At 26.6% G+C, this 57,153-nt stretch carries 55 protein-coding genes and 7 tRNA genes (1 of these 62 only partly in view); 34 read left to right on the top strand and 28 right to left on the bottom strand.

The window, feature by feature from the left end; all coding sequences use genetic code 11:
- Positions 1-207: 207 nt before the first annotated feature.
- Positions 208-801 carry a YfgM family protein gene (locus D9V69_RS03040; protein WP_158356838.1) on the top strand — a complete coding sequence of 198 codons (594 nt, stop codon included), beginning with the start codon at positions 208-210 and terminating at the stop codon, positions 799-801.
- Between the two features lie 73 nt (positions 802-874).
- Entirely contained in the window at positions 875-2,254 is a 1,380-nt protein-coding gene (der, locus tag D9V69_RS03035) for a ribosome biogenesis GTPase Der (RefSeq protein ID WP_158356837.1), read from the top strand.
- Here der and fdx read toward each other — a convergent pair.
- The 5 genes from fdx to D9V69_RS03010 form a co-directional block, all read right to left on the bottom strand.
- Positions 2,251-2,586: an ISC system 2Fe-2S type ferredoxin gene (gene fdx, locus D9V69_RS03030; protein WP_158356836.1), complete on the bottom strand. Its 336-nt coding sequence runs from the start codon at positions 2,584-2,586 to the stop codon at positions 2,251-2,253. The genes der and fdx overlap by 4 nt on opposite strands.
- Positions 2,587-2,612: 26 nt before the next feature.
- Complete coding sequence (hscA, locus tag D9V69_RS03025) at positions 2,613-4,418, bottom strand: Fe-S protein assembly chaperone HscA (RefSeq protein WP_158356835.1); 1,806 nt, start codon at positions 4,416-4,418, stop codon at positions 2,613-2,615.
- On the bottom strand, positions 4,418-4,951 hold the full coding sequence (gene hscB, locus D9V69_RS03020) for a Fe-S protein assembly co-chaperone HscB (protein ID WP_158356834.1): 534 nt from the start codon (positions 4,949-4,951) through the stop codon (positions 4,418-4,420). Before hscB ends, hscA begins: the two co-directional genes overlap by 1 nt.
- A 122-nt stretch (positions 4,952-5,073) precedes the next feature.
- Entirely contained in the window at positions 5,074-5,457 is a 384-nt protein-coding gene (gene iscU, locus D9V69_RS03015; protein ID WP_158356833.1) for a Fe-S cluster assembly scaffold IscU, read from the bottom strand.
- 30 nt (positions 5,458-5,487) lie between these two features.
- Positions 5,488-6,702 carry an IscS subfamily cysteine desulfurase gene (locus D9V69_RS03010; RefSeq protein ID WP_158356832.1) on the bottom strand — a complete coding sequence of 405 codons (1,215 nt, stop codon included), beginning with the start codon at positions 6,700-6,702 and terminating at the stop codon, positions 5,488-5,490.
- A gap of 172 nt (positions 6,703-6,874) precedes the next feature.
- Between D9V69_RS03010 and D9V69_RS03005 the strand changes: the two genes are divergently transcribed.
- The 9 genes from D9V69_RS03005 (at position 6,875) to D9V69_RS02965 (ending at position 14,698) form a co-directional block, all read left to right on the top strand.
- A tRNA-Trp gene (locus D9V69_RS03005) sits at positions 6,875-6,951 on the top strand.
- Positions 6,952-7,151: 200 nt separating this feature from the next.
- The gene (ilvD, locus tag D9V69_RS03000) at positions 7,152-9,005 is read left to right on the top strand and encodes a dihydroxy-acid dehydratase (RefSeq protein ID WP_158356831.1); all 1,854 of its coding nucleotides are present in this window, start codon (positions 7,152-7,154) and stop codon (positions 9,003-9,005) included.
- A 35-nt stretch (positions 9,006-9,040) separates the two neighbouring features.
- Positions 9,041-10,513, top strand: a complete 1,473-nt coding sequence (gene ilvC / locus D9V69_RS02995) for a ketol-acid reductoisomerase (protein ID WP_158356830.1) — start codon at positions 9,041-9,043, stop codon at positions 10,511-10,513.
- A 59-nt stretch (positions 10,514-10,572) separates the two neighbouring features.
- Entirely contained in the window at positions 10,573-12,516 is a 1,944-nt protein-coding gene (locus D9V69_RS02990) for a UvrD-helicase domain-containing protein (protein ID WP_158356829.1), read from the top strand.
- 142 nt (positions 12,517-12,658) lie between these two features.
- Positions 12,659-12,994 (top strand): thioredoxin TrxA, encoded by a 336-nt coding sequence (gene trxA / locus D9V69_RS02985; RefSeq protein ID WP_158356828.1) that lies wholly within the window; start codon positions 12,659-12,661, stop codon positions 12,992-12,994.
- Positions 12,995-13,062: 68 nt separating this feature from the next.
- Positions 13,063-14,322 (top strand): transcription termination factor Rho, encoded by a 1,260-nt coding sequence (rho, locus tag D9V69_RS02980; protein ID WP_158356827.1) that lies wholly within the window; start codon positions 13,063-13,065, stop codon positions 14,320-14,322.
- Positions 14,323-14,407: 85 nt separating this feature from the next.
- Positions 14,408-14,481: transfer RNA gene (locus D9V69_RS02975), tRNA-Arg, on the top strand.
- Between the two features lie 43 nt (positions 14,482-14,524).
- A tRNA-His gene (locus D9V69_RS02970) sits at positions 14,525-14,597 on the top strand.
- 24 nt (positions 14,598-14,621) lie between these two features.
- Positions 14,622-14,698: transfer RNA gene (locus D9V69_RS02965), tRNA-Pro, on the top strand.
- Positions 14,699-14,715: 17 nt separating this feature from the next.
- On the opposite strand, the gene D9V69_RS02960 is transcribed toward D9V69_RS02965, so the two are convergent.
- The 3 genes from D9V69_RS02960 to cyaY all read right to left on the bottom strand — a co-directional run bounded on the left by D9V69_RS02960 (position 14,716) and on the right by cyaY (position 16,861).
- Positions 14,716-15,459 (bottom strand): uroporphyrinogen-III synthase, encoded by a 744-nt coding sequence (locus tag D9V69_RS02960; RefSeq protein WP_158356826.1) that lies wholly within the window; start codon positions 15,457-15,459, stop codon positions 14,716-14,718.
- A complete protein-coding gene (gene hemC, locus D9V69_RS02955; RefSeq protein WP_158356825.1) occupies positions 15,456-16,400 on the bottom strand; it encodes a hydroxymethylbilane synthase in 945 nt (314 codons plus the stop codon). The genes D9V69_RS02960 and hemC overlap by 4 nt, the downstream gene beginning before the upstream one ends.
- A gap of 116 nt (positions 16,401-16,516) precedes the next feature.
- Positions 16,517-16,861 carry an iron donor protein CyaY gene (gene cyaY / locus D9V69_RS02950; RefSeq protein WP_158356824.1) on the bottom strand — a complete coding sequence of 115 codons (345 nt, stop codon included), beginning with the start codon at positions 16,859-16,861 and terminating at the stop codon, positions 16,517-16,519.
- A 176-nt stretch (positions 16,862-17,037) separates the two neighbouring features.
- Here cyaY and dapF point away from each other — a divergent pair, with 176 nt between their 5' ends.
- The 3 genes from dapF to D9V69_RS02935 all read left to right on the top strand — a co-directional run bounded on the left by dapF (position 17,038) and on the right by D9V69_RS02935 (position 20,762).
- The gene (dapF, locus tag D9V69_RS02945; protein WP_158356823.1) at positions 17,038-17,892 is read left to right on the top strand and encodes a diaminopimelate epimerase; all 855 of its coding nucleotides are present in this window, start codon (positions 17,038-17,040) and stop codon (positions 17,890-17,892) included.
- A 44-nt stretch (positions 17,893-17,936) separates the two neighbouring features.
- Positions 17,937-19,157, top strand: a complete 1,221-nt coding sequence (locus D9V69_RS02940; protein ID WP_158356822.1) for an MFS transporter — start codon at positions 17,937-17,939, stop codon at positions 19,155-19,157.
- A 129-nt stretch (positions 19,158-19,286) separates the two neighbouring features.
- Positions 19,287-20,762, top strand: a complete 1,476-nt coding sequence (locus D9V69_RS02935) for an inorganic phosphate transporter (RefSeq protein WP_158356821.1) — start codon at positions 19,287-19,289, stop codon at positions 20,760-20,762.
- A gap of 63 nt (positions 20,763-20,825) precedes the next feature.
- Here D9V69_RS02935 and D9V69_RS02930 read toward each other — a convergent pair whose 3' ends face one another.
- Positions 20,826-21,560, bottom strand: a complete 735-nt coding sequence (locus D9V69_RS02930; RefSeq protein WP_158356820.1) for a class I SAM-dependent methyltransferase — start codon at positions 21,558-21,560, stop codon at positions 20,826-20,828.
- Positions 21,561-21,726: 166 nt separating this feature from the next.
- On the opposite strand from D9V69_RS02930, the gene D9V69_RS02925 reads away from it, so the two are divergent.
- On the top strand, positions 21,727-22,062 hold the full coding sequence (locus tag D9V69_RS02925; protein WP_158356819.1) for a hypothetical protein: 336 nt from the start codon (positions 21,727-21,729) through the stop codon (positions 22,060-22,062).
- A 230-nt stretch (positions 22,063-22,292) separates the two neighbouring features.
- The gene (locus D9V69_RS02920) at positions 22,293-23,162 is read left to right on the top strand and encodes a hypothetical protein (protein WP_261979625.1); all 870 of its coding nucleotides are present in this window, start codon (positions 22,293-22,295) and stop codon (positions 23,160-23,162) included.
- Positions 23,163-23,270: 108 nt separating this feature from the next.
- Here D9V69_RS02920 and coaD read toward each other — a convergent pair whose 3' ends face one another.
- A complete protein-coding gene (coaD, locus tag D9V69_RS02915) occupies positions 23,271-23,762 on the bottom strand; it encodes a pantetheine-phosphate adenylyltransferase (RefSeq protein WP_158356818.1) in 492 nt (163 codons plus the stop codon).
- A 122-nt stretch (positions 23,763-23,884) separates the two neighbouring features.
- On the opposite strand from coaD, the gene epmA reads away from it, so the two are divergent.
- Positions 23,885-24,862 carry an elongation factor P--(R)-beta-lysine ligase gene (epmA, locus tag D9V69_RS02910; RefSeq protein ID WP_158356817.1) on the top strand — a complete coding sequence of 326 codons (978 nt, stop codon included), beginning with the start codon at positions 23,885-23,887 and terminating at the stop codon, positions 24,860-24,862.
- A gap of 12 nt (positions 24,863-24,874) precedes the next feature.
- On the opposite strand, the gene D9V69_RS02905 is transcribed toward epmA, so the two are convergent.
- The 4 genes from D9V69_RS02905 to hslV form a co-directional block, all read right to left on the bottom strand.
- The gene (locus tag D9V69_RS02905) at positions 24,875-25,627 is read right to left on the bottom strand and encodes an FAD-binding oxidoreductase (RefSeq protein ID WP_158356816.1); all 753 of its coding nucleotides are present in this window, start codon (positions 25,625-25,627) and stop codon (positions 24,875-24,877) included.
- Between the two features lie 108 nt (positions 25,628-25,735).
- The gene (locus D9V69_RS02900; protein WP_158356815.1) at positions 25,736-26,212 is read right to left on the bottom strand and encodes an Hsp20 family protein; all 477 of its coding nucleotides are present in this window, start codon (positions 26,210-26,212) and stop codon (positions 25,736-25,738) included.
- A gap of 203 nt (positions 26,213-26,415) precedes the next feature.
- Entirely contained in the window at positions 26,416-27,747 is a 1,332-nt protein-coding gene (hslU, locus tag D9V69_RS02895; protein WP_158356814.1) for an HslU--HslV peptidase ATPase subunit, read from the bottom strand.
- Between the two features lie 11 nt (positions 27,748-27,758).
- Complete coding sequence (gene hslV / locus D9V69_RS02890) at positions 27,759-28,289, bottom strand: ATP-dependent protease subunit HslV (RefSeq protein WP_158356813.1); 531 nt, start codon at positions 28,287-28,289, stop codon at positions 27,759-27,761.
- A gap of 463 nt (positions 28,290-28,752) precedes the next feature.
- Here hslV and rpmE point away from each other — a divergent pair, with 463 nt between their 5' ends.
- Entirely contained in the window at positions 28,753-28,953 is a 201-nt protein-coding gene (rpmE, locus tag D9V69_RS02885) for a 50S ribosomal protein L31 (RefSeq protein ID WP_158356812.1), read from the top strand.
- Positions 28,954-29,046: 93 nt separating this feature from the next.
- Here rpmE and D9V69_RS02880 read toward each other — a convergent pair whose 3' ends face one another.
- The 3 genes from D9V69_RS02880 to orn all read right to left on the bottom strand — a co-directional run bounded on the left by D9V69_RS02880 (position 29,047) and on the right by orn (position 30,815).
- Entirely contained in the window at positions 29,047-29,772 is a 726-nt protein-coding gene (locus D9V69_RS02880) for an N-acetylmuramoyl-L-alanine amidase (protein ID WP_158356863.1), read from the bottom strand.
- Positions 29,773-30,105: 333 nt separating this feature from the next.
- Positions 30,106-30,181, bottom strand: a tRNA-Gly gene (locus tag D9V69_RS02875).
- An 88-nt stretch (positions 30,182-30,269) separates the two neighbouring features.
- On the bottom strand, positions 30,270-30,815 hold the full coding sequence (gene orn / locus D9V69_RS02870) for an oligoribonuclease (RefSeq protein ID WP_158356811.1): 546 nt from the start codon (positions 30,813-30,815) through the stop codon (positions 30,270-30,272).
- Between the two features lie 205 nt (positions 30,816-31,020).
- On the opposite strand from orn, the gene pgi reads away from it, so the two are divergent.
- The 13 genes from pgi to dut all read left to right on the top strand — a co-directional run bounded on the left by pgi (position 31,021) and on the right by dut (position 47,131).
- Positions 31,021-32,682, top strand: a complete 1,662-nt coding sequence (gene pgi / locus D9V69_RS02865) for a glucose-6-phosphate isomerase (RefSeq protein ID WP_158356810.1) — start codon at positions 31,021-31,023, stop codon at positions 32,680-32,682.
- A 135-nt stretch (positions 32,683-32,817) separates the two neighbouring features.
- Positions 32,818-34,740, top strand: a complete 1,923-nt coding sequence (locus D9V69_RS02860; protein ID WP_158356809.1) for a PTS mannitol transporter subunit IICBA — start codon at positions 32,818-32,820, stop codon at positions 34,738-34,740.
- Positions 34,741-34,793: 53 nt separating this feature from the next.
- Positions 34,794-35,954 carry a mannitol-1-phosphate 5-dehydrogenase gene (locus D9V69_RS02855; RefSeq protein ID WP_158356808.1) on the top strand — a complete coding sequence of 387 codons (1,161 nt, stop codon included), beginning with the start codon at positions 34,794-34,796 and terminating at the stop codon, positions 35,952-35,954.
- Positions 35,955-37,663: 1,709 nt separating this feature from the next.
- Complete coding sequence (miaA, locus tag D9V69_RS02850; RefSeq protein WP_222837069.1) at positions 37,664-38,557, top strand: tRNA (adenosine(37)-N6)-dimethylallyltransferase MiaA; 894 nt, start codon at positions 37,664-37,666, stop codon at positions 38,555-38,557.
- A gap of 139 nt (positions 38,558-38,696) precedes the next feature.
- Complete coding sequence (gene hflK / locus D9V69_RS02845; RefSeq protein ID WP_158356806.1) at positions 38,697-39,914, top strand: FtsH protease activity modulator HflK; 1,218 nt, start codon at positions 38,697-38,699, stop codon at positions 39,912-39,914.
- A 2-nt stretch (positions 39,915-39,916) separates the two neighbouring features.
- Positions 39,917-40,846, top strand: a complete 930-nt coding sequence (gene hflC, locus D9V69_RS02840) for a protease modulator HflC (RefSeq protein ID WP_158356805.1) — start codon at positions 39,917-39,919, stop codon at positions 40,844-40,846.
- A 45-nt stretch (positions 40,847-40,891) separates the two neighbouring features.
- Positions 40,892-42,196 (top strand): adenylosuccinate synthase, encoded by a 1,305-nt coding sequence (locus tag D9V69_RS02835; RefSeq protein WP_158356804.1) that lies wholly within the window; start codon positions 40,892-40,894, stop codon positions 42,194-42,196.
- Between the two features lie 127 nt (positions 42,197-42,323).
- Entirely contained in the window at positions 42,324-44,513 is a 2,190-nt protein-coding gene (gene rnr / locus D9V69_RS02830) for a ribonuclease R (RefSeq protein ID WP_158356803.1), read from the top strand.
- 161 nt (positions 44,514-44,674) lie between these two features.
- Positions 44,675-45,016, top strand: coding sequence for a 30S ribosomal protein S6 (rpsF, locus tag D9V69_RS02825; protein WP_158356802.1), 342 nt, complete (start codon positions 44,675-44,677; stop codon positions 45,014-45,016).
- 99 nt (positions 45,017-45,115) lie between these two features.
- Positions 45,116-45,343, top strand: a complete 228-nt coding sequence (rpsR, locus tag D9V69_RS02820) for a 30S ribosomal protein S18 (RefSeq protein WP_158356801.1) — start codon at positions 45,116-45,118, stop codon at positions 45,341-45,343.
- A 46-nt stretch (positions 45,344-45,389) separates the two neighbouring features.
- Positions 45,390-45,842: a 50S ribosomal protein L9 gene (gene rplI, locus D9V69_RS02815; RefSeq protein ID WP_158356800.1), complete on the top strand. Its 453-nt coding sequence runs from the start codon at positions 45,390-45,392 to the stop codon at positions 45,840-45,842.
- A 46-nt stretch (positions 45,843-45,888) separates the two neighbouring features.
- Positions 45,889-46,647, top strand: a complete 759-nt coding sequence (cysQ, locus tag D9V69_RS02810) for a 3'(2'),5'-bisphosphate nucleotidase CysQ (protein WP_158356862.1) — start codon at positions 45,889-45,891, stop codon at positions 46,645-46,647.
- Between the two features lie 28 nt (positions 46,648-46,675).
- Positions 46,676-47,131, top strand: coding sequence for a dUTP diphosphatase (dut, locus tag D9V69_RS02805; protein ID WP_158356799.1), 456 nt, complete (start codon positions 46,676-46,678; stop codon positions 47,129-47,131).
- Between the two features lie 6 nt (positions 47,132-47,137).
- Here dut and pyrE read toward each other — a convergent pair whose 3' ends face one another.
- Positions 47,138-47,782 (bottom strand): orotate phosphoribosyltransferase, encoded by a 645-nt coding sequence (pyrE, locus tag D9V69_RS02800; protein ID WP_158356798.1) that lies wholly within the window; start codon positions 47,780-47,782, stop codon positions 47,138-47,140.
- A gap of 157 nt (positions 47,783-47,939) precedes the next feature.
- Positions 47,940-48,012: transfer RNA gene (locus D9V69_RS02795), tRNA-Ile, on the bottom strand.
- Positions 48,013-48,149: 137 nt separating this feature from the next.
- On the opposite strand from D9V69_RS02795, the gene D9V69_RS02790 reads away from it, so the two are divergent.
- Positions 48,150-48,222 (top strand) — tRNA-Asn (locus D9V69_RS02790).
- Between the two features lie 40 nt (positions 48,223-48,262).
- Here D9V69_RS02790 and D9V69_RS02785 read toward each other — a convergent pair.
- Entirely contained in the window at positions 48,263-48,571 is a 309-nt protein-coding gene (locus D9V69_RS02785; protein WP_158356797.1) for a DUF496 family protein, read from the bottom strand.
- A gap of 91 nt (positions 48,572-48,662) precedes the next feature.
- Here D9V69_RS02785 and sbcB point away from each other — a divergent pair, with 91 nt between their 5' ends.
- Positions 48,663-50,108: an exodeoxyribonuclease I gene (gene sbcB, locus D9V69_RS02780; RefSeq protein WP_158356796.1), complete on the top strand. Its 1,446-nt coding sequence runs from the start codon at positions 48,663-48,665 to the stop codon at positions 50,106-50,108.
- On the opposite strand, the gene murI is transcribed toward sbcB, so the two are convergent.
- The 3 genes from murI to mutY form a co-directional block, all read right to left on the bottom strand.
- Positions 50,095-50,877, bottom strand: a complete 783-nt coding sequence (murI, locus tag D9V69_RS02775; RefSeq protein WP_158356795.1) for a glutamate racemase — start codon at positions 50,875-50,877, stop codon at positions 50,095-50,097. The genes sbcB and murI overlap by 14 nt on opposite strands.
- 84 nt (positions 50,878-50,961) lie before the next feature.
- Positions 50,962-51,201 carry an oxidative damage protection protein gene (locus tag D9V69_RS02770; RefSeq protein ID WP_158356794.1) on the bottom strand — a complete coding sequence of 80 codons (240 nt, stop codon included), beginning with the start codon at positions 51,199-51,201 and terminating at the stop codon, positions 50,962-50,964.
- A 31-nt stretch (positions 51,202-51,232) separates the two neighbouring features.
- Positions 51,233-52,270 (bottom strand): A/G-specific adenine glycosylase, encoded by a 1,038-nt coding sequence (gene mutY, locus D9V69_RS02765; protein ID WP_158356793.1) that lies wholly within the window; start codon positions 52,268-52,270, stop codon positions 51,233-51,235.
- A 43-nt stretch (positions 52,271-52,313) separates the two neighbouring features.
- On the opposite strand from mutY, the gene trmB reads away from it, so the two are divergent.
- Positions 52,314-53,030 (top strand): tRNA (guanosine(46)-N7)-methyltransferase TrmB, encoded by a 717-nt coding sequence (gene trmB / locus D9V69_RS02760; RefSeq protein WP_158356792.1) that lies wholly within the window; start codon positions 52,314-52,316, stop codon positions 53,028-53,030.
- A gap of 17 nt (positions 53,031-53,047) precedes the next feature.
- Here trmB and hemW read toward each other — a convergent pair whose 3' ends face one another.
- The 5 genes from hemW to dnaB form a co-directional block, all read right to left on the bottom strand.
- Complete coding sequence (hemW, locus tag D9V69_RS02755) at positions 53,048-54,175, bottom strand: radical SAM family heme chaperone HemW (protein ID WP_158356791.1); 1,128 nt, start codon at positions 54,173-54,175, stop codon at positions 53,048-53,050.
- A gap of 24 nt (positions 54,176-54,199) precedes the next feature.
- Complete coding sequence (locus tag D9V69_RS02750) at positions 54,200-54,895, bottom strand: YggS family pyridoxal phosphate-dependent enzyme (protein ID WP_158356790.1); 696 nt, start codon at positions 54,893-54,895, stop codon at positions 54,200-54,202.
- A gap of 28 nt (positions 54,896-54,923) precedes the next feature.
- Entirely contained in the window at positions 54,924-55,334 is a 411-nt protein-coding gene (gene ruvX / locus D9V69_RS02745) for a Holliday junction resolvase RuvX (RefSeq protein WP_158356789.1), read from the bottom strand.
- Positions 55,331-56,305 carry a glutathione synthase gene (gene gshB / locus D9V69_RS02740; protein ID WP_158356788.1) on the bottom strand — a complete coding sequence of 325 codons (975 nt, stop codon included), beginning with the start codon at positions 56,303-56,305 and terminating at the stop codon, positions 55,331-55,333. The genes ruvX and gshB overlap by 4 nt, the downstream gene beginning before the upstream one ends.
- A 281-nt stretch (positions 56,306-56,586) precedes the next feature.
- Positions 56,587-57,153, bottom strand: partial view of a replicative DNA helicase gene (dnaB, locus tag D9V69_RS02735; protein WP_158356787.1) — the end only. It continues 831 nt past the right edge of the window; 567 of the gene's 1,398 nt are visible here — the last part of the coding sequence; its start codon lies off the right edge, out of view; its stop codon occupies positions 56,587-56,589.

The following is a 57,153-nucleotide window of genomic DNA, read 5'->3' as shown; positions in this document are numbered from 1 at the left end:
CAAAATCTGTGGATAAGTAGTCTGTAGTATTGATTATACAGTAACTTCTTCATTTAATTAACTGTGTATAATTAGTGATTTTCATACGAATAACTTTTTTATATGTTATAATTTTAGATCAAATTTAGCAAAATGTTATGTATTATAAAAATGGTTATTGCATTCATTAATTAAAAATATATTTTTAAAAACATTAAGAGATTAAACATGTTAAACTTTTCAGAAAAAAAAATAATATTTTTTAGCATTTTTTTTCTTGTGATTATCATTACATTAACCTTATCATTTCCTTTTTGGACATCTTCGAAATCTAATTCAGAACATAACAAAAAAAACTTAAAACCATTGAAATATGAGACAATTATTGAACAAATTAGCCTCGAAAAACCTGAAAGTTTAAAACAAGCTGAAAGTTTCATAGTCAATAATCGAAATATTTACGGTACTTTAACTTCTATGTTTTTAGCTAAAACATATATTACACATAACGATTTTAACGCTGCTTTAATACAGCTGAACAACAGTTTGAAATATACTGAAGAAGAGAATTTAAAAAATATTTTAAAAATTAAAATAGCTACAATAAATATGCAAATAAATCAATATGATACAGCTATCAAGATGATTGAAACGCTTTCAAAAAAGGGTTGGAAAAATATAATATATAATTTAAAAGGTGATCTTTTCTTTCAACAAAAAAAAATACAAGAAGCAATAAAATATTGGAAGAAAAGTTTATCAGAAGAAACGTCTAATGCATCTAAAAAACTTATTAAGATGAAAATTAATGAACTAAAATAAATAAAAAAATCAATACATGCAAAATGAAAAATACAATTATTTTTTAATTTGACTTAAAGAGAGCATATCCAAAATGATACCTATTATTGTATTAATCGGTAGAACTAATGTAGGAAAATCAAGTTTGTTTAATATACTTACCAATTCCAGGAATGCATTAGTCTCAAAATATTCTGGATTAACTAGGGATAGGCAATATGGATATTGCGAATTAAAAACATCCAAACAAAAAATACTTTTTGTTGATACAGCAGGTCTAGATGTTGTTAATTCCAATGAAATAGAAAAAAAAGCCTACCAACAGTCTTTAATAGCAATAGAAGAAGCCAATTTAATTTTATTTATAGTTAGTGCGCGTGATGGGTTAATGCCGCAAGAAACAGAAATTATAAACATAATTAGAAAATATAAAAAAGAGATTATTTTAGTAATAAATAAAATAGACGGCATGCATGAATATTCTAAAATAAATGAATTTTATTCTTTAGGATTAAAAACTATACAAAAAACCTCTGCTACTCACAATCAAGGTATCAATCTTCTATTTGCAAACCATTTAATTCCCTTCATCACATTAATATGCAAGCAAGATAATGCTAAAAAATCAGATAAACAGATCAAAAAAATTACAAAACCGACAATAAAAATAGCTCTAATTGGTCAAAAAAATGTAGGAAAATCTACTTTATTGAATTGTTTTCTAAAAGATGAAAGAATGATTACATGCAATATACCTGGAACTACATTAGATAGCATATCAACATCCATTCAATACAATAATCAAAACTATATTTTTACCGATACTGCAGGAATATCTAAAAAAAGCAAAAAAATTCATAAAATAGAAAACATTTCAATAATTAAAACATTACAAACCATCGAAAAATCACATGTAGTTTTATTCATAATAGATGCAAGTAAAAAAATCTGTCATCAAGATTTATTTTTAGCTAATTTTATTTTAAATGCAGGGAAAAGTATTGTTGTAGTTATTAATAAATGGGATTTGTTAAATAATATTTTAAAAAGAGAATTAAAACAAATGATCAAAACAAAACTAAGATTTCTTTACTTTGCAAAAATACATTTCATCTCAGCATTATATGATCCAGGAATACATAAATTATTCACATCAATTAAAGAGGCATATAACGAATCTAATAAAAAAATTAGCACATCAACATTAATGAATATTATGAAAAAAGCAATACATCAACATCAACCGCCAATCTTTAAGGGACGCAGAATAAAATTAAAATATGCACATTTAGGTAGCTCTGCACCACCTAAAATTATCATACATGGCAATCAAGTAGATTGTTTGTCCTTACCTTATAAAAGATATTTAATGAATTTTTTTCATCATAGTTTAAATATCACAGGAACTCCTATTCAAATACGTTTTAAAAATAATATCAATCCTTATCTTGAAAAAAAACAGACCAAAAATTAACTATCTCGAGCATAATTAACTGTATATAAGGGTATTTCTACTTCAATATCATCATTTCCAATAATTGCTTGGCAACTTAGACGACTTTCTGGTTCAAGACCCCAAGCTTTATCTAAAATGTCATCTTCTTTTTCAGACCATCCTGAAAGAGAAAGAAATCCTTTTCTTATAATGCAATGACATGTGCTACAAGCACATGATTGTTCGCATGCATGTTCTAATTTAATATTATTTTTTAGTGCAATTTCTAATATTGTTTCACCCTTGTTTGCATTAAATTCGCCACCTTGAGGTAATATGATCTTATGAGGTAAAAAAAGCACTTTAGGCATTGATGAACTCGCTTATAAAATAGTTGTTAATCAAAACATGAAAAATATTTTTTCATACGCAATGAAAAAAAATTTTTACTTGCATCTTCTAATTGTTTTAAATTTACTTTTATAGAAAAAAAGTCATCTTTTTGAATAGATTTCTCTAATTTTTCTTTTTGATATTCTATTTTTTTTAATTCTGTTTCGGTAATTAATTCCCCATCGCTTTTTAGTGCATCTTTTAAAATGTCTAAAATATGTTTTGCGTGCATTTTATGTTCTTCTTTTACTCTAAAACAATAATCTTCTTTAAGATGTTTCAGAGAGTTTTGTATTGTTTCAGGCATATTAACTGTTTTTAATATCATACTATTATCAATTGTAATATTTTTTTCTTTATTACTATTTTTTTCTAACACTTTCACATCAATTAAACCATCAGTGTTTACTGAAAATTTAACTGAAATACGAATTAATCCTGCCTTTTGAGGTGCAATATCTCTTAAAACAAAACGAGTTAATGAAATACAATCTTTTACACGTTCTCTTTCTCCTTGCAGTACATGAATTAAAATAGATGTTTGATTATCTTTATAGGTTGTAAACTCCTTAGTTTTAGAAATAGGAAGCGATGTATTTTTAAGAATTATTTTTTCGACAAAACCACCCATAACTTCAATACCTAAAGAAAGTGGCAAAACATCCAATAACAAAGTTTTATGTTTTGCATTATTACTATGCTGCATAAGCATATCTGCTTGCATTGCAGCGCCTATTGCTACCACTTTATCAGGATCAATAGAACTTAAAAGTTGTCGACTAAAGAATAATGAAACTTTCTCATAAACTAAAGGAACACGAGTAGAACCTCCAACCATAATCACTTCTTTAATATCTTTAATAGATAAATTAATTTCTGCAAGAAGATTAGAACAAATTATAATAGTTTTATTTATTAAATGCATAATTACTGAATTAAATTCGTCACGAGTAATAAAACCTTTCCAATCAAAAAATTGAATTAAAACTTTGTTATGTTGAGTTAATTTTAACTTCGTCTCTTTTGCTATTTTAATAAGTAAAGATTGAAATAATTCATTGCATCTATTTTTTAATTTTGATTTTTTATAAATATAATTTGCTAGAGCAAAATCAAAATCATCACCTCCTAAGCTAGAATCACCGCTAGTAGCTAATACTTCAAATATTCCTTTATTTAATTTCAATACGGATGCATCAAAAGTACCACCTCCTAAATCGTATACTAAAACAATCCCTCTTTTTTGTGTTTGTAACCCATATGCTATAGCAGCGGCTGTTGGTTCATTTAATAATCTTAACAAATTAATTTTAGCTAATGATGCTGCTGTTTTAGTCGCTTCTCTTTGAAGATTATTGAAATAAGCTGGAACTGTTATAATACTTGCATCTATTTCTTTTTTAAAAAAATCATTAGCACGTTTTTTTAAAAATGTTAATATGTCATGAGAAACATCTATAGGAGTAACTGGACCTGAACATGTGTGAAATAAAATTCCTCCAGTACTGTCTTTTTCTATAAGATATGGTAATATGGGATATTCTTTTTGAATAAATTCAATAGAACGACCTAATAAACGTTTTACAGAACAAATTGTGTTTTGTGGGTCTTTGTTTAAATACTTCAAAGCATCCCAACCTATCGATACAATATTTTTATTGTAATGTGCAACTGACGGTAACAGAACACGATTACGATCATCAGATAATAAAACAACACGTTCGTTCTGTACTGCAGCAACTAAGGAATATGTAGTACCAAGATCAATACCTAAAGATATTTTTTCATTTTTTTTTTCTAGAAAAATCATCAATAACCCTTTATTTTCATAATATCATCATATATTTTTATTTTTTTTAAACTATTTTTTAGATTTTCAAAAAATAATAACCTTTCTATAATTTGAATAATTTTATCAAAGTTTTTTTGATTAAATTCTACTTCAATACGATCTTCATATTGTTTCGCTTTTTTTTCTATTTTTTCTAAAAATTTATCCAATTTTTCTTTATTAACAGCATTTTTTTTTAAATCATCTAATTCCTCGTGTAACAAAAAATAATCCTTTAGAAAAGGGTTGTTGTTTGAAAATAACTTTTCTTTTTTTATCATTAAACCATGCAAGGAAAGTAAATAAATTGCTCTGCTTAAAAAATTTTTTAAAATTTTATAACCTTTATTAATTTCAATTGATTTTTTTAAGATGATACTTTTTTCAATTGAAGAATCATTTATGAATAAATCAGGATGAAACTGTAACTGTAATTGATAAAAATTTTTAGACAATAGCCTTTCATTGATTTTAAATGTTTTTGGCATATTAAATAATGTAAAATAATCCAATTAATCACCTAAATGTGTGTTTTTAAAAATCTAACATGATAATGTTTTATAAACAATTAATTAAATCATACAATGATAAAATGTTAGATGTTGAAAGAAAATGTTCTTTCAACATTAAAAAATTAATTATTTTTTTTGTTTTTATAGTCAGCAATAGCTGCCTTAATGGCATCTTCAGCTAAAATAGAACAATGAATTTTTACCGGAGGAAGTTCTAATTCTTCTACTATACTAGTATTTTTAATAGTAGCAGCCTCTTTTATAGATTTACCCTTCACCCACTCTGTGACTAGAGAACTAGAAGCTATAGCTGAACCACAACCATATGTTTTGAAACAAGCATCTTGAATAATACCGTTTTCATCAACTTTAATTTGTAATTTCATTACATCACCGCAAGCAGGCGCTCCTACCAAACCACTACCTACATTCATGTCAGTATTAGAAAAAGATCCAACGTTTCTTGGATTTTCATAATGATCCATTACTTTTTTACTGTAAGCCATGTTTTATTTTCCTTTATCAAGATCTTATGTTTATTTATGATCCCATTCTATGCTATTTAAATCAACTCCTGATTTAAACATTTCCCATAATGGGGATAAATTACGCAATTTAAAAATAGAATGATGCACTAATTTAATTGTATATTGAATTTCTTCTTCTGTAGTAAATCTTCCAATAGAAAAACGAATAGAACTATGCGCTAATTCATCTTTTATGCCTAATGCTTTTAAAACATAAGATGGTTCTAGACTTGCAGACGTGCAAGCGGAACCTGAAGCAATAGCTAAGTCTTTTAATGACATAATCAAAGATTCACCTTCAACGTAATTAAAACTGACATTTAAAATGTGAGGTACACCCTGTTTTAAATCGCTATTTAAATAAACTTCTTCAATATTTTTAATTCCATCCCAAAGTAAATTTCGTAATTTTGTGAACCGAACAAAATCATTGTGCATTTTTCTTTTTGCTAAAATAAATGCTTCACCCATTCCAACAATTTGATGTACCGGTAGTGTTCCAGATCTCATGCCTCGTTCATGACCTCCGCCATGTATACTAGGCAATAAACGAACACGTGGTTTGCGACGAACATATAAACCACCGATTCCTTTTGGTCCATATACCTTATGCGCAGAAAAAGACATTAAGTCTATAGATAATGTTTTTAAATTAATAGGTATTTTTCCTACACTTTGTGTTGCATCTACATGAAAAAGAATACCGTGAATTTTACAAATTTTTGATATAATCTCAATATCTTGTATAATACCAATTTCGTTATTAACATGCATTATAGAAATAAGAATGGTATCTTTTTTAATATTTTTTTTAAGATCATTAAAATCGATAACACCATTATTTTTCGGGGTTAAGTAAGTGACACTAAATCCCTGCGTTTCAAGATATCTACAAGTATCTAAAACAGATTTATGTTCTGTTTTGCTAGTAATAATATGTTTGCCTTTGTATTTATAAAAAAATGCAACACCTTTTATAGCTAAATTATTGGATTCAGTAGCACCTGAAGTAAATACAATTTCACGAGAATCAGCTCCGATTAATTCAGCAATTTGGTTTCTTGAAATATCAACGATTTCTTCTGCATTCCAACCAAATTTATGAGAACGAGACGCAGGGTTGCCAAAAATTCCATCTATTGTAAAATAATGCATCATTTTTTTTAAAACTTCTTTTTCCACTGGAGTGGTTGCTGCATAATCTAAATAAACAGGAGTTTTCATAATCAATATTTTCCTTAAAAAAATATATACAAGAAATATACATTCTATCATTTTAATAAGATTTTATATGCAAAAATCACTAAAATATAATGCATTAAAATTTCTAACAATACTTACTAGACTTTTTTAATTATTGATAATATAATTATTGAAAATCTCATATATTCAATATAGGGGTGTAGTTCAATTTGGTAGAGCATCGGTCTCCAAAACCGAAAGTTGTAGGTTCAAATCCTTCCACCCCTGCCAAGATTTCAATTGATAATTGTTATCAATTTTCTTAAAATATACATCAATATAAATCAATATCATTTAACATTTTACACAACACTAATCTATATAGTTTTAGATAACTATCTAAACAATCTATTTTTTATCTCAATGAAAAATCTGCTAAACATAAAAAAATAAATAAAAAGATACTGTTGTCCTTTTGGAGTTATTTTAAAATGCCTAAATATCGTTCTTTTACAACTACACATGGTAATAATATGTCTGGAGCAAGATCTTTGTGGCGTGCTACAGGCATGAATGATGAAGATTTTAAAAAACCTATTATCGCAATAGTAAATTCTTTTTCACAATTTGTACCGGGACATATTCACCTACAAAAGGTTGGCAAACTTATTTCTAAAGAAATTCAAGCATCAGGAGGTGTTCCAAAAGAATTTAATTCTATTGCAATCGATGATGGTATCGCGATGGGTCATTCTGGAATGTTGTACTCTTTGCCATCAAGAGAATTAATTGCAGATTCAATAGAATATGTTATTAATGCTCATTGTGCAGACGCTATGATTTGTGTGTCCAATTGTGATAAAATTACTCCAGGCATGCTGATGGCTGCATTACGACTCAATATACCATGTGTATTTGTTTCTGGTGGACCTATGGAAGCCGGTAAAATACAAAAAAACAATAAAGCAATTAAAATCGATTTAGTAGATGCTATTATGGTTGGAGGTAAACCGAATGAATCTCAAGATTTTATTAAACAAGTTGAAAATGCAGCATGTCCTACATGCGGATCCTGTTCAGGAATGTTTACTGCAAATTCGATGAACTGTTTAACAGAAGTTATGGGATTATCTTTACCAGGAAATGGTACATTGTTAGCTACTCATGTTGATCGAAAAAAGTTATTCATCAAATCGGCTAAAATTATTGTTAAAATTACACAAGAATACTATAAAAATAATAATCTAAATGTCTTACCAAGAAATATTCTCAATAAAAAATCATTTGAAAATGCGATCACACTAGATATTGCAATGGGTGGTTCAACTAATACGGTTTTACATTTATTAGCTGCAGCGCAAGAAGCAAACATTGACTTTAAAATGTCTGATATTAATTCTTTTTCTAAAAAAGTACCTCACATCTGTAAAGTTGCCCCAAGTACTTCTTTATATCATATTGAAGACGTGCATAGAGCAGGCGGTGTAATGGGCATTTTAGGAGAATTAAACCGATCTAATTTAATAAACACAACAACGAAAAATATATTACAGTTAGATTTAGAAACAATTTTAAATCAATATGACATAATGTTAACTAAAGATAACACTGTACTTCAAATGTTCAAAGCGAAACCGGGAGGAATCAAAACAACACAACCATATTCTCAAAAATCTAGATGGTTAACATTGGATAATGACCGTAAAAGTGGCTGTATTCGTTCATGTGAACATGCTTATAATCAAGATGGAGGATTGGCTGTTTTATATGGAAATTTAGCAAAAAATGGTTGTATAATAAAAACTGCTGGAATAGATAAAACAAATCATATTTTTTCCGGAATCGCTAAAGTATATGATAGTCAAGAAGATGCCATTGATGCAATATTAAATAACAAGATAACAGCAGGTCATGTTATTGTTATTCGCTATGAAGGACCGAAAGGTGGTCCAGGAATGCAAGAAATGTTATATCCTACTACATATTTAAAATCCATGAATTTAGATAAAACGTGTGCTTTAATTACTGATGGCAGATTTTCAGGAGGCACATCTGGAATATCTGTCGGACATATTTCACCGGAAGCAGCTGACAAAGGTTTGATCGCGTTAGTACAAAATGGAGATATCATTAATATCAATATTCCTGAAAGAACTATACATCTTGATATTACTGAAACAATATTACATAAACGTATTAAAAAGGAAGCATCTAAAGGGCATTTGTCTTATCATCCAGCAAATCGTCAAAGACATATTTCATTAGCATTAAAAACATATGCTTTTTTTGCAACTAGTGCTGATAAGGGCGCTGCTAGAGATCAAAAAAAAATATCTAATCTTTAAACATTTTTTTTTATATATTAAAGGAACAATTGTTAATGAATTATTTTAATACTCTCAATTTTAGAGAAAAAATTAATCAAATAAAAAAATGTCGTTTTATGAAAAGAGAAGAATTTAATAAAGAAAACGACATCTTAAAAAACAAAAATATAGTCATTGTAGGTTGTGGTTCTCAAGGTTTAAATCAAGGTTTAAATATGAGAGAATCAGGTTTAAAAATTTCTTATGCTCTAAAAAAAGATAGTATTTTAAAAAAAAACCATTCTTGGCAAAATGCAACAAATCATCATTTTCAAGTAGATGATTATGAAACATTAATACCTAATGCTGATTTAGTAATAAACCTAACTCCTGATAAACAACATGCTAATGTTGTACAAGAACTACAAAAATTAATGAAAAAAGATTCTTGTTTAGGTTATTCACATGGTTTTAATATTGTAGAAAAAGGAGAAAAAATAAGAAAAGATATTACAGTTGTAATGGTTGCACCAAAATGTCCTGGAACAGAAGTTAGAGAAGAATATAAAAGAGGTTTTGGAGTACCTACATTGATTGCAGTGCATAATGAAAATGATCCTAATAATATAGGATTAGATATTGCAAAAGCATGGGCATTTTCTACCGGAGGACATCATGCAGGTGTTCTTGAATCTTCATTTATAGCTGAAGTTAAATCAGATCTCATGGGTGAACAAACTATTTTGTGTGGCATGCTCCAAACTGCGTCCTTAATATGTTATGAAATGCTGATTGCAAATAAATACAATCCAGGTTATGCAGGAAAACTAATACAATATGGTTGGGAAACGATTACAGAATCTCTGAAACATGGTGGCATCACTTTAATGATGAATCGATTATCCAATCCATCAAAAATCAGAGCTTTTTATCTTTCTCAAACAATGAAAAGAATTTTATCAAAATTATTTCAAAAACATATGGATGATATTATTTCAGGAAAATTTTCTTTAGAAATGATGCAAGACTGGAAAAATAAAGATAAGAATTTATTAAATTGGCGTAATAAAGTTAAAAACACATCGTTTGAACAGGCTCCTTTTTATGACACAAAAATACCAGAACAAGAATATTATGATCATGGAACTCTCATGGTTGCAATATTAAAAGCCGGCATTGAATTATCATTTGAAAACATGGTAGAAGCAGGTATTATGGAAGAGTCTGCATATTATGAATCTTTACATGAATTACCCTTGATAGCTAATACAATTGCAAGAAAAAAATTATATGAAATGAATGTAGTAATTTCAGATACTGCAGAATATGGTAGTTATCTTTTTTCTGAAAATGCATATCCTATTTTAAAAGATTTTATTATCACACTTGAAAAAACTGATTTAGGTTCTCATTCTCCTGTAAAAAATGTGAATAACATTGAATTGTTTAATATTAATGAAATGATCCAAAATCACCCAATAGAAATAATTGGGCGAAAATTAAGGTCTTATATGAAAAATATGAAGGCTATCAAAGTTGCTCAATAAAAAATAAAACACTTGTCTTTAAAAAAATCATTTATTTACTTAATAATTGTTGATATTTTATGCTACTTAACTTTGCTCAAAAAAATGCTATAAAATGTATCAAGGGTCCCTGTTTAATTTTAGCAGGGGCTGGTTCTGGAAAAACAAAAGTCATAGTAAACAAGATTATTCATCTCATTAAAAATTGTCAATATTCACCTAATAATATTGCATCAGTGACGTTTACTAATAGAGCTGCATATGAAATGAAGAGCCGTCTTGCAAAACATTTAAGCATTTCCACAACAAACCAAATTATTGTTTCTACTTTTCATGCACTAGGTTTAAAAATTATTCAACAAGAAATTGATACCTTGCATTTTAATATTAATTTCACCCTTTTAGATGAAAAAGATCAAATAATATTGTTAAAAAAAATATGCGACAAACAAATCAAAAATAATATAAAACTATTAAAAAAAATTAATGTCATGATTTCTTTTTGGAAAAATAATTTTTTTACACCTCTAAAAGTACAATCTTTAGTCAATTCTTCTTTAGAAGAATATTTTTCAAAAATTTATGAAAAATATAACACGTATCTAAATGAATCAAACATATTAGATTTTGATGATTTAATTTGCATACCTACATTATTGCTGAAAAATAATCATACGATCAAAAAACGTTGGCAAAAAAAAATCTCATATTTATTAGTCGATGAATATCAAGATACGAATAATAGTCAATATGAATTTATCAAAACATTAACGCATTTAGATTCTGATTTTACATTTGTAGGAGATGATGATCAATCAATTTATTCATGGAGAGGAGCAAATCCAAAAAACATTTTTTCATTAAAAAAAGATTTTCCTACTTTAAACATTATCAAACTTGAACATAATTATCGTTCTTCAGGAAGAATATTAAAAGTAGCGAATAGTCTCATTTCTAATAATATACATTTACTTGAAAAAAAATTATTTTCTAAATTAAAATATGGCAATTTCATACAAATTATTCCAGCTAAAAATGAAGAATCAGAAGCAGAAAAAATAGCTGAAAAAATTCTATTTGAATCTTCTAAAAAATCAAAAACATATCAAGATTACGCAATTTTATATCGTGGTAATTATCAATCTAAAATTCTTGAAAAAATATTTTTTAAAAAAAATATTCCATATAAGATTGCTGAAAATTCATCATTTTTTTCTCATCCTGAAATTAAAGATTTATTAAATTATTTACGTATTGTAATTAATCCAGATGATAATTATGCTTTTATGAGAATCATCAATATTCCTTCGCGCAAAATTGGTGTCATTACATTAAACAAATTAGAAAAATATGCAAATCAAACTAATTTTAGTCTTTTTCAAATAAGCAATAATCTTCAAAAACCATCTTTTTTAAATCAAAACACTATTAACAAGATAAAAAAATTCGTAACTTTAATAAACAAATTCCATGAGTTATCTTACTCTAATCCATCAGAAATATTAGATATAATTATTAAAGAAATAAAATATGAGTCATGGTTGTCTAAAATTTTAAAAGAACCAAAAAAAATTACAAATAGTATAAATAATATTAATACTTTATCTGAATGGTTAAAACAGATGATTGAAGGAAACGAATTTGAAAAACCCATGAATTTGTCAAAAATTGTTACAAAAATGTCATTACGTGATGTTATTAAAAAAAATCATTTGAATCAAGAGGAAACAAATAATCAAGTCCAATTAATGACATTACATGCGTCTAAAGGTTTAGAATTTTCTTCAGTATTTATAATAGGAATGTGTGAAGGAATTTTGCCGAATTATAAAAGTATTGATAACAATAATATAGAAGAAGAAAGAAGATTAACATATGTTGGTATAACTAGAGCAAAAAAACAATTATTTTTTACTTATTGCATAAGAAAAACGCAATATGGACAAATTTTAAATATGTCTCCTAGCAGGTTTTTATTTGAGCTACCTCCAGAAGATTTAGAATGGGACAAAAATATTTTATAACACAATACTTATAAATAATTTTTTAAATTTAGTTTTAAAAAATTTTTAAAAATGATATTATTAAATAATATACTTTTTACGTCTAAGTATAAAAAATGAAATTTTTTATTTTGTACACTGATTAATCTTGAGTAATAATAAAATGCATAACATAATTGAACTAAATGATGATAATTTTGAAGAACAAGTTTTACGAACAAAAGGTTTCATTTTGGTAGATTTTTGGGCTGAATGGTGTAATCCTTGTAAAATTTTAGCACCTATATTAAATGAAATATCACAAGAATATTCTAATACAATTATTGTTGGAAAATTAAACATAGAAAAAAATAAAAATACTCCTCCTCTGTATTCTATTAGAAGCATTCCTACATTACTCTTATTTTATGATAGCAAAATTCTTGCTACTAAAGTAGGAGCTATTTCTAAGTTACAGCTGAAAAATTTTTTAGATGAAAACATTAATAAAAAGCACTAATAAATTTTAAAATTATGTAATAATTTTGATTTCGAGATTTACCCCGATTTTACTAAGAACCCACCATTATGAATCTTACCGCACTTAAAAATACGCCAGTTTCTGAATTAATTACTCTTGGTGAAAAAATGGGGTTGGAAAATTTAGCGCGTATGCGTAAACAAGATATTATTTTTGCCATCCTTAAACAACATGCAAAAAGTGGAGAAGATATTTTTGGAGACGGTGTTTTAGAAATATTGCAAGACGGATTTGGTTTTTTACGATCCGCTGATAGTTCTTATTTAGCTGGTCCTGACGATATTTATGTTTCACCAAGTCAGATTCGAAGATTTAATTTACGTACAGGTGATACAATTTCTGGAAAAATCAGACCTCCTAAAGAAGGTGAAAGATATTTTGCTTTACTAAAAGTAAACGAAGTAAACTATGATAAACCTGAGAATGCAAGAAGCAAAATTTTATTTGAAAACCTAACGCCATTGCATGCTAATTCTAGATTGAGAATGGAACGTGGAAACGGTTCTACTGAAGATTTAACTGCAAGAGTTTTAGATTTAGCATCACCGATTGGAAGAGGACAAAGAGGCTTAATTGTAGCACCTCCAAAAGCTGGTAAAACAATATTACTTCAAAATATAGCTCAAAGTATTGCTTATAATCATCCAGATTGTGTTTTAATGGTTTTGTTGATTGATGAAAGACCAGAAGAAGTTACTGAAATGCAACGATTGGTTAAAGGGGAAGTGGTAGCGTCTACTTTTGACGAACCAGCATCGAGACATGTTCAAGTTGCTGAAATGGTTATTGAAAAAGCCAAAAGATTAGTAGAACATAAAAAAGATGTAATTATTTTATTAGATTCTATTACTCGTTTAGCTCGCGCTTACAATACCGTTGTACCAGCATCAGGAAAAGTTTTAACAGGCGGTGTGGATGCTAATGCTTTGCATAGACCTAAACGTTTTTTTGGAGCTGCACGTAATGTAGAAGAAGGAGGAAGTTTAACTATTATTGCTACAGCATTAGTTGATACAGGTTCAAAAATGGATGAAGTGATTTATGAAGAATTTAAAGGAACCGGAAATATGGAATTACCGTTATCTAGAAAAATTGCTGAAAAACGTGTATTTCCAGCAATTGATTATAATCGATCTGGAACTCGAAAAGAGGAACTACTAACTTTCCCAGAAGAATTGCAAAAAATGTGGATTTTAAGAAAAATAATGCATCCTATGAGTGAAATAGATGCAATGGAATTTTTAATCAATAAACTTTCAATGACAAAAACTAATGATGAATTTTTTGATATGATGAAACGTTCTTAAATATTAAAAGTTTTTTGTTTTTCTACAAAAAAAAGCTGGACATTAAAGTCGATTAATTTTAGAATCTAAATAGGTTTGCATCGATGCGCTCGTAGCTCATTTGGATAGAGCGCTACCTTCCGAAGGTAGAGGTGTCAGGTTCAAATCCTGTCGAGCGCACTTTTTCAAAAAATAAAATATAATCTGTTATTTTTTTCAATTGGTGGCTATAGCTCAGTTGGTAGAGTTCTGGATTGTGATTCCAGTGGTCATGGGTTCAAATCCCATTAGCCACCCAAAAAAAGAAATTTTTTAAAAAACGGCGAATAGCGCAGCTTGGTAGCGCAACTGGTTTGGGACCAGTAGGTCAGAGGTTCAAATCCTCTTTCGCCGACCAAAAATTAAATTATTTTTTTAAAATTTAGTTTCTTGTATAATTTTTAACAAAAAATGATTACTAGCATAACGAGAAACTGTTATATTATTCCATCCTAAGCATTCAGCTATTTTCGATAATCTTTTACTCACCACAAATAGTTTACACTGAAATAACCAGTTATTTTTAGAAAAAACTTTTTTTAAGCAAAACAAAACTTCACTACTTGTTATTACTAAAGCATTAATATGATATAAACGCCATGTTTTTTCTTGTTGTTTAATATCTGAAATTCTTAATTTTCGTTTATAACATTCTATTACAGAGACTTGAAAACCGTTTTTTGTTAATATTTTTTGTACTAATGTACGTCCATTTTCGCCTTGCAATAACACGATCTTATTTTTTTTATGAAGATGTTTATTTAATAAATGTAATAAATTTTCGCTATTCTCATTATTTTTAGGAAAAAAAATTTTTTTTTGGACGTGTTTATGAAGAAAAAAAGCAGTACTTTGACCAATAGTAAAATACTTAACAGAAAAAGGCCATTTTAAATTTTTTTGTTTTAAAAACAAATCTGTATAATAAATTGATGTTTTCGAAAAAAAAACAATCACATCTGATTGATATAATTCATCTACTTTATTAGACAAATTTATCTTAGTAAAACTAGGATAAAAATCATAAAAAGAAAAATGATAGGATAAAATGCCGTTTTCATTTAAATTTTTTACCAGTTCTTCTCCTGTCGGAGAAGGACGTATCACTAATATTGTCATATATAATAAGATTTTTTAAAAAATAAACTCTTAAGAATTTTTTTGGCACCGTTTTTGAGTAATTCATCAGCTAAAGAATACCCCATCTTTTCCCCTGTAGTATACCAACCAATTCTTTCTCCTTTTAATATTGTTTCACCATTAGGTGAACCCACTAATCCTCGTAACCATAACTTATTTTTTCTTAAAATTGCGTAACTGCCTATGGGAATTTGACATCCTGCATTTAGTTTTCTGCAAAATGCTCTTTCCGCATTAATTTCTATGAATGTATTGGTATGATTTAGTTGGGATAAAAAAAGTATTACTTTTTTATCTTTTTTTCTAGATTGAATGCCAATAGCGCCTTGACCGCACGAAGGAAGAGATAATTCTGCTGGTATAATTTGAGTAATTCGATTTTGTAAATTTAGTCTATTTAAACCTTCAGCTGCTAAAATTAGACCATCATATTTTCCTTGATCTAGTTTTGAAATTCTAGTTTCGACATTACCCCTTAAAGGAGAAATAATTAAATCAGGTCTGTAAGTAATTAATTGACACTGTCTTCGTAAACTAGACGTTCCAATGACAGCTCCTTTAGGAAGTTGATTGATTGATTGATAATGGTTAGAGACTAATGTATCTAACGGATTTCCTCTTTTACATATACTGACTAAACACAAGTCTTTTGCAATATTCATGGGAAGATCTTTCATCGAATGAATAGCAATATCTGCTTTATTTTCAAGCAATGCAACTTCTAGTTCTTTTATAAATAATCCTTTTCCACCGATTTTAGAAAGAGATTTATTTATAATATTATCTCCATGCGTGACAATAGGCACTAATTTTATATTTAAATTAGGATATAAAGATAATATTTTTTCTTGAACATATTTAGTTTGTTGTAATGCTAATGGACTTTTTCTAGTAGCAATTCTTAATGTTTGATTTTGCATATTGTGATTGATATTAATGATAAGTACATGTTTTTATAAGTTTTATTTGAGATACTTGATATTTAAATATATATATGCAAAAAATTATTAATTTGTGTAAATATGTTCATTAGAAATTATTTTATAAAAAATATAATTTTTTTATTCGATTGAATAGAACAAGAATGTTCAAATATTTCCCAAAAGTTTTTTTTGCTACGGTTACAAACCCATGTATCATCTTCATAGTTAAAATGATATGCATTAAATTTAGTCGCGAGCCAAATTTGATTTAAAAATTCTTGTTTGTTGATAATAATTACGCTTTTATCTGAAAAAGTAATTGTTATAACATAATCTTGTATATCATAATCTATGTCAATTTTGTCATCATATATATTTAAATTATTTTCAATTTTTGCAAACAAATCGTCAACTAGATCATAAAAATTATTTTTTGTATTTAAATCTATTTTTTTCATACTGTTATCCTTATATTTTAAATACATTATAACAAATTTTAAAAAATAAAATCATTATATTAATATATTTTCAAGATACTATTCTAGTAGTATTGACATAAATCTTTGACTTTTATAAATTAATTTTATACAAATATCTTTTTTATAATTACTTAAAATTTTATTGGGAACAAAAAATGATTGCACATTTTAATAACAAAAAAAAAGTTCACTTTTCAAAAATGCACGGTTTAGGTAACGATTTTATGGTGGTTAATTGCATTAATCAAAATTTTCTTCTATCATCGTCTATAATAAAAACATTATCTCATCGACATACAGGAATCGGTTTTGATCAATTACTACTTGTAGAAAACGCAAATAATCATTTAATTGATTTTCACTATCGGATTTTTAATGCTAATGGCAACGAAGTCGAACAATGCGGCAATGGTGCACGATGTTTTGGTTTATTTTTATTAATAAAGGGCTTGACTTATAAAAAAAAAATTTCTGTTAGCACAAAAAAAAGAAATCTATTTATTGAATTTTTATCCAATAATATGATTAAAGTAAATATGGATGAACCAGATTTTAGATTGTGCAGTTTTACTTCTTGTAAAAAATCATTATATGATGATTGTTTAACAACATTAACCATACAACATGTTATTTGTAATGTAGTTTCTATGGGAAACCCACATTGCGTTATTCAAGTTCAAAATATTAAAAATGCTCCTGTAAATAAATTAGGTGTTAAAATAGAAAAAGATAGTTTATTTCCTAAAGGTGTTAATGTAGGATTTATGGAAATTATAAATAAGAAACATATTAAATTGCGAGTATATGAACGAGATGTAGGTGAAACCTATGCTTGTGGCAGTGGTGCTTGTGCAGCGGTATCTATAGGCATTATAAAAAAACTACTTCATCATACTGTACAAGTCGATTTATTAGGAGGTCAATTAATTATAAAATGGAAAGGTGTTGGACATGCTCTTTATATGATAGGCTCTGCAACACATGTTTATGATGGATATATATATATGTAAAATTGAGTTGTTTTTTTTGATAAAAAAAGAAGGATTACATTTTGATGTTATCACATGATACAAAAACAATATTAAAAAAAAAAGAATATATAAAAAAAAATACAAAAGAGTTTAATCAAGTTATTTTAGCTTTGTTCTCGGGTGGTTTTGCAACCTTTTCTATTTTATACTGTGTGCAATCTATTCTACCTATTTTTTCTAAACAGTTTAATTTAACCCCTGCTGAAAGTAGCTTATCTTTGTCTGCTGCAACCGGTATGATGGCATTAGGAATGTTATTTACCGCTTCTTTGTCTGATGTAATAGGTAGAAAATTACTCATGTCTACTTGTTTATTTATTGCAGCAATGTTAACTATTATATGTTCTATGATGTCTAGTTGGACGGCTATTGTGTTGTGTCGTGCTTTAACAGGTTTAGCATTAAGCGGTGTTGTTGCGGTAGCTATGACATATATTAGTGAAGAAATACATCCTAATTCTTTATCCTTTTGTATGGGTTTGTATATTAGCGGTAATACTATAGGTGGTTTTACAGGAAGATTTTTAAGTAGTATTTTAGTCGAACAATTTTCTTGGAACATTGCGCTAGTAGTAGTTGGAATATTTTCATTCATTTCTTCTTGTTTTTTTTTGTATTTTCTGCCTTCCTCTAAAAATTTTTATTCTATTTCCATTAATTTTCAAAAATTTTTTAATCGTTTTTATTTAAATCTAAAAAATTGTCAATTGTTTATTCTTTTTGTTATTGGTTTTATCATTATGGGTAGTTTTGTAACCATTTTTAATTATATTGGATATCGTCTTATGTTAGAACCATTTTTTTTATGTCAATCCAATATTGGATTATTATCTAGTATTTATTTAACTGGAGTCTATAGTTCGCCTAAAGCAGGTATTTTAATCAAAAAATATTATCGAAAAAGCATTCTTATTATGTCATTAATATTAATGTTATTTGGTTTATCCATCACACAATACGATCAACTATGGATAATTATTGTCGGTTTGATAGTTTTCTCCAGTGGTTTTTTTGCATCTCATTCTATTGCTAGCAGTTGGATTGGTGCTCATACAAAAATTGCTAAAGCCCAAGCTACTTCTTTATATTTGTTTTTTTACTATTTAGGATCGAGCATATTTGGCACATTTGGTGGTGTATTTTGGATGTATTCAAAATGGTATGGGATTTCAATGTTTATAACAACAGTATTATTACTAGGAATACTGCTATCTTGTAGATTAAAAAACAATAATCTCACATAAATAAGCGTGTTATGATAATAACGCATAAAATATTTTTATGAATAAAATTAATATTTTACTTTCCTCAAACATAGTTTCTCACAGATAATAAACTTAGTGCAATTCATTAAAAAAAACGGCTTAAAGATTATGCTACATTTATTTGCTTATTCCGATTTGAATCATAGTTTATTTGTTTTTTTAGCATTATTTTTTGTTTTATTTTATGAAGCTATTAATGGTTTTCATGATACCGCTAATGCAGTATCAACTTTAATATATACTCGAGCTCTACCTTCCAATATTGCAGTCATTACATCTGGTATATTCAATTTTTTAGGCGTCATATTTGGAGGTTTAACTGTTGCCTATGCGATTGTACATTTGTTACCAAATGAACTGCTCTTAAATAGTACATCAAATCAAGCTCTTGCTATGATTTTTTCTATTTTATTAGCATCTATAATATGGAATTTATCTACTTGGTATTTCTGTCTTCCTGCATCTAGTTCACATTCGTTGATTGGAGCTATTATCGGAATAGGACTGACTCATGCAATAACTACGGATACATCTTTAATTCATGCATTGAATATACCAAAAATGACAAATATTTTTATGTCTCTTGTTCTCTCGCCAATTATTGGTTTAATTATAGCTGGAAGTTTGGTTTTTTTATTAAGATATTATGCAAATAACATCAATAAAAAACTTCATCGTCTTCATATGACACCTTTAGAACGAGAAAAAGTTGATGGCAAAAGAAAACCACCATTTTTAATTCGAACGGCATTAATTTTATCATCTATTGGCGTTAGTTATGCACATGGTGCAAACGATGGACAGAAAGGCATCGGATTAATTATGTTAGTATTAATAGGTATACTTCCTTCTGCTTTTTTAATAAATTTGAATTCTAATCAATATGAAATTATTACCACAAAAAATGCAATTAATAATTTAGAAAAATACTATTTAAAGCATCACGAACACATCGCTGATCATAGTAACCACAACAAAATCATTAATACTTCTATTTGCTCTACTTACTTATATGATTTTAAAAAAAATATTAAAAAAACCAAAACGTTATTGAATAATGTATTAGATTACAATGTATTAAATACCCAAAAAAAAATAGAATTACGTCATTTATTATTGTATTTTTCAGATTCAATTGATCAAATCATTAATACTGATCATATCAGTTTACAAGAAAAATATTTTTTATTGAATAATAAACAAGATATATTAAAAACTATTGAATATGCACCAATATGGATTATTTTAATTGTCGCCATTGCTTTATCAATGGGAACAATGATAGGTTGGAAAAGAATAGTTATTACTATTGGTGAAAAAATAGGGAAAAAACGAATGACATACGCACAAGCTATGTCAGCACAAATCACAGCTTCATGTTCTATTGGTATAGCAAGTTATACAGGCATACCAGTGTCTACTACGCACATTCTTGCATCTTCTGTAGCTGGTACCATGTTGATTGATGGCGATGGTATTCAAATAAATACTATAAAGAACATTATATTAGCATGGCTTTTAACTCTACCTGTATCTATTTTTTTATCAAGTTTTTTATATTGGATAATATTATCCTTTATATAAAATATATATTGTAAAATGTGATTTATAGGAGTACATTGTTCAATTGGTACTCCTATTTTTATATTAAACAGGATTGTATATATCAAAACGATGAGTTTTTCCTGAAATTGTAAAATTTATTTGATTTTCAAGAAAACACTTTGCATAATGAGGACGTTTTACAACTACTCTATTTTTTGCTACTCTTCTAGAAATAATTAATAATTTTTCAAAATTATTATCATGTTTGATTAATTTTCTAAATATTTGCATATTTTTTTTCGGCAAAGCCGTTTTCGTATTGATAGGATACATAGGATCTAAATAAATGACATCCGGTTTAAAGTTTTTTAAAACATTACAACTATCATGAAAAATTAGATATAATCTTTTTTTCAACCAATGCCCTATGTTTTTATCTTGACATCCTCTGTATAATCCATCTTGCAATAAAGCAGCAATGACAGGATGTCGTTCTATCATGCAAACACGACAACCTAAGAATGCAAGCAAAAAAGCATCATTTCCTAATCCCGCAGTTGCATCTACAACAAATGGAAAATAAGATTGTTTTATTCCTATTGCTTTAGACAACATTTCTTTTTTCTTGTTTTTGTTTAAATATCTGTAATGATGTATTTTTGAAGTAAAATCAATTATTATAGCTTTTTGTATCGGATGTTCTCGATCATATAATGCTAGTGTATCATCATTAACAATTAAAGATATAGCACTATTACTATTATGTTGTAATTTATATGAATTAATTAATTTATATAACCTTTGGTTATAAGATTGCAATGATAAATAGATTTTCATAGTTTTATATTTTTTTAAATTAATAATTGACTTTTTAAAAAATGTATTTAAAATATAAATTGGTATTTTTATTATACGTATCAGTTTTTTAAAATATAAAAATATACTAACAAAAAATAACAATATAATAAATTGCGTTTATTAACTTCAAACAGGACAAAACACTATGTTTTCTAATTTTCTCAGTAATGTAGATGTAATAAGAAAAAAATGTCCAAATAAAATAAATAATGCTACGAATGAATTTGTGTTAAACAAAAATAAATTTAAATCAGTCAATCAAGTGTTAAATGTTACTGTTGGTCATAGCAAAAAAAAAAATATAGTACATTTAGAAAAGCAATATGAAGATTCATTAAATACGCTAATTCTTTTAAAAAAAGAATCAGAAAAAAATATGAAAAATACATTTAACAAAAATGTTTTTTCTTCAAAAAATAAAGCACAAGAAGTAATCGATGTTTATAATCAATCTTCTGCATTAATGAAAAAAAAATTCTGAATTACTCACATTCTAATTTTATCAAAGATGAAACATATCTTTCTCAAAACAAATCTGTCGGTTTTAACATTCTTGATATCGCTCAAGATATTTTAGAACAAATTTCAGAAACTGTAGTCCAAACTTGTACAACCATAAAAAATGCCACTCAAAAATTTTTTGATGTTATACATATTAAAGATGTATTTTCTAATTCAAATGATCCACATGCAAACGATGATGATCCAATAGTGCGATTATCTAAAACTATTGAAGAACTGAAAAGCACAATTAAATCGTCAAAAAATTTTATGAAGGCTGTTTTTGATAAAGTCCGTCGTGAAGGAAAAATTAAAGTTGTTAATAAATTTAACAACAATCCAACACATCCTGGATCTCATAGCACTTTTCCTGATCTTTTTGATTTCGCTCCTAAAAATCGTCATTATCAAGATAAAATGTATGATGCAATAAGAATAGATGACAATTTAAATTTAGACTCAAACAATCATATTATTCCAAAAAATAAAAAATTCCAATCAAGAACACAAAAAAGCCTTGAGAAATCTTACTATGAAGATTTCATTGCTAAAAATGGTTCATGGACAGTTTCTACTCAATTCAATTCATCAAAAAATATTAAGAATGCGATTAATATTTTTAAAGAACAATATCAAGATGAAAAATCTAAAGAAACATTAGATAAAAATTTTATGAGTGATTATTATTCATCTTTATTCATTATTAATAATCATTTAATTTTTTCTGCAGATAAACAATCAATGATGGCGGATTTTAAACGTATTGTACCAAATATAGATCATCAAAAATTGATTTCTTTATATGCTAATCCAAATATCGTACATCAAGCTTACCTGCAATTAATTGCCGAACATTCAGAAATAACCCAATATCAAGTAAATAATTCTAGAAGTATTTATAAAGTAGATATTTTAGATGATGGTGCGATTAAATTAATTGCAACTAATTTATCTGATTTAGAAAATAACAATATAAGCGATAACGATATTAATAAATATCATTCTTTTGGCATACGAGCAACTGTAATCATTTATCCAAATGCTTTACCAATAATTAAATATTCACATTTTATAAAATAAAATTATATCTGAACGTTTTTTTAAATAGTGAGGAAATTATTAAATAATAGGGTACATGTTGTACCCTATTCTATTTAATTCCTCTTATCGAAATTTTTTATATAGGAATTATGTCGCATATTTAAGTTTTTTTAATAATGCATAATGCACCTCTTTAGGAAGATATGGTTTTGTATCACCCTTATATTTGGCAATTTCTTTAACAAAAGATGAAGATATGAAAGATACTTCTTTAGAAGAAAGAAAAAAAACGCTATCTAATTCTGGATAAATTTGTTTATTTATTTCTGCTAATTTTGTTTCATGATCAAAATCAAATATTGTACGAACTCCTCTGATTAAAATATTTGTTTTTTCTTTTTTTGCTAAATTTGCAAGTAGATTATTAAATCCAAGTATTTTTTTTACATTTTTCAGGTGCAACGTAGCAACGCGAGTTAATTCTATTCGTTCTTTTAAATCAAAGACAGGTTTTTTTATTAAATTATTAGAAATAGCAATAATTATGTTATCAAATATTTTTGTCGATCGTGTTATAATATCTAAGTGACCATAAGTAATCGGGTCGAACGTACCGGGGTAGATTGCAGTTTTATTCATATTTTTAATTGTATAAATAACTTAGTTTAACTGTGATTGAAACAAGATAACATTATTTTAGAACAAGTAAGACACATTTTTTAGTTTTGTGTTTTTAAATAGGAATTTTTAAATCAATTAATATGAACAAAAAAATGTCATGGAAACCTAACGCATCTATTAAAAATCTCATTGCACGATCAAAAATTATTTCTCAAATTCGTTTGTTTTTTCTGCAAAAAAATGTTATGGAAGTAGAAACACCGATGTTATCTAAATCTACTGTGACCGATGTAAATTTATCTCCATTTCAAACAGACTTTCTGTCATTAAACCAAAATGACATGTTAAAATTATGGCTAATTACAAGTCCAGAGTATCATATGAAACGTTTATTAGCATCAACAAGTGGACCAATATATCAAATTTGCCATTGTTTTAGAAATCAAGAAGTGGGTCGATATCATAATCCAGAATTCACTATGTTAGAATGGTATCAACCGTTTTTTTCAATGAAAAAATTTATCAAAGAAATAGATCATTTTCTTCAAACTATTTTTGATTTTCATGAATCAGAACAAATGTCTTATCAAGATATATTTTTAAAAGTATTTGATATAGATCCTCTATGTACTAATATATTAGAATTGCGCACAATTTTTAAAAAATTAAAATTAGATTATTTAATACATAACGAACATCATGTAAACGAATTAATACAAACATTATTTACCTTAGAAATAGAACCTAATCTTGGAAAAAAAAAGCCTATATTTATTTATCATTTTCCTGCAGAACAAGCATGTCTTGCGAATATTAATTCAAAAGATTCACGTATTTCAGAGCGATTTGAGTTTTTTTTTAAAGGAATAGAATTAGGAAATGGATTTTATGAACTGACTGATGTTGATGAACAAAAAAAACGCTTTATGCAAGATAACAAAAAACGTGCTTCCATGAATTTACCGGTGCGAAAAATAGATAATTTGCTTCTTGATGCGTTATCATCTGGGCTTCCTTATTGTTCTGGTGTTGCCATAGGTTTAGATAGGTTAATGATGTTATTGTTAAAAGAAAAAAACATCAATGAAGTGATCTCTTTTGCAATCGATCGTTGTTAAAAAAAATAAAATTTACCAGTAATTTTCTATTGTAATGTTTCCTGCTTTACGACGAAAATGTTTTTGCATATTTTTATGATTTTTTAGAAAAAAATATGTATCTTTAATCATCAATGGATTGCCGCATAGCATTATGTGCGAATTTTCAGTACTTATTGTTAAGTTGAGAGATTGTTCTAATGTTTTATGCATCAATAGCATTGGAATTCTACCATAAAGAGAATATTGATTTTTTTCTCTACTGGTAATAGTTTGAATTTTTAATTTTCCATTGTATTGTTTATGCAGTCGTTGCATTAAAGGAAGATAAATTAATTCATGTTGGTACCGTACAGCATGTATTAATACGATATTTTTGAATTTTTCTAGATTTTTTCCTTCTTGTAAGATGGATAAATATGGACCTATTCCTGTTCCTGTTGCAAACATCCATAATATTTCATTACTCGGTACTTCATCCATTGTAAAAAAACCAAATGCATTTTTTTTGATCAGTATTGTATCTTCTTTTTTTAAATTGTATAACATATTACTTAAATATCCATTTTCTATACGAACAATATAGAATTCTAAGTTTTTTTGATTAGGAGAATTAAGATATGAATACGCTCTTTGAATCTTTTTCTTATTGATCTTATCATATACGGCTAATTTAGTAAATTGTCCTGCACGAAAAGAACTGATAGGAGCTTGTAAAACAAGACTAAATAAATTTTTAGTCCATTTTTTAATTGTTAATACTTTTGCATCAATCCATGGGTTCATACTGTATTCTCAATGTTATCAACAAAAAATTTTTTAAACCATTGCACTGTTTTTCAGTACAATGGATTATATTTTAAGTTCTTTTTAATCTGATTTATACGATGATATTTATTGATTGTCAATTTTTTTAGTTTCGTTTGAAATATTTATAAAAACTTTTTGAGGTTGTTCTTCTTTTGGAATATCACATTTAAAATCTAATTTTAATAAACCTAAAGATAGTTCTGCTTTTTTTACTGTTATTTTATATTCTAAGTTAAAGCTCATAGAAAAATCGTTAAATAATATACCCTGATGTAACCGTTTTGAAATATTTTTATTGTTATTTTGAGAACGTTTTTTTCCTTGAATAGAGAGTTGATTATTGTGTACAGCGATATCTAATTCTTCTTCTTTATATCCAGGCACACTAACTATTAATTGATATTCTATTTCATTTTTTTGAAATAGATTGTAAGAAGGAGTATCAGATATTGGTTTTTCTCCTGTTAATGTGCTGAACATTTTATCGATTTGATTAAATCTATTTGAAAAAATATTATGATCATTAAAATTAGGGATGAATGAAAGTGAACGATAAGACATAATACACTCCTTTCATAACGTGAAAATGTTTTTTTAATTAACTATTTATTTCTCTCTTTTCAATATGAGGACATATTTTTTTTTTTCAATAGCATTTAATAAATTTATAATGTATTATTAAAAATTAATTAATGTAATATAAAAATATTTATCCATTTAACATTAATATTATAGGATAAATATTTTATATTTCATTATAAGTATTATAAAATAAAACGACTCAGGTCTTCATTGGATATTAATTGATTTAAATGTTTTCCTACGTAATCCGCATTAATTTCAATGGTTTTACCTGTATTTTTATTCGCATTAAAAGATATATCTTCCATAAGTTTTTCTAATATAGTATGTAATCGACGAGCCCCAATATTTTCCATGGATTCGTTTACTTTCCAAGCTGCTTCCGCAATATTTCGTATTCCTTCTTGAGTAAAATTAATATTGACGCCCTCAGTTGCCATCAGTGCTTTATATTGTGCGGTAATAGATGCTCTTGGTTCAGTTAAAATTTTTTCAAAATCATCAATTGTAAGCGCTTGTAATTCGACTTTTATTGGAAGGCGTCCTTGCAATTCAGGAATTAAATCGGAAGGAGTAGAAGTTTGAAATGCTCCAGATGCAACAAATAAAATATGATCTGTTTTAACCATACCATGTTTGGTAGATACTGTACAGCCTTCTATTAATGGCAGTAAATCTCTTTGAACTCCTTCTCGAGAAACATCTGGTCCTGAAGTATCGCCTCGTTTACATATTTTATCAATTTCATCAATAAATACTATTCCATTTTGTTCGACTGCGTGTATAGCTTCTTTTTTGATTTCTTCTTGATTGATTAATTTTGCAGCTTCTTCTTCTTTTAATAATATGATTGCATCTTTAATTTTTAACCTTCTGCTATTTTTCTTTTGTCCTCCTAAATTTTGAAACAATGATTGTAATTGACTAGTTAACTCTTCCATTCCGGGAGGAGCCATAATTTCAATGCCCATTGTAGTAGTTAATACATTGATTTCTATTTCTTTGTCATCTAAAACACCTTCTCTTAATTTTTTTCGAAATTTTTGAATGGTATTTAAGAGACTTTCATTTTTTTCTTTTTCTGTCCAATTTTCTTTAGGTCTTGGAACTAGTACATCTAGTATTTTTTCTTCTACAATTTCTTCAACTCGCGTTTTATTTTTTTCAATATTTTTAATACGAATCATTTTTATTGCAGCATCAGTTAAATCTCGAATAATTGAATCAACTTCTTTTCCTACATATCCTACTTCAGTAAATTTTGTTGCTTCTACTTTAATAAAAGGAGAATCAGCTAATTTAGCCAAACGTCTAGCAATTTCTGTTTTACCCACTCCAGTAGGACCAATCATTAAAATATTTTTAGGAGTAATTTCGTGACGTAGTTCAGTGCTTAATTGCATACGACGCCAACGATTTCTTAATGCGATAGATACTGCTCTTTTTGCTTTTTCTTGACCTATGATGAATTTGTCAAGTTCAGAAACAATTTGAGGAGGAGTCATTGCAGACATAAACAGAATCCTTATTTTTCTGAAAATAATTCTTTAATAGTAAATACATGATTGGTGTAAATACAAATATTTGCAGCAATAGTTAATGATTTTTCTACAATTTGATTTGCATTTAAATCAGTATTATTGATCAATGCTCGAGCAGAAGATTGTGCATAAGATCCTCCTGATCCTATAGCTATTAAATCATCTTCAGGTTGTATTACATCGCCATTTCCTGTAATTATTAATGAGGTTTCTTTATCAGCAACCGCCAATAATGCTTCTAGCTTTCTTAGATTTCTATCAGATCTCCAATCTTTGGCTAATTCAATAGCAGCTCTTTGTAATTGACCCTGATATAAAGCTAATTTTTTTTCAAACATTTCAAATAAAGTAAAAGCATCAGCTGTGCCTCCTGCAAAACCAGCAATTACTTTTTCATGATAAAGAGATCTAATCTTTTTAACATTACTTTTCATAATCGTATTGCCTAAAGTTGCTTGTCCATCACCTCCGATCACTACTTTATCTTTTAGTCTTACACTTAATATTGTGGTCACCAGAAAAACCTCTTAAACATAACGTTTCTATTTTTTACACTATTGGAGTAGTATAAAAGATTATTATAAAAAATATAATTTTTATATTTTGAATTTTATTATATTAATAATACTCTATTTTTTTTATTTTGCTCAATTTATATTATAATCACAGTTATTTTTTTGTAAAAATTGTATATATACAATATTATTCATGTAATGATACTTTATTATTAGTATTATTAATAACCATGATTGTTTATATGTTTATGAAAATGATTTAAAGATATTTTAGTTTTTCATAGAATATGTACTTTTCATAACTTTACTTAAAATGTCTATATTTTTATAAAATATTTATTTGTACTGAAAAAATATTTTTTATGCGATATTTAAATAATTAAAATATTATTTTTTTCTATTAACACGATGGCAATCATATAATTGAATATATTTTATTTTTGAATTATTATAGGACGTTCTTATGAAAAAGAAAATTCATCCTCGTTACTCTAAAATAATGGCTACTTGTTCTTGTGGAAATAAAATTGAAATTTTTTCCACGATTAGTCATGATCTAAATTTAGACATATGTTCTAAATGTCACCCATTTTATACAGGAACTCAAAGAATTATTGATACCGGAGGACGCGTTGAAAGATTTAAAAAACGTTTTAATTTTTAAATAATTAAAAAAATATCGTTTTTTTAAGTTAAGCACTTTAAATCGTTATCACGTGTGTTTACATTTAAGTGCTTAATGTGTAATTATATTTCATCAGTTAAACTTTTTCTTATTTAATTTCCATTGGTTAATAAAATAGTTTTTTAAAGCTATATAAATAGCTCTAGCAATTTTTTTTTGATAAGCAGTGGTGCTTAATTTTTTTTCCTCGACAAGATTTGTAATAAAACCAGTCTCAATTAATATAGAAGGAATATGAATACAACTTAATATTCCTAAACTGGCATAGTTTAAGTCTATTTTTTTTGTTTTGATCTGTTTGTTTAATTCCTCAGATAGATGTTTAGATAAATCTAATTCAATTTTTTTTAAGTTATTAAATTGTAAATCTAGAATAGTTTTTTTGAGAAATAAATCATTTTTGTTTGCATTAAAAATATTTTGAAGATTATTGCAAAGTAAATTACTTGATTGATTTTTTTTTAAATAATTTGAAATTTCACGATTCATTCTATTATTTGAAATAATCCATAAAGATGCTCCTGATACACCTTTTTTTTTTGAGGAATTAGCATGAATAGATACTAGTAAATGTATACGATGCTTTTGGATGAACTCTCTTCTTTTATTTACTGAAATATAGGAGTCGTTTTTTCTTGTTAGAATCGTACGAAACATTTTATCATTATTTAGTAGTTTTTTAAGTTCATTTGCTATTGCAAGATTAACTGTTTTTTCTTGTAACCCTCTATGACCAATAGCTCCGGGATCTTTTCCGCCGTGTCCTGCATCGATTGCTATAGTAATTTTTTGATTAATACTTTGAGTGATATGTTTTGTATATTTTATTGTATGTAAATAATTTGTATTTAGATAACTTGTATTTAGATAACTTACGTATAATTTTTTGTTTTGGCAATATTTTTTTTTATATTTGCATTGGGATGTTGAACTTGAAATAAAATTAAAAAAATAAATAACATCAACCATTTAGAATAAAAAATCATATTGGATCCCTTAATTTTTTATTTTAATTTTTTGCAATGTCACACAATATTATTAAAAATATTTCGATAGATTGATGCGTCATGATTTTTTTAGAGAAATAGAGCAACAGAGCAATAGTAATAACATTTTTAATAGAATGATTATTGGAGCGGGAAACGAGATTTGAACTCGCGACCTCAACCTTGGCAAGGTTGCGCTCTACCAATTGAGCTATTCCCGCCTAGTAGATTAAATAAAATGCTATAAAAGGTATTTTATAGATATAAATTATCTTTTTCAAGCTTTCTTTTTTAGAAAAAGGATTTTTATTAAAATTTAAAAAAGTTTTCTCGATAAAATTTTAGTTCTCTGATAGATTCAAGAAGATCTTCTAATGCTTTATGATTATATTTTTTTTTGATTTGATTATATATTTTAACGTTCCAACGTTTCGAAAGTTCTTTAATCGTACTGACATCTATAGATCTATAGTGAAAATAATTTTCTAATTTTGGCATATATTTAAATAAAAATTTTCGATCTTGAGCAATGCTGTTACCACACATTGGAGAAGTGCTCATAGGAACCCATTTTTTTAAAAATTTTATTGTGTCAATTTCAGCTGTTTTTTCATTGTGCAAACTATTTTGAACGCGTTGTATTAATCCATTTTTTTTGTGAATTGCGCTGTTCCATTGATCCATAATAAAAAGATTTTCGTTTTTTTGATATATAGGAATTACTGGTCCTGCTGAAATTATTTTTAAATGACTATCTGTGATTAATGTTGCAATTTCAATAATTCGATGTATTTTAGGATTGAGACCGGTCATTTCTAAATCAATCCAAATTAGATTATCTTTGCTAATTTTCATTTTTGTTTAATTGAGTTTTAATAAATATATTATCGATTGTATTAGAATTTAGAATTATTTATTTTTAATATAAATGATTTATCAATATTAGGGAAATCTTTTTAAGAATATATGATAAATTAATTGTATAACTTTGTTAAATTAAAACTATATTATACTACTGTAGTATTCATTATGTTTTTAACTAGAGAATACGAATTTTATTATGAAAAACATTAATTTTAGTCATACTAAATCTTACCAAGATTTAAGAAATCATTTTACGAAAATAAAAAATGTCCATTTAAAAGATTTGTTTTTAAAAGACATTAACAGATTCAAAAAATTTTCAATTTTTTTTGAAAATGAGATGTTAATTGACTTTTCAAAAAATCGAATTGATGAGAATACTATTAGACATTTATTAAATTTAGCTGAAGAAACTGATGTAAAATCTGCAATTCATTTGATGTTTTCTGGATCTCTAATAAATCATACAGAAAATCGTTGCGTGTTACATACTGCACTACGCAATAGAAGCAATACTCCTATTATGATAAACAATTGTAATATTATGTCAGACATTAATGCCGTACTTGACAAAATGAAACATTTTTCCGAGCTCGTCATTAACGGATCATGGAAAGGTTATACTGGAAAAACTATTTCTGATGTATTAAATATTGGTATCGGTGGATCTGATTTAGGACCATATATGGTAACTGAAGCATTACGTCCATATAAAAATCACTTAAATATGCATTTTATTTCAAATATTGATGGCACACATCTTTGTGAAGTGTTAAAAAAAGTTAATCCTGAAAAAACTATTATTTTAATAGCCTCTAAAACATTTACAACAGATGAAACAATAACTAATGCATGTAGTGTAAAAGATTGGTTTTTGAGTGTTTCCGGAAATTCAAAAGACGTATTAAAGAAGCATTTTTTTGCCTTATCTGCCAATGTTAGTAATGCTTTAAATTTTGGGATTAGCAAGAATAATATTTTTGAATTTTGGGACTGGATAGGGGGTCGTTTTTCGTTGTGGTCTTCAGTAGGATTATCAATTGTTTTATCAATTGGATTTGAAAATTTTAAAAAATTTTTGAATGGTGCTCATGCAATGGATAAACATTTTTATGATACTGACATTCATAAAAATATTCCTATATTATTGGCTTTAATAAGTATTTGGTATGCTAATTTTTTTGGTTCTGAAACAGAAGCGATATTACCATATGATCAATATATGCATCGTTTTTCAGCGTATTTGCAGCAATCTAATATGGAATCTAATGGTAAATCAGTCGATAGAAACGGCAAAAAAATATTTTATCAAACTGGTCCTATTATTTGGGGCGAACCAGGTACTAATGGACAACATGCTTTTTATCAGTTAATACATCAGGGTACTAAGTTAATTCCGTCTGATTTTATTGCTTCTGCCTTGTCGCATAATGATATAGGTGAGCATCATTTAAAATTAATATCTAATTTTTTTGCGCAAACACGCGCGCTAGCTTTTGGAAGATCTAAAAGTGATCTTTTAGATGATTTGTTGTTTTCTAAAAAACATAATGATGATATAAAAAAAGTTTTACCATTCAAAATATGCAAAGGAAATCAACCTACAAATTCGATTTTGATTCGAAAAATTAATCCTTACAATTTAGGAGCATTAATTGCTTTATATGAACATAAAATATTTGTACAAGGATACATATTAAATATATTTAGTTTCGATCAATGGGGTGTAGAAATAGGTAAAGACTTATCTAAAGATATTTATAATCATCTAAAAAATGATGGAACTAAAAAAAATTATGATTCTTCTACTAATGGATTAATTCAGTTTTATAAATCTTTTACAAAAAATAATTTTTAATGATATTTTATTAATAATAATTTAAAGAATTTAATTAAAACAATATACAACAATGTTTGTTTTATTTAATATTCATTTTTATTAAAAAATAATTTTTTTAAATCATCATTTTATTACATATATGTGTGGTTTATTATGTTTACGTTAATTAAATTAAAATTACAAAATCTTGGTCAATTTCTCAGTAGCATGATGATGCCTAACATAAGTATTTTTATAACATGGGGGATTATGACTGCTTTATTTATACCTTCAGGATGGCAACCTAATAAATCTTTAGAACGCTTAATATCACCAATAATTATTTATCTTTTACCTATTTTGATTGGGTATACAGGGGGTCGTTTAATTGCAAGAGAAAGAGGTGCATTAGTTGGTTGCATCAGCACTGTTGGAGTGATTACTAGTAGTAATACACCAATGTTATTAGGCGCTATGATTGTAGGACCATTAGGCGGTTTGGTTATAAAATATTTTGACAAAACAGTGGAAAATAAGATAAAAAACGGTTTTGAAATGTTAGTTAATAATTTTTCTATTGCAACAATAAGTATCTTGTTATCTATTTTTTCATTTTTTTTGATTGGTCCATTGATTCAGTATTTTTTTTATTTTTTATCTAATGCAATCAAAACAGTAATATCTTATCACTTGTTGCCATTAGTGGCGATTATTATAGAACCTGCAAAAGTGTTTTTTTTAAATAATGCTATTAATCATGGAATTTTTTCACCTTTAGGTATTCAAGATGTTTCAGAACATCAAAAATCTTTATTCTTTCTCATAGAATCTAATCCAGGTCCAGGGTTAGGAGTATTGATAGCATGGTTATTATTTGGAAAAGGAGAATTATCTAAATCAGCAGGAGGAGCTGCAATCATTGAATTTTTTGGAGGTGTACACGAAATTTATTTTCCTTACGTTTTAATTAAACCGAAGTTAATTATAGCTCTTATTATAGGCGCTATGACAGGAATTTTTGCGCTGATGTTATTCAATGGTGGATTAATCTCTGCGATATCACCAGGTTCTATTTTATCTATTTTAGCAATGACTCCTAGAGGTTTATATTTTGTTAACTGTTCTGCTATTTTTGTATCTTTTATTTCTTCTTTAATTACTGCTTCTGTATTATTAAAATACAATTGTTGCGACATGTATAAGAAAAAAACAAAAATATTACAAAAAAATCAAAATATACTAACTCAAGAGAAAGAAACATTAAAACAAAACTATTCTAGTAATAGTGTTAAAAATAAGAACTTTAGAAATATCAAAACTATTATAATTGCTTGTGATGCTGGCATGGGATCTAGTGCAATAGGAGCTACTATTCTTAGAAAAAAAATAAACACTGCTAATTTGAATCATATTTCAGTCTTTAATATGGCGATTAATTCATTACCTAAAAATACAGATTTAGTAATTACTCATCAAAGTTTAACTGATCGTGCTAAAAAATATGCTCCTGATGCTCATCATCTTTCTTTAAAAAACTTTATCAACAACAATTTTTATGATAATTTAGTGAATAAAATAATAGACAGTGTTTCTACTCCTATCAGTAATAATTTTACTTTATCTATAAGTAATAAAAATAATGTTGAAAATCCATCACATCATTCTGTATTTCACTTAACTGAAAGAAACATTTTACTAAATCAATATGCCAAAGATAAAGAAGAAGCTATTCATATCATTGGAAAACATTTAGTAAAACAGGGTTATGTTAAAATTAATTACATTCAATCAATGTTAGAACGAGAAAAGATAGCGTCAACTTGGCTAGGGGAATCAATAGCGTTACCACATGGAACTATAGAAGGAAAAGATTTTGTTTTAAAAACAGGTATCATGTTTTGCCAATTTCCTAAAGGCGTTCGATTTGGTGATGATGAAGAAGATATTGCTTATCTTGTAATTGGTATTGCGGCTAAAAATGATGAACATATTATGGTTGTGAGTAATATTACTAATGCTTTAGATGATGAAAAAATAATTAAAAAATTACGTCAAACTAATGATATTCAAGAAGTATTGTTATTGTTAAATAGATAATATAAGGTTAAATAAATATTTTTTTATATACATTTTTATTACTGGAATTATTTATGCAAGCACTTCATTTTGGTTCTGGAAACATTGGATTAGGATTTATTGGAAGAACACTATCAGAGTCAGGTTTTAAAGTGATATTTTCCGATATTAATCAAGATATAGTGAATTACATTAATCGGCATCAAAATTATTCAGTTATAGTCGCAGGGAAAAATCAAAAACAAGCATATAATATTATTAATATCAGCGCTATTAATGCAAATAATTCTCAAATTAATAAAGTTATAGCTGAAGTAGATTTAATTACCACTGCATCTGGACCTGCTGCATTAGAGTTGATCGCATTAACTATCGCAAATGGTATAATATTTAAATGTCAGATTAAATCTGTAACGTTTTTAAATATTATTGCTTGCGAGAATAAAATTAAAGCTAGTTCGTATTTAAAAAACACAGTTCTTAAAAAGCTTCCCAAACAATATCATGATTATTTAAAAAAATATATTGGTTTTGTAGATTGTACGATTGATACAATTATACCTAAAAAAATTGATTTTAATCAATCACCTTTAAATATTATAGCAGAAAATTTTCAGGAATGGATTGCTAATCCCACTCAATTTAAAGGTAATATACCAAAAATAAATAGCTTAAGGTTGAGCAATAACTTAGATTCTTTTATAGAAAGAAAATTATTCACATTAAATACTGGACATGTGATAGCAGCATATTTAGGATTGATTAAAAAATATAAAACAATACAACAAGTGATGTCGGATTACAAAATTTGTAATATAGTAAAATTAGCCATGCAAGAAAGTGGAGCGTTTTTAGTAAAACATTTTAATTTTCATCAAAAAGAACATGATTCTTATATCAATCAAATTTTTTTTCGTTTTAATAATCCTTTTTTATCAGATGATTTGGAACGCATTGGGCGCAATCCAATTCAAAAATTAGGAACTCAAGAACGATTAATTAAACCGTTTTTAAGTTGTATCAAACATCAATTGCCTTGTAAAAACTTAGCCATAGGTATTGCGTCAGCGTTTTATTTTTTTGATAAAAATGATTTAGAATCAGTAAAAATTTCTTATTTGATAAAACAGAAAGGTATTGAAACAGCTATATCAGAAATTTGCGATTTAAATGATAGTAATGCAAAACATCTTATTGTATCAGAATATCAATCTATTTTAAAAACAATTTTTTAATTTTTCAAAAAATTTTTGTTAATTCATCCAAGTGAGATTAGAGCATAAAATAATATCTATTTGTGTATTATCATCTAACTGGTCATTTTAACTTTTTTTTGAAGAAGTTATTGATTAAACATATTCAATTGCTCAAGCAATGATAAAAATAATATGGATGCAAGTGTATAACATATAAATATTGAAATGTTTAATAATCGATTTTATTCAACATTTTTGAAAGATGATAAACATGGTATTAATAAAAAACAATTTGTTGCGATTTCTAATGCAATTACCAAAAAAAATTAATTTATTATCGCATTTTAGACTTGATCAAAAATTTTAATTTTTGAAGTGTAGCTGTATAAAAGATTAGAGATATTTCTAGATTAAATATAATTTTCTTACATATAAGTAATTGATATTGATTAGGAATATACTTAAAAGGTTTTATCAAAAACGATTTAATCAGTATAAAATTTATAGCGCATTTTAACAAAACTACTTTATTATAGTAGAAAATGTACTTTTTAATATTCTAGTGCAACTAAAATTTATAAAAAATCAAAGATGAGAATTTGTAAAAATTTTCGATATATTTAAAATGATAACGTTGTTACATTTTTTCATAAATACCTCTCTTAAAAATAATAATACATTAGTGTTTTGATTAAATACAGTAAATATTATCGATAATACAATTGACAGATTAGGGTATATTTTTTTAGATTTAATAAATTTTCATGCCTTGCAAAAAATTAAATCTAATAATGTTACATTATTTTATTAATATAAATATCATATTTTAAAATAGTATGTGCGATCTTTAAAATCATTCAAACACGTTATATTAAAAGTTCTTATATTTATTGTAATATTTTTATAATTAATGCTGTTAAAAACGTTTATATCAAGATATCAGAAAAATGAATATATCTTTTTTATTTAAATATTCTATATCATATTTACCTTGCAAAAAATTAAATATCATTCAAAAGTTCTCATATAATTTATTTAGTTTATTCGTTTATTTACGGATCTGTTTTAGAAATTGCACGAAAAATATAATCAAGAAATATCTATTTGAATCTTGTTTTTACGTACATAGAATGTTTATAGTTCAAAATAGATCTTTAAAAAAAATATTATTTTTTTAGGTTCGGAAAGAATTAATAATTATATGAAAATACTACAGTTTAATTTATGACAATTATCATATTTTTTGATTTTTCTATAGAATAGATAGAAACATATAGAAAAAGATGAATTAAACATGCATATTGAACAAGAAATGATACTAAAATGCATTTTTGTATAATTATTCACAATGTACTTTAAAAAAGAATGATCTTTTGTCTTTTAAAAACATTAAAAGTGTTATTGTAATTTAAATTGTAGTTATATTTGAAAAAAATTTATTATACTAAATATAGTTCCTCATTTTTGAAAAACAAAAATGTTTAATCAATAAATATTAAAGTTATATTATTATAAAAATGCATCGGATGTAGATATAATAAAGTACTTTTTTATATCAATTTTTCTGTAGAAAAGCAAAGTAGAATTATATTGATGAAATATCTATTTTTTAAAAATAAAACACAATCATCTACTGATATTCAAAAAACAACTTTAATTATTACAACAAGTAGATTTTTTATTCAGCATTATACTGTAAAAATATGATTTTAAAACATAAAAATTCTAAACCGATAGTATTTTTTTTAATGGGTCCGACTGCATGTGGAAAAACTCAAACTGCTATTAGCCTTAGAAACTATTTACCGATAGAAATAATTAGTGTGGATTCTGCTTTAATCTATCGATATATGAATATTGGAACAGCTAAACCCAGTTCTGTCGATTTATTGCATCATCCTCATCGTTTATTAAACATTAAAGATCCAAGTGAGCATTATTCAGCAGCAGAATTTTATCACGATGCATTGAAAGAAATTCACCATATTATCAAATTAGGAAAAATACCCTTTCTTGTTGGTGGAACCATGTTTTATTATCATGTATTATTAAATGGATTACCTAATTTGCCAGCTTCCAGTATAAATATTCGTGAATTCTTATTGCACCATCGAAAAGAAATATTACATAAAAAATTAGAATCAATAGATCCAGTTTCCGCTAAAAGAATTCATAAAAATGACGTGCAAAGGTTATTGCGAGCTTTAGAAATATTTTATCTGTCTGGAAAAAATTTAACCGAACTGAAAAAAAATAATCATAGAAAATTACCCTATAATATTCTGCAATTTTCAATTATGCCACCGAATAAAGAATTGTTAAATCGTCGTATTGAGTTACGTATAAAAAATATGTTTCAGATAGGATTTCAAAAAGAAGTAGAGTCATTATTTCTTAGAGGAGACTTGCATATAAATTTGCCAGCTATTAGATGTATAGGATATCGTCAAATGTGGGAATATCTTGAATATAAAATTAGTTATGAAGACATGTTTAATAAAATTATTTATTCTACAAAAAAGTTAGCTAAACATCAGATGACATGGTTAAAAAAATGGAAAAATTTAAACAAACTATTATACAGTACAAATACTCAAGATATAGTAGAACAATTTTTAAATAGAATTAAAATCATTAATTAAAACTAAAAATATATAAAATACATAGAAAAGATAGATGTTTATTCCTTTCAAACATAAAACTTTTTAAGTGTTATAATAAATAACAATATTTTTATAATAACAGTTTTTGATTTATAAGACTAATAAAATGAGATACAACATGACCTGGAATCAACAAAATCATCACCAATCCGAATTAGATCCTTGGAGGGATAAAAAGCATGATCATCAAGAAAATAAAAATAATAAATATCAAAAAAATTATATTTTGGAAATAAAAAATTTTTTTTATGATATGAAAAAGTTTATTATTACGAACGGTTATTCTCCAAGTTCATCTAAAAAAACTCTTCATCCTTTATTAACTATAATGTTTGTCAGTATTTTAATTTGGTCTTTTAGTGGATTTTATACCATTAAAGCAACAGAACGTGGTGTAATTACGCATTTTGGAAAATTTACTCATCTAGTAGAACCAGGATTGCATTGGCGACCAGTTTTTATTAATGAAGTAAGCATTGTAAATGTTGAAACTGTACGAGATATTGCTACTTCTGGAACTATGTTAACTGCAGATCAAAATGTCGTACATGTAGAAATGAATGTTCAATATAAAATTACTGATCCGAAAAATTATTTGTTTTCTCTTTCTTATCCTGATGATAGTTTACGTCAAGCAACAGATAGCGCTTTGCGTGGTGTCATTGGTCGTTCTAATATGGATCGAGTCTTAACAGAAGGACGTACTTTAGTACGCAGTGATACTCAAAAAGAAATAGAACAAATCATAAAACCATATCATACAGGAATTACTATACTAGACGTGAATTTTCAAACAGCAAGACCTCCAGAAGAAGTAAAAGCATCGTTTGACGATGCGATTGCAGCGCGTGAAAATCGCGAGCAATATGTGCGTGAAGCTGAAGCATATTCAAATGAAGTACAACCTAAAGCTCATGGTAAAGCACAAAGAATTCTAGAAGAAGCTCGAGCATATGCATCACGTATAATTTTAGAAGCTCAAGGCGAAGTTGCACGTTTTAGAAAAATATTACCCGAATATAAAATCGCTAAAAAAATAACTTTAAGACGTCTTTACATCGAATCTATGGAAAGACTATTAAGTCACAATAAAAAAATTTTTGTTGATAAAAATAATAATTCCACGTTTTTTCTATATTTAAATGATTGCTTTACTGATAAGAAAATTCTCAATAAAGATGTTTTAAAAAAGATTGATGATAAAAAAAGCCCACTTAATGTTGTTAAAAAAAATAGTAATATTAATTATTTTTCTTCATTATCTACTAAAAACATCTTAGAACAACGTCGTATCAACTCAATACGAACTCATGTTGGAAGTTTAGGGGTAGAATAAACATGAATAAACTTATATTTTGTTTTGTGGGTGTGTTTCTTTTTTTATTATCTTCTTCTTTTTTTATCATAAAAGAAGGTGAAAGTGGTATTGTCTTACAATTTGGAAAAGTTTTGCGTAATAATAAACAAGAAGCTTTGATTTATAGTCCTGGACTGCATTTTAAATTCCCATTTCTAGAAACAGTAAAAATATTAGACGCACGCATTCATACTTTGAATAATCAAGCTGATCGTTTTGTCACAAAAGAAAAAAAAGATCTTATTATTGATTCATATATAAAATGGCGTATTAATAACTTCAGTCGCTATTATCTTGCAACAGGAGGTGGAAATATTTTGCAAGCAGAAGTGTTGCTAAAAAGAAAATTTAGCGATCGTTTACGCTCTGAAATAGGCTGTCTTGGTATAAAAGAAATTGTTACTGATTCTAGAAGCAAGTTAACTAAAAATGTACTCAGCACTTTAAATCAAGGCAGTATTAATTTAGAACATGCGTCATTAATAAATGCAAATAGTATGAATGCATTAGGTATAGAAGTAGTCGATGTGCGTATAAAACAGATTAATTTACCCGTTGAAGTTTCTGAAGCTATATACGATAGAATGAGAGCAGAAAGAGAATCTGCAGCTAGAAGTCAACGATCTCAAGGACAAGAAAAAGCTGAAAAATTACGTGCGACAGCAGATCATCAAGTTTCTATAACATTAGCGCAAGCAGAAAAAGAAGCGTTAATTATTAAAGGTCGAGGAGAAGCTGAGGTAACAAAACTATTTGCACAAAATTTTAGTCAAGAACCAGAATTTTATTTTTTTATTCGTAGTTTACGAGCCTATGAAAACAGTTTTAAAAACACTGGAAATATTATGTTAATTAATTCAGATAGTGAATTTTTTCAATATATTAATAAAACTATTAGAATAGCACAATAATATTTTTTCACATCAAGATGTTAAAATATCAAGAGTATATAAAATATGAACAAAAATATTGTAATATTAGGCACGCAATGGGGTGATGAAGGAAAAGGAAAAATAGTAGATTGTTTATCTGCAGATGCTGCATATGTTGTAAGATATCAAGGGGGCCACAATGCAGGACATACTTTAATGGTAAATGATGAAAAAATCATTCTTCATTTAATTCCCTCTGGCATATTATATAATGATGTCATTGGTGTCATTACTAATGGCGTTGTTGTTTCTCCATTTGAGTTAATAAAAGAAATTCATATGTTAGAAAAACACAAATGTTTTGTAAAAAAACGTTTATTTGTTTCTCATGCTGCTACATTGATTTTGCCATACCACATTGAAATGGATCTTGCGCGTGAAAAAAAATTAGGTAAGCAATCAATTGGCACTACTGGAAGAGGCATTGGTCCTGCTTATGAAGACAAAATAGCTCGCAGAGCTTTAAGAATGGAAGATTTAAAAAATGAACACATGTTATCGATGCGTTTAGAAGAAATAGTAGAATATTATAATCATCAATTAGTTTCTTACTATAAACAAAAATCAATTAATTATAAAAAGATTTTACAAGATTTAATTCCAAAAATTGATTTTATTCATGATATGATTCGAGATACAACCAATATTTTAAATGAGGGTATTAAGCAGAACAAAAAAATTATTTTTGAAGGTGCTCAAGGAAGTTTTTTAGATATAGATCATGGGACATATCCATATGTCACTTCATCTAATACTACTATTGGTGGTGTTATTACAGGAACTGGTCTTGGTCCTAAACATTTTAACTGTATTCTTGGTATAACTAAAGCATATTCAACAAGAGTTGGTCATGGACCATTTCCTACTGAATTATTTAATCATGTAGATAAACATCTTTCAAAAATAGGTCATGAATTCGGTTCTACAACAGGAAGAAAAAGACGTACTGGTTGGTTAGATGCTGTATATTTACGTAAAGCAGTTAAAATGAATTCTTTGTCTAGTTTATGCATAACAAAATTAGATGTTTTAGATGGATTGGATGAAATAAAAATTTGCACATCATATAAAAAAAATACTCATGGTTTAAAGAATACATTACATTCAAATATAAGCAATCAGCACGATTTTTTAAGACCTGTATATGAAACTCATTGTGGATGGAAAGAAAAAACGTTGGGCATAAAAAAAATAGAAGATTTACCTTATGAAGCACAGAATTATATTAAACGTATAGAGGAAATTACAGAGATACCTGTAGATATTATTTCTACTGGACCAAAACGTTCTGATATAATTTTTGTCAGAAATTTATCATATAACAAATAAATATTAACAATCATTTTTTATTAACTAACAATAATTTTTTTCATATTAACTAAAAAAATATGTTTTTGTAAATCAAAAATTTATTATTCTTTATAAATTAAAGAATAATATTAATGGAGAAGTAAATATGGTAGTAGATCCCTACCAAAAAAGAGAAGCTAAAAAATATCAAAATCCGATTCCAAGTCGAGAATATATTTTTTCGTGGCTTAAAAAATGTCGTAATTTAGTTAGTCAAAAAAATTTAGAAAAAAAATTTGGTATCACTGATCAAGAAACAAAAAAAGCATTACGTCGACGATTGAGAGCCATGGAAAGAGATGGTCAAGTAATATATATTAGAAATCGTTTTTATATTACTCCTGATACTTTGAAAATAGTGCAAGGCAAAGTGATAGGCCATAAAGATGGTTATGGTTTTCTTAGAACAGAAACGTTAAAAGATGATCTCTGGATGTCTTCAGAGCAAATGAAATTATGCATTCATGGTGATATTATTTTAGCACAGGTAATTATTTCGAAGGAAACTAAAAGAAGTTCAGCCAGATTTTTGAAAATATTACAACCTAATAATGTTTCAATTGTTGGTAGATATTACATTCAGAATGAAAAAAAAATTGTAATTCCAAATGATTCTCGTTTTAATTTTAAAATTTTTATTCTTTCGTCTTTTAAAGAAAGAATTTTAATCGGATCTATTGTCGTTGTCAAATTAAAAGAATGTTTTGTTAGAAAACACCGAATAGAAGGATTTATAATAGAAGTTCTTGGCAATAAAATGGGTACAAAGTTAGCTATAGAAATAGCATTACGGACGTATTCTATTCCTTCTATTTGGTCTGAAGAAGCGCAAAAACAATTATATCAAATGAATAAAAAATTTAATAAAAATGATTTAAAACATCGTATTGATTTAAGACATCTTCCATTTTTTACAATAGATGATGAAGATGCTCGCGATTTTGACGATGCTGTTTTTTGCAAAAAGAAAATTAATCTAGAAGAAGGATGGGATTTATGGGTTGCCATTGCAGATGTGAGTTATTATGTTAAACCTAACACGCCATTAGATAAATCAGCCTTTGAAAGGGGTACATCTATATATTTTCCAGCATCAGTAATACCAATGTTACCAGAAAAAATATCTATAGATTTATGTTCTTTAAAGCCTAACGTAGAACGTTTATGTTTGATATGTGAAATGAGTTTATCTACTGATGGAACTTTAATCAGCTATAAACATTATGAAGCCATAATATGTTCTCATGCACGATTCACATATAATGAAATTTTTAAAATTTGGAGTGGCGACTATTTTTTGCGTTTGAAGTACAAAAAATTTTTAAAGGATATTGAGAATTTATCAAGCTTACAAAAAATTTTGCATAAAAATAATTATGCTAAAAAAGGCATTTATTTTGAAAAAATAGATGCTAAATTTATTTTAGATTCGAATTTAAAAATTACACATATTTATCAAAATATTCGCAATGATGCACATAAATTTATTGAATCGTGTATGATATTGGCAAATATAGCTTCCGCTTCTTTTTTAGAAAAATATAAATATCCTGTATTATTTCGTAACCATGATTCTCCTAAAAAAGAAAAAGTGTCTAATTTTCGTTTATTTTTAAGAGAATTAGGATTAACATTATCAGGGGGAGATTCGCCAGATTCAATTCATTATGCCAACTTATTAAAAAATATTTGCACACTTCCTGAATATGAAATGATACAAACTGTTTTGTTACGTTCTATGAAACAAGCTGTATATTCTCCAGAAAATTGCGGTCATTTTGGTCTTTCTTTAGATAGTTATGTTCATTTTACCTCTCCTATTCGGCGTTATCCAGATTTAATAATACATAGAATGATTAAATCTTTATTAAATAATCATAAAAACAACATGTCTTGTCAGCATAAAACTGTGTTTAATGCTGATTTATATAATATGAATGATTTAAAAAAAATAGGACTGCATTGTTCTATGACAGAAAGACGTGCAGATGAAGCAAGTAGGGATGTAATCGATTGGTTGAAATGTGATTTTATGCAGAACAAAATAGGAGATATATTAACAGGTGTTATTTCCAATGTCACAGCTTTTGGATTTTTTGTTCGATTGCATAATGTTTTTATCGATGGATTAGTACATATAACATCTTTAAAAGATGATTATTATTATTTTGATTCTTTAGGTTTTAAACTCATTGGCAAATCTAAAAAAAATATTTATCGTCTTGGTGATGTTTTGCAGGTAAAAGTTATTGCTGTAAATTTAAATGATAAAAAAATAGAATTATCCTTGTATTAGTGCTGTATATTTAGAATGTTAAAAATATAAATTATATTGATTTTTTTATAATATTACAATAACATGTATATTCATCGATCATTTTCATCACGTTCCTTGCTTTCTTTAAAAATTTAAAAAAAATATCAAGAAAGCTGCAAAACCAAAAGGATCATGTATTTATGCGTCATTATGAAGTTATATTTATGATTCACCCTGATTATAGTGAAAAGGTTCTCTTAATTATTGAAACATGCAAAAAAATTATTCACGAAAATGCAGGCATCATACATCGTTTAGAAGATTGGGGGAGACGTCAATTATCTTATTCTATTAAAAAATTACAAAAAGCACATTATGTTTTAATGAATATAGAGGTTGTACCGCAAACTATTGATCTTTTAGAAACAGAGTTTCGATTTAATGCTTTCATTCTTCGAAATATGATTATATGTATGAAAAAAGCAATCATAATACCATCCCCTATTATGAAATTAAAAGATGAAAAAAAAGATAAAAAATAAAGAATATTGTTAATAAAAAATATTTTTTATGACCAATTTGTATATTACCACACAATTTTTATTAATTATTTTTTTTAAAAGTAATTTTTGGAGAACGAAATGGCACGTTACTTTCGTCGTAGAAAATTTTGCCGTTTTACTGCAGAAGGTATTAAAGAAATAGATTACAAAGACATTAATATTTTAAAAAATTATATTACAGAAAGTGGTAAAATAGTTCCTAGTAGAATCACTGGAACAAGAGCAAAATATCAACGACAATTATCGCGAGCAATTAAAAGAGCGCGCTATCTTGCTTTATTACCCTATACTGATCAGCATCATTAAAACATCAAAACTGTATTTATTTTATGATATACGTGAGTGCAAATAAATGGAAGTAATTCTTTTATCTAAAATACATAAATTAGGCAATGCTGGGATAGTTGTAAAAGTAAAATCTGGTTACGCAAGAAATTTTTTGCTTCCAAAAGGTAAAGCTATCTTGGCTAATAAAAAAAATATTGAATCTTTTGAAGCTCAACGGATTGCATTAGAGCAAGAAAATATCAGTAAATTTCTTGCAGCACAGTCGCGTGCTGAAAAAATAAAAGCAATTAAATCTCTTACAATTTTTTCTAAAGTTGGAAAAGAAGAAAAAATATTTGGTTCTGTTGGTATTAGAAATATTATTAAAGAGCTCGGATTATTAGGAGTAAAAATTAATAAAAAAGAAATTCGTTTGCCTCATGGTTTACTGAAAAAGATTGGAGAACATAAGGTTATTTTGCAATTACATAAAAAAATATCGCTTGAATTTATAGTAAATATTTTACCAAAATATTAAAACAATTGTCATGTTTTGTCGTTATCATTCTAAAATACATAATATTATGTTAGAAAAAGTTAAAAGTTTAGCTCGTTATGCAGGAAGTATCATTATGAACCTTTATAATTCTCAAGAGAGCATGAATATATATTATAAGTCAGATAATACACCAGTCACTCATGTAGATTATAAGATTAATGATATAATAAAAGAAGGTTTGTTAAAAATTAATCCGACAATGCCCATTATTTCTGAAGAAGAATCATATACTCTAAATAATTGTTATGCTTGGAAAGATTATTGGTTAATTGATCCATTAGATGGAACAAAAGAATTTTTGAATAAAAATGGTGAATTTACTGTTAATATTAGTTTAATCAAAAACGGTTGTCCTATATTAGGTGTTATATATGCACCTTGTTTTGATATTTTATATTCTGCTTTTGAAAAATCAGCATGGAAAGAAGTAAAATCACGATCTTTTAAAGAAAAAATTCATACGTTTTCTTCAAATCATCATATTCCTGTATTAGTTACTAGTCGATCACATCCTGACCAGGAATTACCAAATTATTTAAAAAATATAAAACAATATCATATAAAAAAAATTGGTTCTTCATTAAAATTTTGCTTAATTGCAGAAGGTTCTGCTCAAATTTATCCCCGTTTTGGAAATACTTATATTTGGGATACTGCTGCTGGTCAAGCAATTGTTACTGCATCTGGAGGGAAAATGACAACATGGAAAGGAGAGAGTTTAAATTATTCCTTATCTTCCCGATCTAATTTTCTTAACCCTGGATTTATTGTTGTTTCATCATGATTATTATTAAACAAGAATTATCTTTCTCATGAATAACATTAAAATAGAAATTATTAATTATAGTGGAAAAAAAGATTTTTTAATACCGACGTATGCTACTCCAGGATCATCTGGTTTAGATCTTCGAGCTTGTTTAAGTAAAACAGTAACGATAGCATCTCAACAAACGATTTTAATTCCTAGTGGAATAGCAGTATATATCAAGAATCCTAATGTTGCAGCGCTTGTATTGCCTAGATCTGGATTAGGTCATAAAAATGGGATTGTATTAGGAAACTTAGTTGGCCTAATTGATTCTGATTATCAAGGTCAACTAATGATTTCTCTTTGGAATCGTAGTGAAAAAGAATTTAATATTTATCCAAATGATAGAATAGCTCAAATAATATTTATCCCTGTTATCAAACCAAATTTTTCTTTAGTAAAACAGTTTCAAACCACTTCTCGTTCTAAAAAAGGTTTTGGACATACTGGAATCGTTTAAATATTTTTAATAGATTCCATATTGTTTTCGATATTGAATTAGTGCTGGAACGTATCTTTTTAAGATATTATCTTTTAAAAGATAATTAATAAGATCTTGAATTGTAATAATTGAAGTAATATTATATTTTTTTTTATCATTTAAACAATTAATAGTTGATAATTCTCTTTTTCCTTGCTCTTGTCTATCTAAGAGCACAAAAATAGAAGAGATCTGCGCTTCATTTTTCTCTATAGTTTTAATAGAATAATGTATTGCTTTTCCTGATGTGATTACATCATCTAAAATAATAATTTTTTTGTTTTTAATATTATTTCCTATGATATCTCCTTTTTCTCCATGTTTTTTATATTCTTTTCTATTAAAAGCATAAGGAATGTTTAAATAATAATCTTTTTTTAGCGCCATAGCAGTAGATACAACAATTGGAATACCCTTGTATGCTGGACCAAATAATACATCAAATTCGATTTTTGAATTTATTATAGACTGTGCATACAGTAAACCAATTTTAGTGATTTCTATTCCGCTAGACAATACACCTGAATTAAAAAAATATGGACTTATTCGTCCTGATTTTAGTTTAAAAAATCCAAATTTTAAAGCTTTTTTTTTAATACAAAAATCAATAAATTCATTTTTCCAATCCATAAAAAGTACATCCTAATTTTTTATCAAAGTTATTAAATTTTCAAAAATGTATAAATATTTTACTTTTATGAATAGTTGAAATTAAATTGATATTAAGAAAATAATTATTTGTATTAGATAATGTGATAAAGACAATATAAGAGTAGTTTTTTATTTATGGCCCCTGCTGGATTTGAACCAGCGACCAAGCGATTATGAGTCGCCTGCTCTTACCACTGAGCTAAAGGGCCGTTTTGATTTTACATCTATACTATAAATCAATTTTTTCTAATAATCTAGATGTCTTTTCAAAATTTTAGCATTTTATATAAAAAAAATTATACTTATGTTTGACAGAGATGCAATTTTTTGATATATATAATGAAATTCCTCTGTAGTTCAGTTGGTAGAACGGCGGACTGTTAATCCGTATGTCACTGGTTCGAATCCAGTCAGGGGAGAAAATATAAATACAAAAAGAACAGTAAATTTATATTAGCATTAATCAACAATAAATTTTAGTTCTTTGGATAATGCTCGTTTTTCTTTTGAAAGTTCTGCATTTTTTACGATATAATCATCAATCCTATCTTCGTAATCGTTTTTCATCATAAAAATTATTTTCTTAATTTCGGTATAATTCATATCTGATGTAATGTATTGATGAAGATTATCTAGTAGCAATATTCTTGTTTGATTATCCCTAATTTTTTTCTCAATTTCAGATATTTCTCTTTTAATTTTATTTTTTCTTCTAAATTTATGAACGCAGTCTAGTACATTTTTAAATGATTTTTTTGTGTCTGGCATTTTTTATAACTCTCTTATATTTTTTAATTTCGTTATTAACAACATCTAATTTTTTAATGTGATATTGAATTTAATTATTATGGTTTAGAATATGATATCTTTATTACCTAAAAAACCGACTTTTTTATTTTATGATTATGAAACTTTTGGAGTGCATACATTTTTAGATAGACCTGCTCAATTTGCTTGTGTTAGAACAGATATGGATTTAAACATTATTGGAATTCCAGAATGTTTTTATTGTCGCATTGTGGATGATTATTTACCTGATCCTCATGCTGTTTTAATAACAAAGATTACTCCTCAATATACAGAAAAACACGGCATTGATGAACATAATTTTTCTAAAAAAATATTTAATATTTTTAAAGAACCGTACACTTGCATTATTGGATATAATAATATTTATTTTGATGACGAAATCACAAGAAATATGTTTTATAGAAATTTTTTTGACCCTTATGAATGGAGTTGGAAGAACGGCAATTCTCGTTGGGACATCTTGCCTTTATTAAGAGCTTGTTATGCATTAAGACCTACAGGTATCAAATGGCCGAAAAATAATTTAGGATTAGTTAGCTTTAAACTTGAAGATTTAACTGAAATTAATAATATTCATCATACTAAAACACATGATGCTATGTCAGATGTTTATGCAACTATTGCAATGGCGCGATTAATTAAAAAAAATCATCCTAAATTATTTGATTTTTTTTTTTACAATAGGAAAAAAAACCATTTATATAAATTAGTTAATTGTGAATCATATATACCTATGATTTATATTTCTAGTTTTTTTGGTGCTGCTCGTTATAACGCGACTTGTATACTTCCTATAATATGGCATAAACATAACAAAAATATACTGATTGCGATTGATTTGTCTAAAGATATAGAAAAATTAATTGTTTTATGTAACACGTCTTCTGTAGACGAAGAGTATGCTAAAATATTACTTATATCAGGAGTAATATTGTTATATTTTAATCGCTGCCCCATTTTAGCGCCAATGCAAGTTTTAACATCAAAAGACTTAAAAAGATTAAAATTTGATATGGTTCTGTATCAGAAAAACATAATGTTATTAAAAAAAAATCTTCACGTGTATAAAATTATACAAAATATTTTTTCTCAACAAACCAATATAAAAAAATCTTCTAATGTAGACGTACAACTTTATAACGCTTTTTTTGACTGTCATGATAAAAAAATTATCACAAGTATTAGAAATACAAAACCATCATTATTGAAAAATATTGATTGTAATTTTCATGATATGAGATTAAAACAGTTATTGTTTCGTTATCGTGCTCGTAATTTTTTTTATAGTTTAAATCAAGATGAAAAAAAAATTTGGTACAAACATTGTTTGAACTGTTTTGAACCAATTATATTCAATCAATATATATCGACAATTCAAGATATGTTGATACAACAGAATGTTGATAAAAAAAAATCAGAACTACTCAAGAGTGTATTAACATATGCTCTGAAGAAATATAAAACATTGTTTTACCTTCATTTTAACGTACATTAATATTTTTTATCTGTTGAAAATTATATTCTTTTAGGTAACAAAATAGTTGTTGTACTGTTTTATTTTTTTTTGAATATAAAAAAATATTTTTTTGATTTTTTTGATTTAGTTGTAATTGGTATAACCAGTCTTTTCCTTCAGATAGAATTTGTTCTTTTGAATCAATAAAAAAAATAGATTGATTAAATATTCTTTGAATTTCTTTTTTTAATGATAAAAAATGTGTACATCCTAATATAATTGTGTCAGGTTTAATTGAAAGATTCATCCAGTCTTTAAAAATATATTCTAAATCGATTCGTGGAATATTAAAACCTCTGATTTTTTTTTCAGCTATTAAAGCTAAGTGGTTGGTAGCAATTGTTTTTATATTTGTGTGAATGCATTTTTGATTTAATTGTTTTTGAATATAAGATGAATAAATTGTTGTACTAGTTGCTACCAATCCAATTATATTATTTTTTGTTACTTTTTCAGCTTTTTGAATTTCTGGAAAGATTCCAATAATAGGCAATTTAAACTGTTTTCTCAAATAATACAAAGCTGTAGTACTTGCTGTATTGCATGCTATGACTACTACATTGATCGGATAGTTTTTTTTTACTATATTAATAATTTTTATACTTCTTTCGATAATAAAAAGTTCTGTTTTATTTCCATAAGGAAAAGCTTCATTATCTAACATATATATATAATGTACGTTTTTTATCTTATCTTTTATATATTTTAATATAGACAAACCGCCTATTCCAGAATCAAATATTAGCACTGTTATAATTTTTTATGAGATTGATAATGTTGAGTATACAAGATTTAGAAGTGTTAATAATATTAGTTCAATATTGTTTTTTTGTTAATTGGATTCATTAAACAAAAAAAATTTCATTTCTTTTTCTATTTCTTTTTGATGCATAATATCAAACATATTAAGTTTTTTTTCATTAATTAATATAGTTTGTTTTGTAATCCATTTGTGCCATGCTTTTTTAGAGATTTGGTTATATATTTTTTTTCCTAACTTACCTGGATAAACTTGATAATCTTGACCTTCATGGTTTTTTTTTAAAAATGTACAAAAAATTATGCGAGACATAATTGCGTGGTACTCCATATTAAAAAAATGTTTAAAATAATGTAAATATTTTTTTTACAGGTTGTGGTAATCCCACATGTTGTGGTTTTTTTAAATTGTACCAAATACTGTTGTTGTTTTGATCGTAAAACGGTAAAAAATCAGGAATTTCCACTAAAATAGGATAAATATGTAAAATATAATGACTAAATTTATGGATAAATGATATCAGTTTTTTTATCTTATTTGAATGTATTTTTTTTTCTTTTAACCATTCTAGTGCTGTATTTTCATTATCAAATTGCGGGAAACAAAATAAATTTTTCCAAAGATTTTTTTTTGTGTTTTTGATCATCCAAATATGATTATAAAATTTAATTATAATAAACCAAGATATTTTTTTAGGTTTAATAGTTTTGATACTTTGTAAGGAACATTGTTTTAATATGTTTTTTTTGTATGCGATACATGTTTGTTTTAATGGACAAATATAACATTTAGTCATTTTAATAGTACAAATTAATGCTCCGATATCCATCATCGCTTGATTAAACTGTCTAGTATTATGTATTGGTGTAATGGACTCAATTAAATTCCATAATTTTTTTTCTGTTATCCGATTTTTTAAAGGTGATATTATACCATAATAACGAACTAAAATTCTTTTTACATTACCATCTAAAATAGAATAAAAATAATTTAATGATAAAGATAAAATTGCTCCTGCTGTAGATTTTCCAATTCCTGGTAATTGAATGATATCTAAAAATTGATCAGGAAACTTTCCATGATGTTTTTCATAAATGATTTGAACAGCTTTGTGAATATTTTTTGCTCTGTGATAATAACCAAGACCACTCCATAAATATAAGATATCGTCTAATGTAGCCTTTTGTAATGCTTGTAAGTTTGGAAAACGTAATATAAATTTTTTAAAAAATGGAATTGCAGATTCTACTTGAGTTTGTTGCAACATTACCTCTGATATCCAAACTGTATATAAAGTTTGATTTTTTTGCCATGGTAAATGTTTTCTGCCATATTCATGGTACCAATTTAAAACTAATTGTGAAATAGTATATTTTGCCATTATAATAAAACCATGTTTTACATATAAACAATTAAAAAACGATATGAAAAAAAATATTTTAATTCCTGAATATAATAATAAAGGTATTTTTTTGAGAAAAGTTCGTAGTTTTGTGCGTCGCCAAGGTCGTATTACTCGGAGTCAATTGAATGCAATTAAACAATTTTGGCCATCAATGGGAATTGATATTCAAGAAAATCGATTAAATTTTTCTTCTATATTTGATCGTCCTGCTCCTATTGTTTTAGAAATTGGATTTGGTTCTGGAAAGTCTTTAGTTAAAACTGCCATAAGCTTTCCTGATATAAATTTTTTAGGCATAGAAGTTTATAAATCAGGCATAGGTTCTTGTTTGCGTTTTGCACACATCTCTAACATTCAAAATTTAAAAATTATTTATCATGATGCAAATGAAGTTTTGAATACAATGATTGATAACGATACTTTATCAACTGTACAAGTTTTTTTTCCGGATCCTTGGAACAAAAAACGTCATCACAAAAGAAGAATGTTAAATCGCGATTTTTTGCAAGTGATTTCTAAAAAATTAAAAATTTCTGGTATATTACATATTATCACTGATTCTAAAGAATATGCCCATTACATTTTAGAAAATATTAAATCTATTAAAAATTATAAAAATATATCACAATTAGATCATTTGACAATGTATCCTTTTTTTAATATAACGACCAAGTTTGAAAAAAAAGCATGTCTTCATGGCAATGCTATTTTCCGTTTGATATTTCGATCAAATTAAAATAATATTTCATAGTCTTATAAAAAAATTTTTAATAGTGAATTTAAAAATAATTTACCCTGTTTTGTTGTTTTCCAATAATCTAAGTAATCGATTAAAAATCCCTTTTTTATTGCAATTTGAATATCTTTTTCAATTTTTGTTATTTCTATGTTAGTTTTTTTTGTGAAATGTTGCTTAAAAACAGGTTCGTATAATCTAAAAACATTCATAAAATATTCAAAAATTTTATCTTTTTTAGAAACCATATTAATAGAATGAAGATAATTTCCATTTAAGAAACAATTGATGTTTTTATTTTTTAGAGTTCGAATAATTTTTCCGTTTTTTTGTGTAATTTTTCCATGTGCTCCACAACCCAAACCGATGTAATCTCCATAATGCCAGTAATTAAGATTATGTTTGCATTGTTTATTGAATTTTGCGTATGATGATATTTCATATTTTTTATAACCAGATTTTTTTAATAGCTTATCTCCTTGAGTAAACATTTTAAAGATTAAATCTTCATGAGGTGTTATAATTTTTTTTGAGTAAAAAATAGTGTTTGGCTCTAAAGTGAATTGATACCATGATATATGATTTGGATTCCATTGAATAGCGCATTGCAAATCTAATAGAGCCTCTTCTAAAGATTGATTCGGTAGACCATACATTAAATCGATGTTAATATTATTGTTGACTTGTTTTAATATTTTAATCGATTGAATAGCTTCTTTTTTATTATATGTACGTTCTATTTTTTTTAAACCAGCTTCGTTGAATGTTTGAATGCCTAGAGAAAAACGATTAATACCTGCCATTTGATAATTTAAAAAACGTTTGCTTTCTATCGTGGTTGGATTTGCTTCTATGCTAATTTCTGTATTTTTAGAAATAACAGCTCTTTTTTTTATGCCATTAATTAATTTCTTGATAGAAGAACTTTTTAATAAACTAGGAGTACCTCCTCCAATAAAAATAGTTTTAATGTTTTTATGATGTATTAAATGTAAATCTTTTTCAAAATCTTTTAATAAATGTTCAATATATTGTTCTTCAGGAATTTTTTCTTTGCTCACATATGAATAAAAATCACAGTATCCACATTTTTTTAAGCACCAAGGGATATGAATGTATAAACTAATAGTATCTAATTGAAACATAATAATATTTTTTAAAATGAATTGTTATGTGAAAATATTTTTTCTATTAAAAATGTCTTGTCCAATTCGAAGCATATTACTTTCAGCTAGTAAAGATTCCGATATATCAATACTAGTACCTAATGATAATGTATCTACTGATTCATATTTTTGTTTCAATACATTAAATATAGTATTTATTTTTACATATTGATCATGATTATCAAGTATGTTATTTTTTATTTGAGGCATGCTCATTACTCCCCTGAAAATAAGATTCGGCATCATTGAAATAGTTTTAGCTAACTTGAGATATTCTTCTATACTGACTCCATTTTTATTAGTTTCTCTTGAAATATTTATTTGCATTAATACGTTCATTGGAGATAGATTGGTGGGTCTATTTTTATTTAATAAGAAAGCTATTTTTTCTCGATCAACTGTTTGACACCAATGAAAATTCTCAGAGATTAATTTAGTTTTTTTTGATTGTACCTTACCAATAAAATGCCAAACAATATTTTTATGTTTTTTTAATTTATGTATTTTGGATATACCTTCTTGTATATAATTTTCTCCAAAATCTGTCATCCCTAATGCGATTAATTCTTTTATTAAATGAGTTTTTTGTTTTTTAGTTACCACTACAATTTGCACAGTTTTTGAAGAATTAGAAGAACCGTCGATTAACATCTGTATTTTTTTTTTTAAGATTTTAAGATTATCATGTATATATTTCATAATTTTTTGTATCTTTTATTTTGAAATATTAAATATTTGCTTGATTAAGCCAACTTTCTAATATAATTAAAGCTGATAAAGAGTGAATATTATTTTTTAATTTTTTAGAATTTTTATTTTCAAAAAACTTGGATCTTGCTTCTGCAGTCGTAAGCCGTTCGTCATGCATGGCTACTAAAATGTTAAATTTATTTTTTAATAAAACAGCGAATTTTTCTGATCTTTTAGTTATATCTTGTTTTGTGCCATTCATATTTAATGGTAGACCTACAACGATTATTTCAGGTTTCCAATATTGAAGTAATTTTTTTATGTTATTCCAATTAGGAGTTCCACAATGCGCATTTAAACAATTTAGCGGTTTTCCTGTTTTAGTAATATTTTCTCCTACGGCTATCCCTATTTTTTTTATGCCAAAATCAAATGCTATTATGGTCATTTTTCTGATCTCTTCTGTATTGTTTTTTCAATATAATCTAATAATATACCTGTAATAGAAATATTTTTTTTAGATTCAATTTCACAAATTCCTGTAGGGCTGGTGACATTAATTTCACTTAATTTATCTCCTATAACATCTAAACCTACAAAAATGAGACCTTTTTTTATTAAATGAGGAGATATATAATTAGCAATTTGCCAATCGGTTTTAGTAAGTTTTTGTATTTGACCGATGCCTCCAGCTGCTAAATTTGCTCGTGTTTCTCCAATTTTTGGAATTCTGGCTAAACACCACGGTATAGGTTGACCGTTAACAACTAAGATTCTTTTATCTCCAAATTTTATTTCAGGTAAATAATTTTGCACCATGCAGAATTTTGTTTCATTTTTAGTCATATGCTCAATTATTACTGAAACATTGGAATCGTTTTTTTGAATACGGAATATATTAAATCCCCCCATAGCATCTAGTGGTTTGATGATAATATCTTTATGTTTGCTCAAAAATGCATATATTTGTGATTTATTTCTTGTTACTAAAGTGTCTGTTGTAAGCTCAGAAAACCAAGAGATGAATATTTTTTCGTTACAATCGCGTAAACTTTGAGGTTTATTAATTATCAATACACCTTTTTTTTCTGCTCTTTCTAATATATATGTTGAGTAAATAAACTCTATATTGAAAGGAGGATCTTTTCTCATTAAAATAACATCTAATACAGTTAAAGAAATATTTTTTTCAACAATTGTTTTAAACCATTGTTTTGTATTTTTCTCTAGTTGAATTAAACGAACTCGTGCATATGGGTGACCATTTTGCAAATATAAATCACTTATTTCCATGTAATAAATTTTGTAATGTCTTTTTTGAGCTTCTATTAAAATAGCAAAACTTGAATCTTTCTTTATATTAATAGATTCAATAGGATCCATGATTATTCCAATTTTTATATTTTTTCTATTATGCATGTTGTGTTCTTGTAATTTAAAAGATGTTTAAGACAATTAAAATTGTATTTTTATTTTAAATATTTTTTATAATTCTATATCTAAAACCAAAACAATATTATTTTAATTATTCTATTATTTTTTTAAAATATATTGAAGAGCTGGTGTTATAAAATTTTTTTTTATTATTTAAATGATGTTTTAAAAAAATTAATTTTTTTGTTAAATAATTAAAAAAATATTTTTTGATAATTTGTTTAATGATATAAAAATTTAAATATAACTGCAGCTATATTAAATAATTAATCATATTTTGCACCAGAGTAATTATCAAATCTTGACCAATTTCCATTAAAAGTTAAACATACTGTTCCAATCGGACCATTTCTTTGTTTACCTATTATTATTTCAGCTATTCCTTTTAAATCACTATTTTCATGATAAACCTCATCACGATATATAAACATAATTAGATCTGCATCCTGTTCTAATGAACCAGATTCACGCAAATCTGAATTTACTGGTCTTTTGTCTGATCTTTGTTCTAAAGAACGGTTAAGCTGAGATAGTGCAATTACTGGAACTTGAAGTTCTTTCGCTAATGCTTTTAAAGTTCTAGAAATTTCTGCAATTTCAAGAGTGCGATTATCTGATAAAGCAGGTACTCTCATTAATTGTAAATAATCAACCATAATTAAAGTTAGACCATTGTTTTCTCGATAAATTCTTCTTGCTCTTGAACGAACTTCACTTGGAGTTAATGCCGAAGAATCATCAATATAAATGTTCTTTTTTTTGAGTAATACATTAATAGTACCAGACATACGCGCCCAATCTTCATCATTTAATTGTCCAGTTCGAATGCTAGC

Origin of the sequence: Buchnera aphidicola (Hyadaphis tataricae) (assembly GCF_005081445.1) — a bacterium.
Classification (GTDB): domain Bacteria; phylum Pseudomonadota; class Gammaproteobacteria; order Enterobacterales; family Enterobacteriaceae; genus Buchnera; species Buchnera aphidicola_AE.
Note: the sequence above shows the minus strand (reverse complement) of the source record. Positions and strands in the feature narration are given on the sequence as shown.

Excerpts from the sequence above, each read along its gene's own strand:
- rpmE (WP_158356812.1), top strand. The coding sequence starts at position 28,753 with ATGAAAAAGAAAATTCATCCTCGTTACTCTAAAATAATGGCTACTTGT.
- der (WP_158356837.1), top strand. The coding sequence starts at position 875 with ATGATACCTATTATTGTATTAATCGGTAGAACTAATGTAGGAAAATCA.
- trxA (WP_158356828.1), top strand. The coding sequence starts at position 12,659 with ATGCATAACATAATTGAACTAAATGATGATAATTTTGAAGAACAAGTT.
- miaA (WP_222837069.1), top strand. The coding sequence starts at position 37,664 with ATGGGTCCGACTGCATGTGGAAAAACTCAAACTGCTATTAGCCTTAGA.
- iscU (WP_158356833.1), bottom strand. The coding sequence starts at position 5,457 with ATGGCTTACAGTAAAAAAGTAATGGATCATTATGAAAATCCAAGAAAC.
- ilvD (WP_158356831.1), top strand. The coding sequence starts at position 7,152 with ATGCCTAAATATCGTTCTTTTACAACTACACATGGTAATAATATGTCT.
- D9V69_RS02990 (WP_158356829.1), top strand. The coding sequence starts at position 10,573 with ATGCTACTTAACTTTGCTCAAAAAAATGCTATAAAATGTATCAAGGGT.
- D9V69_RS02940 (WP_158356822.1), top strand. The coding sequence starts at position 17,937 with ATGTTATCACATGATACAAAAACAATATTAAAAAAAAAAGAATATATA.
- dapF (WP_158356823.1), top strand. The coding sequence starts at position 17,038 with ATGATTGCACATTTTAATAACAAAAAAAAAGTTCACTTTTCAAAAATG.
- D9V69_RS02925 (WP_158356819.1), top strand. The coding sequence starts at position 21,727 with ATGTTTTCTAATTTTCTCAGTAATGTAGATGTAATAAGAAAAAAATGT.
- D9V69_RS02750 (WP_158356790.1), bottom strand. The coding sequence starts at position 54,895 with ATGAAATATATACATGATAATCTTAAAATCTTAAAAAAAAAAATACAG.
- pyrE (WP_158356798.1), bottom strand. The coding sequence starts at position 47,782 with ATGGATTGGAAAAATGAATTTATTGATTTTTGTATTAAAAAAAAAGCT.
- rpsR (WP_158356801.1), top strand. The coding sequence starts at position 45,116 with ATGGCACGTTACTTTCGTCGTAGAAAATTTTGCCGTTTTACTGCAGAA.
- sbcB (WP_158356796.1), top strand. The coding sequence starts at position 48,663 with ATGATATCTTTATTACCTAAAAAACCGACTTTTTTATTTTATGATTAT.
- gshB (WP_158356788.1), bottom strand. The coding sequence starts at position 56,305 with ATGCATAATAGAAAAAATATAAAAATTGGAATAATCATGGATCCTATT.
- dut (WP_158356799.1), top strand. The coding sequence starts at position 46,676 with ATGAATAACATTAAAATAGAAATTATTAATTATAGTGGAAAAAAAGAT.
- D9V69_RS02860 (WP_158356809.1), top strand. The coding sequence starts at position 32,818 with ATGTTTACGTTAATTAAATTAAAATTACAAAATCTTGGTCAATTTCTC.
- D9V69_RS03040 (WP_158356838.1), top strand. The coding sequence starts at position 208 with ATGTTAAACTTTTCAGAAAAAAAAATAATATTTTTTAGCATTTTTTTT.
- D9V69_RS02960 (WP_158356826.1), bottom strand. The coding sequence starts at position 15,459 with ATGACAATATTAGTGATACGTCCTTCTCCGACAGGAGAAGAACTGGTA.
- orn (WP_158356811.1), bottom strand. The coding sequence starts at position 30,815 with ATGAAAATTAGCAAAGATAATCTAATTTGGATTGATTTAGAAATGACC.
- rplI (WP_158356800.1), top strand. The coding sequence starts at position 45,390 with ATGGAAGTAATTCTTTTATCTAAAATACATAAATTAGGCAATGCTGGG.
- hemW (WP_158356791.1), bottom strand. The coding sequence starts at position 54,175 with ATGTTTCAATTAGATACTATTAGTTTATACATTCATATCCCTTGGTGC.
- hscA (WP_158356835.1), bottom strand. The coding sequence starts at position 4,418 with ATGATTTTTCTAGAAAAAAAAAATGAAAAAATATCTTTAGGTATTGAT.
- D9V69_RS02935 (WP_158356821.1), top strand. The coding sequence starts at position 19,287 with ATGCTACATTTATTTGCTTATTCCGATTTGAATCATAGTTTATTTGTT.
- mutY (WP_158356793.1), bottom strand. The coding sequence starts at position 52,270 with ATGGCAAAATATACTATTTCACAATTAGTTTTAAATTGGTACCATGAA.
- D9V69_RS02930 (WP_158356820.1), bottom strand. The coding sequence starts at position 21,560 with ATGAAAATCTATTTATCATTGCAATCTTATAACCAAAGGTTATATAAA.
- hemC (WP_158356825.1), bottom strand. The coding sequence starts at position 16,400 with ATGCAAAATCAAACATTAAGAATTGCTACTAGAAAAAGTCCATTAGCA.
- epmA (WP_158356817.1), top strand. The coding sequence starts at position 23,885 with ATGAACAAAAAAATGTCATGGAAACCTAACGCATCTATTAAAAATCTC.
- ilvC (WP_158356830.1), top strand. The coding sequence starts at position 9,041 with ATGAATTATTTTAATACTCTCAATTTTAGAGAAAAAATTAATCAAATA.
- cyaY (WP_158356824.1), bottom strand. The coding sequence starts at position 16,861 with ATGAAAAAAATAGATTTAAATACAAAAAATAATTTTTATGATCTAGTT.
- D9V69_RS03010 (WP_158356832.1), bottom strand. The coding sequence starts at position 6,702 with ATGAAAACTCCTGTTTATTTAGATTATGCAGCAACCACTCCAGTGGAA.
- rpsF (WP_158356802.1), top strand. The coding sequence starts at position 44,675 with ATGCGTCATTATGAAGTTATATTTATGATTCACCCTGATTATAGTGAA.
- fdx (WP_158356836.1), bottom strand. The coding sequence starts at position 2,586 with ATGCCTAAAGTGCTTTTTTTACCTCATAAGATCATATTACCTCAAGGT.
- D9V69_RS02770 (WP_158356794.1), bottom strand. The coding sequence starts at position 51,201 with ATGTCTCGCATAATTTTTTGTACATTTTTAAAAAAAAACCATGAAGGT.
- pgi (WP_158356810.1), top strand. The coding sequence starts at position 31,021 with ATGAAAAACATTAATTTTAGTCATACTAAATCTTACCAAGATTTAAGA.
- D9V69_RS02855 (WP_158356808.1), top strand. The coding sequence starts at position 34,794 with ATGCAAGCACTTCATTTTGGTTCTGGAAACATTGGATTAGGATTTATT.
- ruvX (WP_158356789.1), bottom strand. The coding sequence starts at position 55,334 with ATGACCATAATAGCATTTGATTTTGGCATAAAAAAAATAGGGATAGCC.
- hslU (WP_158356814.1), bottom strand. The coding sequence starts at position 27,747 with ATGTCTGCAATGACTCCTCCTCAAATTGTTTCTGAACTTGACAAATTC.
- rnr (WP_158356803.1), top strand. The coding sequence starts at position 42,324 with ATGGTAGTAGATCCCTACCAAAAAAGAGAAGCTAAAAAATATCAAAAT.
- hflC (WP_158356805.1), top strand. The coding sequence starts at position 39,917 with ATGAATAAACTTATATTTTGTTTTGTGGGTGTGTTTCTTTTTTTATTA.
- hflK (WP_158356806.1), top strand. The coding sequence starts at position 38,697 with ATGACCTGGAATCAACAAAATCATCACCAATCCGAATTAGATCCTTGG.
- D9V69_RS02835 (WP_158356804.1), top strand. The coding sequence starts at position 40,892 with ATGAACAAAAATATTGTAATATTAGGCACGCAATGGGGTGATGAAGGA.
- trmB (WP_158356792.1), top strand. The coding sequence starts at position 52,314 with ATGAAAAAAAATATTTTAATTCCTGAATATAATAATAAAGGTATTTTT.
- rho (WP_158356827.1), top strand. The coding sequence starts at position 13,063 with ATGAATCTTACCGCACTTAAAAATACGCCAGTTTCTGAATTAATTACT.
- D9V69_RS02900 (WP_158356815.1), bottom strand. The coding sequence starts at position 26,212 with ATGTCTTATCGTTCACTTTCATTCATCCCTAATTTTAATGATCATAAT.
- D9V69_RS02785 (WP_158356797.1), bottom strand. The coding sequence starts at position 48,571 with ATGCCAGACACAAAAAAATCATTTAAAAATGTACTAGACTGCGTTCAT.
- coaD (WP_158356818.1), bottom strand. The coding sequence starts at position 23,762 with ATGAATAAAACTGCAATCTACCCCGGTACGTTCGACCCGATTACTTAT.
- cysQ (WP_158356862.1), top strand. The coding sequence starts at position 45,889 with ATGTTAGAAAAAGTTAAAAGTTTAGCTCGTTATGCAGGAAGTATCATT.
- D9V69_RS02905 (WP_158356816.1), bottom strand. The coding sequence starts at position 25,627 with ATGAACCCATGGATTGATGCAAAAGTATTAACAATTAAAAAATGGACT.